Source organism: Bacillus sp. EKM501B (assembly GCF_011800505.1).
In the GTDB taxonomy this organism is placed as follows: domain Bacteria; phylum Bacillota; class Bacilli; order Bacillales; family Bacillaceae_G; genus Bacillus_A; species Bacillus_A cereus.
This window is the reverse complement of record NZ_JAALFZ010000007.1, coordinates 173,015-230,153: the sequence shown is the minus strand read 5'-3', so window position 1 is coordinate 230,153 and position 57,139 is coordinate 173,015. Positions and strand designations below refer to the sequence as shown.

The following is a 57,139-nucleotide window of genomic DNA, read 5'->3' as shown; positions in this document are numbered from 1 at the left end:
TTGCATGACAGTATGTGCTTCACCGCGAATGTATACCGTCTTCAATAAGTGTTCCGGCGTTAAAGTATTCATCGTATTAAAAACATATTTCCATCCTTCTTGCCAAGCTATAAGGGTTTCTTCTTTTGAGTGATAGCATCCTTCAAATTCACCATCTCGATTACGATCTGTTTTTTCACCATCAGACGTTAAAAAATCCGTCCATCTAGAACGCATATTACCGTGCAGATGCTTAATAATAATCGCTATACTATTTGTTTCTTCATGAGAAGACCATTGTATTTGTTCATATGATAATTGAGAAAGTGCCCGTTCCCCTTGTTTCTTTGTTGCTTTAAAGTTCGAAATCGCACATTGCAAATATTCTCGTCCGATATCCATATTAGCCCCTACCTTCACCCTAGCTAATTTTTGTTCCATTTGGCAATTCCATATTAGGCTGAAGTAACACAACATCATCAGCTTCAGGAACACCACCAAGCACAAGTACTTCTGATTTGAATCCAGCTACACGCTTTGGTGGAAAGTTTACAACAGCAACGATTTGTTGACCGATTAAATCTTCTGGACTATACCTTTTCGTAATTTGAGCACTTGACTGCTTTATCCCGATTTCTCCAAAATCTATTGCTAGTTTAATCGCTGGTACTCTCGCTTCTTTAAATTCCTCTGCATATATTACAGTTCCAATTCTCAAATCCAAATTTAAAAAATCTTCAAAATTAGCCATTTATCATTCCCCCCCACTTATTACTTAGACAAAATACAAAAATCCCCTTCAAAAAAAGAAAGGTGCCTAAGCACCTTTCTTTTGTAATTCACTTGATTCATTTGATTTATAGAAGAAGAAACCGAGAATCCCGCCAATACATGATGGAATTAACCATCCGATTCCTTCGTTATATAACGGTAACATTTGTAGTACATTAGAAATCGCGTCAATTTTAATTTTCGCACTTTCTAAACCGTTAAAGAAACTAATTAACAATGCACCTAAAATAGCTCCAATATAAATTGTATTATGCTTCCCAATCCACTTATGGAAATACGAAAGTACAATTAATACAATTGCAACTGGATAAATGATCATTAACACAGGTAATGTTACTGCGATTAATTGCGTTAAACCTAGGTTAGATACAATTAAACTAAATACACATACCATTGTTACAATCGTTTTATGCGAAAGTTTTGGGAATAAGTTTGTAAAGAAACCCGCACACGCAGATGTTAGCCCAACAGAAGTTGTTAAACAAGCAAGTATAATAACAAGCCCTAATAAAATTTTACCACTCGTCCCATATAGCTCATTTACAACATTCGTTAAAATAAGACCACCGTTTTCTGAGATACCAAGTGATGTACTTGTTGAACCAAGATAAGCAAGTGATAAATAAATTAACGTTAAACCAAGTACAGCAATAATACCTGATACTACTGTTATTTTTGCAATTTGACTACTCTCTTTTATCCCTTTAGAGCGGATAACTTGTACAACGACAATTCCGAATACGAGCGCGCTAATTGCATCCATCGTTAAATATCCTTGAATAAATCCACCAAAGAAAGCATTTTCTTTGTAAGCAGCTAACGGCGCAGCTGGCTCTCCAATTGGATCAATAATTGCCTTTCCGACAATAACAGCGACAATTAATACTAATAATGGTGTAAGAAACTTTCCGAACCAATCCACTAATTTAGATGGATTTAATGATAAATACCACGTTATTCCGAAGAAAACTATCGTGAAAAGAAATAGCATGTACCACTCTGAAACCATTGCCTCTGATAAAAACGGCTTCATACCCATTTCAAACGAAACAGCTCCAGTACGAGGAATCGCGAAAAATGGTCCAATTGCTAAATAACTAATCAATGGGAAAATAAACGCAAATATAGGGTGGACTCTAGAAGATAGCGCTTTCAAGTCCCCCTCTACAAACGCGACAGCTGTTACAGCTAGTAGGGGTAATCCGACTCCCGTTACAAGGAATCCTATTGTAGCAATCCAAACATTCTCTCCTGCTTGTTGACCTAAAACTGGCGGAAAAATTAAATTTCCTGCTCCTAAAAATAATGCAAATAGCATTAAACCAATTGCTACCGTATCACCTGGCCTTAAACGTCCCTTCATGCTCTTCATTTGCATAGCACTTTTTCATTGTTTATCTCTATATTTTACAATATGCTATGCATCCTCCTCTCTGCTCAAGATGATAAAATATGCCCCTTACAAAGCAGTGTCTTTCTCCATAATTTCTCCATTCCCCTTATTTTTACTCTAATCATTAATATAATTATTATTTTAATTTTTGATTTTTTTGAATTTTTAAATCATTAGAGTGTTATTACGTGGAGTATAGATGTCAGACCTCTTTGTTTTTATCACACATATAGTAACATATTTAGTTGCAAAATAAAAACATATTTTCAAATTGATTTTTTTGAAAATCGAAATTATCTACATTTTTTATTCTCTTACACAAATATTGTTATAATCTCACCTATTATTCGATCGTTATTTTCAAATAACTTTATACACGTAACATACAAAAGCCATCTAATATAATTTAGATGGCTTTTGTATGTTACTCTATCGTTTCAACTTCACGTGGATTTTTCATCTCTTCCACATACACAACTCTAAATCCGTGATCTTCTAAATCTTTCAATAATGTCTCTAATTCACCGTCGTTAAACTCTTCTCCTAATGTAAACATAATTCTACGAACTAATAAGGCATCATTATCAAAAGTCATCAAACTTTGAATACCAGTGTATTTCTTTAAAACTGTCGATAACTTTTGGATTGCTCCATTATAGTCTTGCGTTCCAATCATGACAGAGTATTTACTAGAGTGAACACCCCATGCATCCTCTAATAACTCAAAAACTTTTTTATGCGTTAAAATTCCAAGGAAAACCCCTTTTTCATCAACTACTGATAAATAAGGCAATTTTTTTATTGTAAAAAATACTTTAAAGAAAGATGAATCTTCTCTCACAAATCCTTCTTTATCGTTTAATAATTGTATTACACTCTCATCAAGTGATCCTTTATATTCTAAAATATCTACTTTATATATATTCCCTAAAAATTTCTCTTTTTTTTCATCTAAAACTGGTACACAACGATACCCCGTTTTATTTAAATGCTCTAACGCTTCCCCTATCGTAATCGAACTTGAGCACAGTAAAACTTCCCTTTTCGGCACGTAATTCCCTTTAATCCTCATAAAAAGCCTCCTTATGTTAAAATACTTTCTGTGCCATAACTATATTATATTTTCAGAAAAAAATAAATAATTTATTTTATTTTTCTGAAAATTATTCATTTTCTTGTCATAATTTATTCATGAATCCTTCACTTGCATATTTTTGCTATCAAATCTTCTCTCTGAATTACTGAATGAAAAATATATTGTAACTTCTTTCAAAAAAAGCTAAAATAAGAATAAGAATTTTCTGAATATTCTAAGAGTAGGTGGTTATATGTCCTTATTACGCTCACATATATGTAAATTTATAATTGGTATTATTGTTATTTTTGCCATAAGTCCTATTCCAGCTCTTTTTATTACACACAATTATTCTTATCAAAATGGATTTATTAGCATTTTTCAAAACTTCGCACAGCTTTCTTCTATATCAATTCCAAAGGTTGATTGGATGCATGAATCTATCTTTTTCTCAGCAAACCAAATGATACATACTTCTAATCATTCAACACCATTATTCCCTTACATATGGGAAATATATTTTATATCGATTGTTCGTTTTACTTTTACCCTTGCGATCGGATTTTTCATAAGTTTGGGTATCGGCCATTTATTTTTCAAATTACCTAATTCGTTTAAAAAGTTTACTACTGTATTGAAATGGATACCTTACTCTTTTTGCACTGTAGTATTACAATGTTCAGTCTTATTACTACTTCTATACATCGCACAATTTATAAACCTTCCTTACTACTCATCATTTATCATCGTATGTAGTACTTCCATGATTATCGTTATGCAAGCAGTAAAAAAATGGATTCCTTTCTTAAAAAACACAAATGAATATGAAATAAAACATGATTCTTTTCTTGTGGATACATTGTTTTTGGCGCTTACTTCGAATCATAAATCAATTTTAGGTTCCATTATTCTTTCATTCGTTTTTATGGAATGCGTTTTTCATGCAAATGGACTGTTACAATTTATCGTTCAATTTGGCGGAAATTCACCCATAATTGTTACAATCGGCTTATTACTACTCTATATCCCATATAGCATACTTTCTTTCCTTCAAACACTATGGACCACAAACTACTCCAAACAACAGTCATACACTTTGACGAGAAGTGTTCCAAAACCTTAATTTAAAATAACCCTCTATAATCTAAAAGTAGGGGGTTATTCCTTTTGTATAGCGGACAAAATAACAGCAAATTCAAAAACTATTACAGAAACATACCAATATTTACCCTTTTCCTTTGACTATTCTTTTCATTTGGATTTATTATAAAAGTATAACATAATTGCAGGAGGTGACATCTTTATTCCAAACCTTGGAATGGAGAACACGCTTGGACATATTAAATATTTTTCTCATCTTTGTACTTATTCTTATTTCTGGCTTTTTCGTTGCATCAGAATTCGCTGTTGTAAAAGTACGAAAAAGTCGAATTGACCAACTTGCAAATGAAGGTAATAAACAAGCTTTAGCTGCAAGAAGCGTCCTATCTAATTTAGATGTTTATTTATCAGCTTGTCAGCTCGGAATTACAATCACTTCTTTAGGGCTTGGTTGGCTTGGTGAACCAACTGTGGAGCATATACTACGACCGCTCTTTGAAAAAATTAATATTACTGGAACAATGGCTAACACTTTATCTTTTGTTATCGCTTTTAGTGTTATTACATTTTTCCACGTTGTATTAGGTGAATTAGTTCCAAAGTCTTTCGCAATTCAAAAAGCAGAAGCGATCACACTCAAATTTGCAAGACCGCTTATTTTATTTGATAAAATTATGTACCCATTCATTTGGCTACTCAATAGTACAGCTATATTTTTCACAAAATTACTCGGATTAGAACCTGCGAAAGAAAGTGAACTTGCTCATTCTGAAGAGGAATTGCGACTCATTTTAGGTGAAAGTTTTAAAAGCGGTGAAATAAACCAAACCGAATATAAATATGTAAATAACATTTTTGAATTTGATGATCGAGTTGCAAAAGAAATTATGGTTCCTCGTACCGAAATGATTTGCTTATCTACTGAAAATACGTTAGAAGAAAATATGGATATCGTCGCTACTGAAAAATATACACGCTATCCAATTATCGAAAAAGATAAAGATGATATCATTGGGATGATCAATACGAAAGAAGTATTCCATGATCAAACGAAAGGTATTTATAAACCACTTGAATCTTATATACATCCTGTTCTAACTGTATTTGAAACAGTTCCAATTCGTAAAACGTTAGTCCATCTTCAAAAAAATCGCGTTCAGATGGCAATCGTTATGGATGAATATGGTGGTACTGCCGGACTTTTAACGATGGAAGATATTCTTGAAGAAATCATTGGAGAAATTCAAGATGAATTCGATGCGGATGAATCACCTATGATTGAAAAGCGTACACCTAAGCTTACTGTTTTAGATGGAAAGGTGCTTATTTCTGAAGTAAATGATATGTTTGGCCTACATATTGATGATAGTGATTTAGATACAATCGGAGGATGGCTTCTTTCTCAAGCAGTTGACTTAAATATTGAAGCTGGCTATTCCATTGAATATGCTGGTTTTCAATTTAAAGTATTAGAACTTGATGGCCATCAAGTCAAAAAAGTTGCTGTACATAAACTAGATATTAAAAAGGAGCTATAAAGTGACTGTTTTATTAACAATTTGTATCATTGCCTGTTTCGTTGTTTCATTTCTCGCCTTTATTTATCCAATTATCCCTGGCATACTAGCTGTCTGGGCTGGATATTTGATTTACCATTTCGGTATAAATGGAGGCGAATTAACAACTTCTTTTTGGATTATTCAAGTCATTTTTACTCTTTTCATTTTCGTTGCTGATTTTATTGCAAATGGATATTTCTTAAAAAAATACGGTAGTTCTAAATGGGGCGAACGTGTCGGAATGATTTCTATCATTGTCGGATCGTTCTTCTTCCCACCATTCGGACTTATTATCATACCGTTCTTATCAGTATTTATAACAGAACTAGTGCATAAAAAAGCGCCAAAAGATGCCTTTCTAGTTGGAGTCGCTACTGTAGTTGGTTTTTTAAGCAGTACAGTAGCGAAAGCAATTCTCCAAATCATTATGATTATCATCTTCTTGTGTTATATCATCTTTTAACCATCCCGACTTCGGGATGGTTTTTTAATATGCAATACCTACTCGACTATTTTCATATATGTTTTTCTTACATAGATCCCATGCAAAGTGTGCTGTATCACCCACTGTAATTTTTGATCCACCCTCTGGCAATATATCTTTTTCAGTTCGATATACCTCTGTCGCCTCACCATCTATTAAATGTGTCGGACAAACAACTGTCCAACATAAATTATTACTATTACTTAGTACTTTATATGCAGCCAAATGATCTTCCGCTGCCGTTGTCGTTTTCCTTTTTGATTCCGTTGATTGAAAACGATATAAATTTAGATTTGTTCTTGCTTGTAAAATACCAGCTGTTCCTATTGTTATGATTCTACGAACTCCTTCTTCTTCCATTTGCTTAATGATTTGTGGCATACTCTTCCCTAATGTTCCATTTTGATCCGTTCCAAGTGCACTAATTACTATATCGCTTCCTTCTATCACTTTCTTTATATCATTTTCGTTCAATACATTACCTTCTATCACTCGTAGCCTTTCATGTTGTATTTCTATTCTATTTAAATCACGCGCTAATGCAGTCACTTCAGCTGAATCCTTTAATGCTAAATTAATTATGTTTGAACCTACTCGTCCTGTTGCTCCCAATATACATACTTTCATTTGTTTTCCCCCTCTTTCATTCTCTTTCTATTTTTCAATAATCTCAGTCAATTTACAACAAAAAAGCTTCCTCATATATGAGAGGAAGCTTTATTATTACTTTATTTCTTTTCTTTAGAATCAGTAGACTTCTCGGTTCCGCTTGTTTCTTTATCCTTTTTATCCTCTTGTTGTGTTGTTGTGTCGTCTTCTTTCTTCTTGTCCTCACCTTTACTACAACCTACCATTAATAAAGAACTTGCAAGTGCCATAGCAGTTAATGATTTAACCCATTTATTCATTTGCGTTTCCTCCTTGTGATAGAATATGTACAACCTCATATTACTCTCTATTTTTAAAGGAGAGATTGAAAAACAGTAAATATACGGTAAATTTTTGTAAATCTTCTGATAACAAATCCTAATTTTAATTTATATATTTCATTTCCAATCGATACACAATAAAACTAGTTTTTTCTCTCAATGGACGTAAAAAAACTAAGGCGCATACCATTTCGCCTTAGTTTCTCATGCAAACTTTTCATTTTCATATAGATGTGTAATCTTATATTCCTTCTTCATAACATATTGCCACACACTATAAGCGTAACGGTTCATTTTCAGGAAACAATTTTCCAAAAATGAGCGAAACTCTGGATTAGCAACTTCCACTGCAACTTGAGCAAACTTTAAAGCTAATCGTTTCAAGTGCGCAATATAACTGGTTGCAATATGAATATCCCCTGTATATTTACTAACTGTTTCCTTTTCCATTTCATGCAAATCAAACTCCGTTGTTTCACAGGTTATATGTTGCACATTCTCTCCTTCTTGAAAATTTACTTGTTCATTATATGCTTGTAACATATATGGTAAATGGTGCTGTAATAGATTTTTTAATTCTTCGTCTCTGACCTTTCCAGCATACTCTCCAACCTTGTATATTAGTATATAACTATATCTCATTAATTCTTTCATACAGTCCATTAAAGCGCCTCCCTTCTCTTTTGTCCATATACTATAAATATGATGCTAAAACATTCGCTATTCTTGCTAAAAACCAATCCCATCTACTAATTTTCTCAAAATCTTCTTCAGAAAATCGTTTTGATTTATGAAAGTCTACCTGTAATCGACTCCATACTTCATCAACAACGGTTTTATCATATATGATACAGTTAGACTCACAATTTAAATAAAAACTTCTATTATCAAAATTCGCTGTCCCAATATCAACAATTTCTCCATCAATAATTGTTACTTTCCCATGAAAAAATCCATTTCGATATTGATAAATCTCCGCTCCAGCATGTAACATATCTTTCAAATATGGATAGGCAGCTTGTTTTAACAATATGGCATCACTTTTAAATGGCACGAGAATTTTCACATTAACACCACGATTTAATGCAGCTTTTAACTCTTTCACCATTTCTTTACTTGGTACAAAATATGGTGTAGCGATAATTAAAGACTTTTTAGCCTGCTTTAATAGTGCTCCATATTTTTCCCATAAGCCTTTTCCATTTGAAAATAAATATTGATATTTCACATTCCCTAATGTAGGTATACTTTCATGTATAGGCATTTTTTCTCCTGTATCTTCTTTCCAATCTTCGGCGAACTTTCTTTCCATATCCACTGCACCCTCACCATGGATACGCACGTGATAATCACGCCATGGCCCAAACTTTGGATCTTGTCCAAGGTACTCCTTTCCGATATTAAAGCCACCGACGTATGATACCTTTCCATCTATCGTAACAATACGTCTATGATTTCGTTGATGCAAAGAATAGAACATATTTTTCAGTTTCGGTTTTTTACTAAATGTAAACTTCACACCGTTTTCTTTTAATCGGCTAATTACCTTTTTCTTCAGCTTATATCCGCCTACCCGATCGACTGACAATTTCACTTCTACTCCGCTAGATGCTTTTTTCTCTAATAACTGTAAAAACTCTTGGCTTATTTCGTCTTTTCCTACAATATAAAAATGGATATATATATACTTTCCTGCATCGTTTATATCGTCAAATAATTTTCTATATAACTCTTCACCGTTCGTATATAGTTGAAATTCACCTAATCGAACTTGTCCTAATTCATATTCACTAGCCATTTCCTTCCCCATTTCCACATCGATGTTCATCCAAATGAATACACCTATTAAACAAAGGATTATAGCGAAAAAGTGCTTCATGGATAAATTCCTTTCTCCACTTACTGTTATTTCTATATCTTCCCTTTTTTATTACATTATCATTCAAGAAAATATGTCATTGCATGATATATGTCCATATCAAACAATAGCTCATTTGCATATTGTATGTTGTATCTTAAAATAAAAGGAGGAAATAACAATGGGCTTCGCACATGGTAATGGATTTGCGCTATTAGTCGTATTATTTATCCTCTTAATCATCGTCGGTGCTGCTTGCTTCTGCTAAGTAGCTACTGTCATATGATATGTGGATGAAAAAACTATAAAAGCGGACACCTATTTTTAGGTGTCCGCTTTTCATTTTAAAACCATTTCCGACTGCTATAGTAACTTAAATGGCTAAATATTCATCTCAAAAGGTTAACAATGTGGCTACTTTCTTACTCTCTGCCTTACGTATATGACGCTGTTCTGCACGTAACACAGCAATACGATGTAATTCTTTCTCTTCTTCGGTTTCAGGGATAACACGCGGTACTGGAACTGGATTATTTTCCTTACTAAGTGCCACAAAAGTAACGAATGACGTTGCCGCTATACGCTTCTCACCTGAAATTAAATCTTCAGCCACTACCTTCACAAACACTTCCATCGAAGTTCTTCCCGTCCAAATTACGAAAGATTCATAACTAACACAATCTGAAGAACGAACAGGATGTAAGAAATCGACCCAGTCCATAGATGCTGTGACACATTCCTTTCTTGAATGTCTGGATGCTGAAATGGAAGCAACCATATCCATCTCCGCTAATATCTTCCCACCAAATAGCGTGTTATGATCATTTAAATCTGTTGGGAAGACTCGGCTCGTTTTGAACACCCTTGACTCATTGGCTGTTTTCCCCTTTACTTCTGTCATTGTTATCACCCCTTTAATGATCTATCCCTAATATTTCAATAATCACTATACTAAATGAACTACACGTTTAATATTAACAACATTCAGAACTTTTAGTCCACAAAAAAGAACCGATTTTATCAATCGGCTCCTCTAAATACATATTGTTCTTTCGGCTGTTCAACTTTATTCCATTTTGTTACTTCTAATACAGGAATATTCGCATGAAACGGCTGATAAAACTCAGTAGTTATCTCTCCTTCTACTTGAATCCAGTCATCATTATTCCACTCTACGCCTTCTGGTTTTTTCACTAACATACCATACACACCAGAATCTGCTACGCAATGTATAATACCGAAACGGAATAAGAAGTATTGTTCTTTTTTAGAAGAATCATCTCTAAAAACAAACCCTTTAAAAGATAATTTTTTTCCAGTAAACTCGCCAGGATAATTATAAATTGTTTCCATACCCTTTAGGAAGTCTTCATCTTTCAAATTAATATTATCTTTCGTAACAAACTCTTTCTTCCCTTTTTCCATTACACCGCGGTATCCTTCTTTCCCGTAATAAATACTCGTATCAGGTCTTAGAAATTGTCTTGTCATAAATGGATCCTTACTTTCTGCTTGTGCAACAGGAAAGTGAAACCCTTTCGCTTTAACAATATCCGAATCTAGCGTCGCAATTGGGAAAAATAACCCTGAGATAATTGGAAAACAAAACAATGAGTACGAAAATGCTTTTTTCCACCATGTATTCTCATCTTTTGAATGATCATGTCCGCAATGACCATGGTCACAACTACAATCATTTTTCTCTTTTTCCTTTTGGTGTTCTTTTTGGAAAACGACGATAATTTGTATAATCGTTAAGAAACCTAAAATAATTGCTGCTGTTGTTGATAAATAGGCATACTTCATATTGATATACTTCGTAATGTTACCGGAAATATGCAGTTGCGCAATTAATATTGTAAAACCTAATAATATATATGCTCGAAACATAACCTACCACCCCATCGCATAAATGAGTAGTGAGCTTGCATAAACAACAAGAGTAACTGTAACTATAACAACAATTACAAATTTCGTTTTAAATGTCGCAAGCATCATAAACATATTTTTAATATCCACCATCGGTCCGTAAACGAGGAACGCGACAAGTGAAGCTGTTGAAAACGTACTTTGGAACGAAGAAGCGATAAATGCATCTGCCTCTGAACAAAGTGATAATATATAAGCAAGTCCCATCATAACAGCTGATGAAGAAAACGGACCTTGTCCAATAGCAAGAAGTGTTGAAGTTTGTACAAACGTTTGTACTGCTGCTGCAATTAACGCACCTAGTACTAAATATTTTCCCATTGAGAAGAATTCCTCAACAGCGTGTGTACATACATCCCACATTTTTTTACGCAGTGGACGCTTATTATTCACTTCTGGGAAGTGATCATCTCTTAATTGATGTTCTTTAAACATAAAGGATAATATAATTCCAACGATAATGGCTACGATAATCGCTACAATAGAACGATACCATACCATGTGCATACTACTCCCAAAGGCAACATAAGTAGCAAATAATACAACTGGATTAATAATAGGTCCAGTTAACATAAATGCAATCCCTGCGTATGGTGGAACGCCTTTTCCAATTAATCGTCTTACAATCGGAACAATTCCACATTCACAACCTGGAAACAACATGCCTAAAAAAGTAGCTAATAAAACAGACAGAAATCGGTTCTTCGGCATCCATTTTGCCACCATATCTTCTGTCACAAACATTTGAATGAATCCTGAAATAAATACACCAATTAGCACAAACGGAAGTGCTTCGATCAATATGGAGATAAAAATTGTATTCATTTGCAGGAATGCTTTCGGTAATTGAAACAATTCCATGATGTATTTCCTCCAACTTTTCATTAACAATATGTAATTTTAACCCCATTTCATTAATTGAACAAGGCTTATATGGAATACATACCCTTTATATACATTACATTGTACAAGTTATATTCTATTCAAAATTTGAGATTTCATAGCAAAAAAGCTGCTCTAGCGTAGTTGTATAACTATGCTAGAGCAGCTTTCTTATCGTTAAAAGTAACGTTTCTTCCAAAAAACAAAAGCTAACGTGAAAGATAGTGTTACACATATGATGAGTACAATTACAAAACCGTGGGCTTCTCCTTCAAACGGAACCTTTACGTTCATTCCAAAGAAACTAGAAACCATCGTCGGTAAAGATAAAATGATCGTAATTGACGTTAACAGTTTCATAACACTATTTAAATTATTTGATATAACGGAGCTAAAAGTATTCATCATTCCACTTAAAATGTGACTATATATTTCCGCCATTTCAATAGCCTGTTTATTTTCAATTAATACATCTTCTAATAAATCTTGATCGTCTTCATACATTTTTAAAAATGTACTATTACGCATTAACTTTTGAATTACAATTTTATTAGCCTTTAATGACGTTGTAAAGTATACTAAACTTTTCTCAAGGCCTAACAATGTGAAAATCTCTTTATTTTTCATTGACTGATTTAATTGATGCTCTAAATCAATTGTTTTTCGATTTATTTGCTTTAAGTATCTTAAATAATAAGTAGAAATTGTATATAAGAGCTGAAGTGCAAAGCGCGTCTTCTTAAACGTATAAAATTCTTTAATACGTTGATTAATAAAACGTTCAAAAATTGGATTCTCTTCTAAGCAGATTGTAACAAAACAATCCGGCATCACAATCATACCTATTGGAATCGTGTCATAAATCGAATTTCCTTCTTCGTCATGTCTAACTGTCGGAATATCGACGATAATTAAAGTATTATTGTCTTCCTTTTCAATACGAGAGCGTTCTTCATCATCCAAAGGGTCTTTAATGAAATCTAAGTCTACATTTAAAGTTTGTACTAGATATTGAATTTCTTCTTCTGTTGGATGAAGTACATTAATCCAGCACCCCTTTTGCATTTCCTCAATCTCTTGTAGTTTTCCGTTTCGGTCTGTTAAATATATATTTAACATACTATCACCCCGATTCTTTTTACATGTAGGAATCTACCTCTCTTAAATCACAGTTTTTAAACCGCCATTCTCAGCATATGAAACATACGTTTAAATTTCAATAGAAAAATTATTTTGAAAACGTTTTTATAAGAAAAATATTATAAAGTGAAACTTTAATCAGTGGGGGCTTCATCCCCCCCACTGATTTTCAGCCCTCACCAATCGGGCTTTTACAGGCTGCCCGCCCCCAACCAAACTTCTTTTCTTTCGCTGAATTTTGAGATGAGGATCTTACTGCCCGTTAGAGCGGGATAAACATAGAAAAAGACAGAGTGCTCCCTGCCTTAAAAGCTTATGTTGCCTTTATAACATATTTAGAAAGCATCCACAAGTTAAACCCGACTGAAATCGTATAGCCCGCGTATGTTGAAATGATAAAACTTACATAATCGAAATACGGAAGCAATACAATATTTAAAACTATCTTCACAATAATTCCAATCACTAGTCCTAGCACCGTCTTCTGCTGTTGATTGATTCCTTGTAGCATAGCAGCCGTTACTGTAAAAAGAGAAAATAGTATGCAAGCAGGAGCATAATACTGTAAAATGATTCTCCCCATCTCTGGATCATTTCCAGCACCAAATAAAAGGGTATATACAGGCTTGGCTAACACCATCATTCCAATTGCCGCCGGTACCGTAATTGCTACTACTAATACATTTGTTCTCGTAAAATGTTTGTACAATAGCTTCGTATTTCCTGCTGTGTAAGCTTTCGTCATCTCTGGTACGAGAGACATACTAAAAGCTGTCGCAACGGATACCGGGATAAGCACAACCATTTGAACAAGGCCAATTATCGCATTAATTTTTTCCGCTTCGCCTTGCATATACCCTATCTGTATAAGTAGTTTATTAATTGTAAATGTATCAATCGTCTGATACAACGGAATTGCTAAGCCTACTACAACAAAAGGAATAGAATATGTAAAGAGCTCCTTATAAAGTGAGAAAAAAGATTTCGTTGTTTGTGGTATACTTGCCATTTCTTTTTTCTTTAAGTGCCTTCTCCTTCTCATATAATACGCACTTAAAACAGTTAATCCACCTACAGCTCCCATAAAGGCACCGAACGTTGAAATACCAACTGCTAGTGAAACAGAAGCTTTTAAAACATATAAAACGACAAAGCTTCCTATTAAAATGGTTAAAACACGAAAAAATTGCTCTACAACTACACTTAATGCAGAAGGCCCCATCGATTGGAATCCTTGAAAGAAGCCCCTTAATAAACTCATTACTGGCACAAGTATTAACGCAAAACTTACAATTCGAATATTAGTAGTAACCGCTCCTACACTATTCCCCGTTTGATCATTCCCATCGATGACAAGTTTAGCTAAATGCGGAGCTAGCATATATAATGTAAAACACGAAATGACTCCCATTATAAACATAAACACGATTCCACTTTTCAACACTCTCTTAACCGTATGATAATCATTCAGTTGATCATATTTTGATACCATCTTTGAAACAGCTAGCGGTAATCCCATTGTTGCTATGCTGAGCATGATGGTATAAGGACGATATGCATATGTGTATAGAACGTAACCACTCGTACCGACCATCGCTGTAAATGGTATAACATATATAAACCCTAACATTTTTGATATCATCGTTGCCATCGTTAAAAATATCGTTCCACGTATAAACGGTGACCCTTTCATCACATTCCTCCGCTACGCTTTATTATTACACATTATGGACAACTCCTTTTCTTTAGAACCGAAACAAATAAAAAAGCCAATGAAAAATCATTGACTTTAACGCGCTGCTTTTTTCTTTTTGAAATACTTTAAACCAAAGTATAGAGCAATAAAAAGAACAGCTCCTATAATTATGTAATGTGTGTAATCAGATGCATACTCTTTAATTTGTCGCCAATTCCCACCAAGTTTTTCACCTAAGTATATAAATAGAATTGACCATGGAATGATCGCTACAACCGTATAAAGTGTAAATAGTTTTAATGGCATCTTAGCTAGTCCTGCTGGAATAGAGATCGCATGACGTACTACTGGGATAAAGCGCGCAGAAAATATTACGCCTGCTCCATAACGCTTAAACCAACCTTCCGCTATGTCTAAATGATGTTTATTAATAAGTAGATATTTCCCATATTTCTCTACAACCGGACGCCCTCCGTAGTATCCAAGCCAGTATAAAAAGATTTGCGCTAAAGTACCACCAATCGTTCCGGCGATAACTGCACCCACAAAACTAATTTTACCATTCGCTACTAAAAAGCCAGCATACGAAAGTACAATTTCACTCGGGATTACTTCAATCATTAAAGCAAGAGCTACTCCAAAGTAACCTAAGCTTGCAAAAAATTGCAATAACTGATCTATTATGTTTGCTAACATGTTCTTTTTTATCTCCTTTTTTCTTCACATACCATCCCATTATTACATAAAGGCTGCAATCTGCCAATATCTTCATTTTAACAATATGTACAATTCAAGCAGGATTAATCTATTAATTTCTCTTTCTGCGGGTCTTTCATGTAGGCAAACATCTCTTTAATTTGGTCTTCTGTATTTCTAGCAATTGATAAATTAGGCAATTCATTTTCACCAAAAAACTCCACCTCTTCTGTTTCAATGCTAGTTTTCTTTTCTCCACCAATAATCTCACATCCAATGAAAATCTTATATACATGCGTCGCCGATGGAGATGGTTGATGTTTTTCTTTATCAAATATAGCTAGTAACTTAAAATGATCTACCTCATAACCAGTCTCTTCGAAAACTTCTTTTGCTGCAACTTCGGTTGGCGTATAACCGACATCAGCCCATCCACCTGGCAATGCCCATTTCCCATCGCTTTTTTCTTTCACAAATAATAACTTTTCATTTTGAAAAACAACCGCTCTTATATCAACTTTAGGTGTTTGATAGCCTGTCTCACTTGCAAATAACTTCTCTACGATTTCCCAATCTGTTTTCGTGTAATGTGACATCATTGAAATAGAAATATCTCGTAATTGCTGGAAACGTTCAATATCATACACATCCTTAGAATACGTTAAACCTGCTTGAGCTATAGATTGTATTTGTTTTACCCAATCAATCCATTTAATCGTCATATATCCGCATCCCCATTCTCTATCAAATATATTACTTCATTTTTATTGATACATCTTTATTATACAAAAAAAAAGAGATTGATAACGTTTCAATCTCTTTCAAAATTAATCCAATTCATGTAAGTGGTCTTGTATATACTTTCTTCTCTTATTTATATATTCATAAATCATATCAGCCTCTTGATCAAATGTTTCTAATTTTTCTTTCATGTATGGATCTTGTAGTAAATATGGACGAATCAATTCACACAACCCTTCTACTTTCGGCCTCATAAACGAAACTGTAAATTGATCTTCTAATATTTCTTCCAAAATACTTCGATACTGCTTTCTAAATACAGGTATGTCTAGCAATCTTGCACTTAACGTATTATAACCTTGAATGCGAATATATTCATGATTAAGTGGTCTCCCTTGTACATCTCGCCCCCAAGTCGCATCATAATCCCACGGTATAACTTCAAATAAATTTGTTTCATCGTTATGATATAGTGCATAGTTATGAACGAAACCATCAAAGTTTTGCGTAAAAATAACTCCTGCTAACCATCGTAAATATTTATCTACATGTAGAAACTTCCCAATCTCTTTTTCATAGGCTTCCCTCGTCAAAGTATTCGCTTGAAATACAAATTCACTCAGCTGTTCTTCACTATTTTTATTCGAATATTTAAATTCATAACCCGCAAAGAGCTCTGTCTTAACATCTTTATCTCGTTCACTCATTAATGAAAAATTCGCATCATCATCTATCGCATAATAAATAGAACCACTCGGTAATCCTCTATTTTTTAAAAAATTTTCATCAACCGATTCTAACTGTAAATACACACCTTGAATTTGACCATTAATTTTTATAAATACATGTTGTGATTTTGGCGAAAGTACACCAATATCATGAAAAAAATCTAAAGATAATTTATTTCGTATGAGAGACGGATCCATAAACTCCGAATTCAAATGAAACTCTTTCGCACCTTGAAATTTTTTAGGCTTATAAAACATAACATGATAAGACTTTTTCTCAAATTCGCGAATATGAGCTCCTCTGTATACGATATCAATATCATACTTCTTTTTTCCATAAGTCAATTTTGCTGGTACTGGACTATCTGACCAAATGTCCTTTTTCAATTCCACTAAGTACATTGGATGAACAAAAAAATCATATGAAGGCAGCATGTTTTCTCATCCCTTCTCAGTTCTCTTCATTCAATGTATGCGCCTTGTCTTGTCCATACATCCGCAATCATCTATTTATATAAAATTACACTCTTGTCCTGTTCAGAAAGATGCCTACATACATATCATGTTAAGGAAAAAGAATACCTTTTCACTTTAATACATGATAAGGAGGATTTCTATGAAACGTGATATTAGAAAAGCTGTCGAAGAAATCAAAAGTGCTGGGATGGAGGATTTCTTACACCAAGATCCAAGTACATTTGAGTGCGATGATGATAAATTCACTCATCATCATTGTACAACTGGATGTAAATGTACAACTGGGGGTAAATGTCCTAGAACAAGATGTACTCGCGTGAAACATTGTACGTTCGTTACAAAATGTACGCATGTAAAAAAATGGACATTTGTTACGAAATGTACACGTGTACGTGTTCAAAAATGGACGTTCGTTACGAAAGTAACGCGTAGAAAAGAATGCGTATTAGTTACAAAACGTACTCGCAGAAAACATTGTACATTCATTACAAAATGCATACGCTTTGAAAAGAAATTTTTCTGGACAAAACGAAGTTTCTGTAAAAAATGCGAATTCTTCCCTAACAGACACGGTCACTCTTGCGATGATTCATGTGATCATGGTAAAGACTGTCACGATAGCGGACACAAATGGAATGATTGCAAAGGCGGACATAAATTCCCATCTTGCAAAAATAAGAAATTCGATCACTTCTGGTATAAAAAACGTAACTGCTAGTTTTTATACCACCCAAAAAAGGCCGTTTTGCGGCCTTTTTTACATTTATTGAAAGTGACTTATATCTGCAAATTGTTTCACTTTACCAATACCCTCTTCAAATTCTATTATGCTCAAACTGGCACTATGCATAAATGGATCATCCCACACATTTTCTATTTCAATTCCCGCGAAATGCCCTACAAGTAATTTTGCTGCTGCCGCATGAGAAACAATCAATATGTTTTGTCCTTTATGCTTCTCTAAAAGAAGCTGCATCCCTTCAATTACTCTTTCATAAACGGCCTCAAAATTTTCGCCTGATGTTGACTGAAAAAGATGTGGCTCATTCCAAAACAGATGTACTTCTTCTGGAAATTGCTTTTCTATATCCGCGATTGTTTGTCCTTCCCATATACCCATGTTGATTTCATAGAAATGCTCATCCGCTATAATAGGTATATCACGTTCCCCCTTTATTAACTCTGCCGTATGAAGTGTTCTTTCGCTCGGACTACTATAAATCGCATGGATTGGTAAATCTTTCATTCGATTCCCTAATTGTTTCGCCTGAACTATACCATTTTCAGTTAAAGCAGAATTTTTCCGTCCCTGCATTCGCTTCGCTACATTCCACTCTGTTTCACCATGCCTTGTTACATATATAGTTGTTTTCATTTCTTACTCCCCCTCACCATGTTGGTCGTAATTCCCACGGTTCAACTCTCCCTACAATCCACTCCGCTCGTTTACTTTCAATCCCTTTTATAACTCCATCAGCTATCTCTTCATGAGTAAGCCATCTTCCATATGTATCTTCTAAAATAAAACCTAAAATAATTCTATGATAAATACATCGCGTACTCCCTATTTTTTGTGCAGGCATACGTGATGCTTTACTACCTAAAATATGAAATAAACTATATGTTTTAGACGACAAATCTAGTTCTTTACAAATATTTGATAGTGCATGCTTTGCACTTGTGTGTACCCATGCAACAACTAATGTGATCGGGCCATTTTTCTTAATTGTACTTTTAATAGCTAGCTTTACATCTTCATCATTATGATAATCTAACGAAAGGCATGTAATATTTTCTGGTGCAGAACTCATTCGCTTAACATTTTCTAATTTCACTTCATCTCGCCCGATAATAGAAACATAAAATCCTTTCTCACAAAGCCACATAGAAACTTTCTTTAGCATTCCTGTTCCACCAATTACAAGTGCATGCAAATGCTATCCCTCCCTAATAAAATGTCATATGAGGTTTCTCATCTCTATAATAATTTAAACGGTCTTGCAGTGTCCCTGAGTGAAACTCAAATTTATGACCGTCAGGATCAACAAAGTATATAGATTCGCAATCTCTTACATCACGTTCTCTTCCTTGTAAAATATGAACATCATTTTCTTCTAATCGCTGTATTAGACATTTAAAGTCTTCTTGTTCAACAGAAAATGCAATGTGCGTATAAGATTGATGAATCTCATTTCTCGGAATATGCGTCTCTTCATTAAGCGCTATCCATACTCCACATATGTTAAAATAAGCTAATTTTCTTCCTTTAACTAATAATTCTCCTTCTAATACTTTTTCATAAAACATAATAGAGTTTTCTAAATTAGATACCGAAAAACAAATATGATTGATTCCTCTTAACAACTATAATTCCTCCTTATACAAATAAAAGATGAGCGAAAATTCACTCATCTTTTATTATACTATTTTTTTGTAATATATGCCCATTTATAACTGAAGTCCCCGCCAAACGTATGGTTAGCAATGCCTTTTACAAATGGCTTCTCTAAATAAGCTGTACTTTGTTGGTACGTAGGAGAAATTGCTGCGTCTTGACCAATTAAGATTTTTTCAGCTTCCGCAAGTGCATTCCAGCGTGCTTTATCATCTTTTAATAGCTCTCCTTTTGATTTCGCTACTAAATCATCATACTTCGGATTAGAATAATCCATTTCATTAAATGAGCTTCCAGTAACAAACATATCAATATAAGTCATTGGATCCGGATAATCAGGGCTCCATGCAGATAATGAGAATTCATATTGGAATTTCTTTTCTAAATCTAGCTTCTGCTTGTATGGTTGCTGTTTCAAATTCACTTTAATACCAGGCAAGTTTTTCTCTAGTTCTTCCTTAATAAAGTCGCCTACTTTTTTACGGCTACCGTTATCATCGTTTAGTAATTCAACCGTAATTGTATCTTGACCAAGCTCTTTCTTCGCTTCTTCCCATAATTTTTTTGCTTTCTCTGCGTTATCTTTACTATCACGGAAGTTTTTATTTACAGAGCGGAAATCTTTTCCATCCGGACCTGTCGTGAATTTTTCAGGTACTAAGAAATATGCTGGCAATGAACCGTCATTTAAAATGACATCAGCAATTCCTTTTTTATCGTATGCCAAATCAATCGCTTCACGTACTTTTTGGTTTTTAAATGTTGCATTTTTTTGGTTAAAACGTAAGAAATATATGCGCGGGTCTAACTTCGTTTTAAATTCATCTGGTTTATTCTTTTTATATTTATCAACAAATTCAGAAGTTAAAATAACTCGATCTGCTTGATCACTATCATATAAATTTACTCCCGTGCTTGTTTCCTTCACAATACTTACATTAATTTCGTCTAACTTTACAGTATCTTTATCCCAATAATTAGGATTTTTCTTTAACTGATAATTTTGTTCATGTTTCCATTGACTCATTGTAAATGGTCCATTATATACTAATTTATCTGCTTCTAATCCGTATTTATCTCCTTGCTCTTTCACATATTTTTCATTTAATGGGAAAAATGTAGGGAACGACGTAAGCTCAAGAAAATAAGGTGCTGGTTGCTCTAATTCTACTACCAACGTTTTATCATCCTTCGCTTTAACACCCAATTGATCTGCTGGTAATTCACCTTTATTTACTTTCTGTGCATTTTTCACATCAAATAAAATGAACGCATATTCTGCCGCTGTTGCTTTATCTAATGTACGTTGCCATGCATATACAAAATCTTGTGCTCGAACTGGATCACCATTTGACCATTTCGCATCACGTAATTCAAATGTATATGTCTTTTTATCTTCACTAATCTTCACATCTTTTGCCATACCTGGTGTTGGTTTATTATCTTTATCTAGACGATATAAACCTTCCATTGCATTTACAAATACACGGAAAGATACAGAATCCGTTGATTTAGATGTATCCATTGAAGGAATTTCAGCTGTTTCTAGCAAATTTAAAACTTGTTTATCGGCCATTCCCTTATTCGATTCTTTCTTCGTTGTCGAAGCCTTCTCACCATTCCCACACCCTGCAACCAATACACTCGTCGTTAACGCAAGTGCAGCAATTGTTGTTGTCTTTCTCTTCATTCTTCCTTCCCCCAATCTATATGTATAAGTTAAATCCTATATAATATATTTTATTATACAAAAGATTCTGATTATTTTAAATATTTATTTTAACAAACATAGAAAAAAGCGATCGGAAATTTCTTTCCAGCCGCTTTCTTGAATAGCATTTACTTGTAATCCATCCTCTATATCAAATGGATTTTGAACTTTAAATATTTCTTCCATTAGCTTCAAAAACTCTTCTTCAGTTTTAGATTCACCATTAACCATAAATGAGTATGGTTCCACTTCACCTAATTTATAATCGACAACAAATTGAATCTTCACCTTTTGTCTTGGCGTTCCGGTGTTATATCCTTGGAATTCTACTAATTCTAACCCTTCCGTTCCACGATAATATATCCAACCTGAATTTTGAAAATAATTTTCGAAAGATTCACCTATTGAAAAGAAAGGATATTCATAAAGCGAGCTTGTACGAACCTTTTGAATAACGTCTCGATCAGTCGGAAAAAAGAAATGACTAAAAAATATGCTAGCAACTGCTAAAATAGTAACAATTGTCGCTCCCATTTTGCTCGTTCCGCCGCTATCATTGATTAGATAGTTTTCAACTGATTTATCTTTTATTTCTCTTGCTTTTATTCGGTATATACGTCTTTCCGCAAATTGATAGTACAATCCATTTGCAAAAATCCCCATTCCAAACAGAATAAAAATGAGTAATAAAAACGTAAGAGGCACCATATTAATGATTGGCAACGCTACATTAAATCCCATATAATACGAAAATGCATCACACGCTACTAATAACAACATAAATAAAGCAGCTGGTACATAATACTTACGATATCCTAGCCAGCCTATATTGAAAATAGCAGCCCAACCATTCCAGCTCCACCTAGCAATCCGCTTATTCTCAAGCTCCCATTTCCTTTTGTAATACGGATATTGTCTCCCTACATATACTTCTAGTTCTTTATCTATTAACGAGCTACCTTCATCTTGTTCATTATCCAAGTTTCGCTGACAACTTGCACAATTTAACTGTTCCTCCTCGCAAGGTTGCCCACAATTTATACATTTCAAAACAATCCCTCTTCCCATCCATACGTCATTTCAAAATACCTTCGTGTTTTAATAACCACTCTTTCCTCCATAAACCACCAGCATATCCAACAAGCTTTCCACTCTTCCCTATTACACGGTGACATGGAACAATTATTGAAATTGGATTCCGACTATTTGCCCCTCCTATTGCCCGTACAGCTTTTGTATTTCCAACTTTCTCTGCAATATCTAAATATGAAGCACTTACGCCGTATGGAATAGTATAAAGTGCATCCCATACATTTTTTTGAAATGCTGTTCCCTCCGCAGACAGCGGGACCGTAAACTCTTTTCTTTTCCCTTTAAAATATTCATCTAACTCATTTATACATTGTTCTATCATTTCATTTTTATTTTCTTCTTGTCGTTCATCAACAAATATAACAGACGTAATTCCTTCTTGATTCGCTGTAATTTCAAGCAAACCTACTTCGCTTTCATAATAAGCCTGGTACATATGCCATCCTCCAATTCAGTTCATATTAGTCATTGTAACACGAATATACAAAATTTTTCGTATAAGCGTTTTATTAGAGAAACAAAAAAGAGAATGATACAATGTAAGAAAATTCAATCTAGGAGGCTATTGGATGAATTCCGAACTTTTTTCACCTTATACAATTAAGGACGTTACATTAAAAAACCGGATTGTTATGTCACCTATGTGCATGTATTCATCGGAAAACGGGGATGGCCAAGTAACGAATTTCCATCTCATTCATTATGGAACAAGAGCTGCCGGTCAAGTTGGTTTAGTTATGATTGAAGCAACAGCCGTGTTACCTGAAGGCCGAATTTCAAATAAAGACTTAGGCATTTGGGATGACAACCTAATTGAAGGCTTACATAAAACGACTACTTTTATACATGATAATGGTGCAAAAGCTGCCATTCAACTCGCTCACGCCGGAAGAAAAGCAGAATTAGAAACAGATGCGTTAGCTCCTTCAGCCATTCCATTTAATGAAACAATGAAAATGCCAATAGAAATGAGCAAACACCAAATTAAAGATACTGTATTAGCTTTTCAGCAAGCTGCAGTACGATCAAAACAAGCTGGATTTGATGTTATTGAAATACACGGTGCTCACGGTTATCTTATTAATGAATTTCTTTCTCCGCTTTCCAATAAGCGGACTGATGAATATGGTGGTTCACCTGAAAACCGCTATCGTTTCTTACGCGAAATCATCGACTCTGTAAATGAAGTTTGGGACGGACCAATATTTGTCCGTATTTCAGCAAATGATTATCATCCTGACGGGCTAACGGTTCAAGATTACGTTCAGTATACAAAGTGGATGAAAGAACAGGGAATAGATTTAATCGATTGTAGTTCTGGCGCAGTTGTACCAGCACATATTGATGTGTATCCTGGTTATCAAGTACAATATGCCAAACATATTAAAGAGCATGCTAACATTGCAACTGGTGCAGTTGGATTAATTACGACCGGAGTACAAGCAGAGCAAATTTTAAATAATAACGAAGCAGATTTAATTTTTATCGGACGTGAATTACTTCGCAATCCGTATTTTCCGAGAATAGCGGCCAATGAACTTGGCTTTGAATTGCAAGAACCTCACCAATATAAGCGAGCACCAGGAAAAATTCATACGAATAAATAAAACCGAGAAGTCATTCTTCTCGGTTTTATTTATTCTATCGTTGTAATTTCATTTGAATTATAAGTATGGATACCCGATTCTTCTCGCAGCGCGGTTATATACATCCCTTTCGCCACATCTTTAGCTGAAATTGGTTTATATTTTTTGAAAGCTCCTTTAAAGATAAACGGAATAATACGAGATAACTTTTCAGCCATTCGTTCGCCGAAACGAAATTCTTGTCGATTTCCTACTAATAATGATGGTCTAAAAATGTGAATACCACCAATCACTAACTTTTGCAATTCTTCTTCCATTTTTCCTTTCACTTGTGAATAAAAGAAGAATGATTTAGGATTCGCTCCCATAGAAGACACGACAAGGAAATTTTGTACCCCTTGTTTTTCAGCTAAACAAGCAGCTCGTAACGTATATTCATAATCTACTTTTTTAAAATTTGCTTTTGTTTTTGCTTTTTTTATTGTTGTTCCTAAGCAACTAAAAACATCATCCACAGCAAAGAACTCTTTATATTCCTCTAATACCGAAAAATCAACTTGTTTCTGCTGTAACTTCTCATGTTGCAATTGCATTGGCTCTCTTACAAAAATAGTAACCGAATCGTAGTAATCTGATTCAAGTAATAGACGCGTTATCTCTTGTCCAACTAAACCACTTGCACCGAGTATTAACGCTGTTCGCTTATTCATATATGCATATACCTCTTATTTTACTTTTCTCTCCTTTAGTAAAATACAACCTTTAGGAGTTTCCTGCTCTTATTTTACCACAAGTAAAACACTATGCGTACGCATAGTGCTTTACTCACTCTTTTTTCTCATCTCTCTCTTGTAATTTCGTTATTGTTGTAGCGTCCCCTAAATTACTTATTAATCTTCTTAAAAAAATTAATACGAAAGATAATGGCAATACTACCGCTAATATTAATAAAATAGCTTCCATTAAGTAACCCAAGCGCTCATCCCCCTCTTTACCTCCTTTTCAATATATGAAAACAGCGTTGTCACATATGCATGCATTTGCAAAAATAATACCCCTATATTTGACAACTTTATAACAAAAACAAATCGGAATGATTATTATTTATTGCAACTTTATTAAAGATGTATTATACTAAGTTCGCAAACTAAAACGTAATTATTCCGTTTTGTATTAAAATGATATTTTTCTTCTATTATTGGGGAAAATATATCCGTAAAAAAGAAAAGAGGAGAACTTCATGCCTAAAAGATTGACTATATTTTCATTCTTACTTATTTTTACCTTAATTTTCGCTGGCTGCTCAAATAAAAAAGAAAGTAATGCCAAGAAAGATGGAAAGCTAACAGTTTATACAACGATTTTCCCACTTGCTGATTTCGCAAAGAAAATCGGTGGCGACTATGTAAATGTTGAAGCGATTTACCCACCTGGTGCAGATTCACATACATTTGAACCAAGTCAAAAACAAACGGTACAAGTTGCAAAAGCCGATTTATTTGTTTATAACGGCGCTGAATTAGAACCATTTGCTGAAAAAATGGAAAAAACATTACAAAAAGAAAATGTTAAAATTGTAAATGCATCTAAAGGTATTGAGCTTCGTGCTTCTACTGAAGAAGAACATCATGATCATGGAGATGGCCATAAAGAAGATGAACATCATCACGATAAAGACCCGCATGTTTGGTTAGATCCTACTCTAGCAATGAAACAGGCAGAAAAAATTAAAAATGCACTTGTAGAATTACAACCTGAACATAAACAAGAATTCGAAAAAAACTTTGCAGCACTTCAAACTAAATTTACTGATTTAGACGATGGATTTAAGGCAGCTGTAGCGAACGCAAAAACGAAAGAAATTTTAGTTTCTCATGCTGCCTATGGTTACTGGGAACAACGATACGGCCTAAAACAAATTCCTATCGCTGGAATTTCAGCTTCTGATGAACCATCTCAAAAGCAGCTTGCTGACATTACAAAAACAGTAAAAGAACATAATCTAAAATATATTTTATTCGAAACATTCTCTACTCCAAAAGTAGCATCCGTAATTCAAAAAGAAACTGGTACAAAAGTTTTACGCTTAAATCACTTAGCTACTATTTCTGAAGATGATGCAAAAAATAATAAAGATTACTTTACTTTAATGGAAGAAAACGTAAACACATTGAAAGAAGCAACAAACTAATCCATTACACTTTCTAGGCAGCTGAATTTGTTATTCAGCTGCCTTTTTATGTATTTATCCTTGACTTGACCAAAATAACAAGTAAAATTATCCATATTAGCTTTAAAGCTATATTAATTTAGAAGGTGAGTTGGAATTATGAATCTTCACATTTGTGAAGTAACAGCAAAAAATTGGCGTTCAGTAGTTGCTTTAGACGTCGCAAAAGATCAGCAACAATTTATTGAAAGTAACGCGTTTTCTTTAGCAGAATCATTATATGAAGGAAACGGAACGTCAGTAGGTTTATATGATGGAGAAACACTTGTAGGATACGCAATGTATGGATGGTATTCAGTAAAACATAAAAGTGTATGGCTCGATCGCTTTATGATTGACCAACAATATCAAGGAAAAGGATACGCAAAACGTTTCCTTCGCTTACTCATTCAATTCTTACAAGAAAAATTTGAATGCAAAATAATTTACTTAAGTTTACATCCAGACAACAAACTTGCAATGGGACTGTATGAATCATTTGGTTTCCGCTTAAATGGGGGTATTGATGATGAAGGTCCAGTTGTAGGTGTTGTAATGGAGTTACTAATAGACGAAAATACAAGCCTGTGAAAACAGGCTTTTTATTATACATTTATCAATTTTTAGTTTCTCTCCCTTATTTAATTCTGTTTTGCAATCTAATAGAATGCTCATAAAAAATAAGCCTGCAATTTACGCAGACTTATTTCACACACTCCTCGAAATGTTCTTGGAACCACTCTTTATTAATATCTCTTCCGATAAAAACTACTTCACTTACTCGCTCTTCTCCCTCTTGCCACTCTCTATCGTACGAAGCAGCAAATAACGTATGTACACCTTGGAAAACGATACGTTTATCTACTCCATCTATCGATAAAATTCCTTTGTAACGATATAAATATTCCCCTAGCTCTTGAACGACAGCTGACATCCACTCATTAAGCTTTTGTAAATCCAGCGGACGTTCTTCACGTAATACAAATGATTTCACACCTTCTAAGTGGTTATGTTCTTTATGAGGGTAAATTTGCAACGTATCTTTCGTTTTAAACGTTTGGATTTGTAATAAAGATGGTATATCTACCTCACAGTTAGTCGCCTCAATTAACTTTGCAGTCGGGTTAATTCCTTGAATTTCATGCAAGAGATGTTCTTTCTCATTCTCTTCAATTAAATCTAATTTATTTACTAAAACGACATCAGCAAACGCAATTTGCTCTTTTGCTTCTAATCCTTTTTCAAAATGTTTATGTATATGATAACTATCTACTACCGTTACAACACCGTTAATTTGGTAAGCAGATTGAATAACTGGATCTAAAAAGAATGTTTGAATAATCGGGCCTGGATTTGCAAGGCCAGTCGTTTCAATTACTAAACCATCAAAATCCATTTTCCCTTCCGCTTTTACGTCCAGTAACTGTTTTAAAGCAACGAGTAAATCTTCACGTACAGTACAGCATAAACAGCCATTTGTCATTTCCATAATTTCTTCTTCCACATTCATAATCAACTGATTATCAATGCCAATTTGCCCTATTTCATTTACAATCACCGCTAATTTCTTACCGTGATTTTCTGATAAAATACGATTTAATAATGTCGTTTTCCCAGATCCAAGAAAACCAGTTAATATTGTTACTGGAATCATTTCGTACATCTCCTTATAGCTATATGTTTCTACATTATAGCATATGAACACTCCCCCACTTAACAAAGCTTGAAGTGGGGGTTTCTAACGTTTCGACCTAACGGACGATTAACGTCAGGGGAGTTAACACATTAGCGAGCTGTTTCACGCCTAACCCCTCTATCCCATTTGTCCATGCATTTGGGATTACTTTTCGTAAAATGTTAGCCGCAGCATTTACATCTGCATTAATTAAAGTTTTATTTGCTGAACGATATATACCGCGCTTTATTCGTTTTCCTGAAAAAGTTGTATTTTGGTCATTTTCTCCATACGTTGGAATGAAGTCGTTATCCAGAAAACTTGCTTTCGATGTATATGATTCTTCAGTTACAACAACTTGAATGCCTACAGCATTTGCTTTGTATGTAATCATTTGAATCAGTAAATTATGCGGGATATGACAAAACGATTGGTTATTTCTTTTTCCCATATTCGTTTCTTGTTTCCAACTTTTGTTTTGACCAATAACGATTTTACAAACTTCTTCTTCTTGAGCTAGTTTTACGATGTGGTGACTAACTTTATGGAAGACGTCTTTTATTTTCAAGTAACGTTTTTGATGAAGTTTTTCTATCCTTTTAGAAGTAAAAGGTCCTTCATTCGTTTGTTTTCCATTTCTAAGAATGCTTGTAAAATGACTCTTCATTTTGTTGTAATATTGATTTATGCTTTTGACATGTTTGCCCTTAACAAGGACAGGTTTCATACCTGTGTTTGTTACGATGGTTGCAAGGTTATCAATCCCTAAATCAATACTCATATAACGAGCATTCTCTTCAATCATTTGTTGTTCAGAAGGAACATCAATTACCAATTCCACTACATATTCATTGTATTTTGGAATCACACGAACTTGTTTCAGTTTACCTTCAGTGAAACCTAGTTTCCCAATATTTAATTGCAATTTCGTCTTTGGAAACTTTAAAAATCTACCGTTTTTAATGATGCAATCTTGGTTTGTATACAGAATCTCTTTTTCAGAAGAACGAATATACTTTGGAATCCTAGGCATTCCATCATATTTGTTTGGATTCTTTTTATAGTCTTTTAAACTAGCAAAAAAAGATTTCCAATTTTGGAACAAACCTTTCATGATGGACTGGCTACATTGCGTAGGCAAAGCTCGATAATCATTTTGAATCATAGCCTTAAATAGTGCATCTAGAAAGTTGTAATCTACATAAGGTTTTTCAAAATTAGGTTCTGAAAACAAATTACATGTAATCTCTTTCTGTTCTTCTTTAGGCTTTACTTTCTCTTTTTCCAATTTCTTCCGATAGACAAGACGTTGTGTGTCATTCATCTTCCCAATATTTTTATGAATATTATCCAGAACTTCTTTTTGCAAAGGCTGCAACTCTTTTTCTTGTGTTAATCCAGTGTACACCTGGCGTATATAAAAGTTTGTGGTGTTGTACATATTCTTAGCGTTATGACAACATTCTTGAAAATAAGAATACATACGATGCCCTTTTTTTATCCAGATTTGAAGAGTTTTATAGTTTGATGGATTTTCTTTTGCCATTTTATTCACCTCCTTGTTAAGGATATTATAGCAAAAAAGAACATACGTTTCCGTTTTTTTCTCAAAAATAAAATATTCCTTTCGATTCACCTCACCACCTTCATTTACGTTTAGAGATGGGAGTCCTCTCGAAAGGCATGATAGAAAAAATCGTTTTTATAGCAAAACATATTTATTGTCTGTACACCTAATTAACTATATAATAATATGTAGTAAGAAAGCCTTTTCAAAACATTATTATTCATCAAGGGGGTACTTATAATGGAGCGAGTTCAAATGGCTGAAACGCTAGAATTTTCTCGTATTATTCAAGGATTTTGGCGTTTAGCAGAATGGAATATGACAAAACAAGAATTACTTTCTTTCATTGAAGATTGTATGGATATGGGAATTACTACTTTTGATCACGCTGATATTTACGGCGCATATACGTGTGAAGGGTTATTTGGCGAAGCTTTACAATTAAAGCCTTCCTTACGAGAAAACATGCAAATTATTACAAAGTGTGGAATCGCTCCCCCATCACCGAAATTTCCAGAACGATATGTTGCTCACTACAATACTAGTACAGAGCATATTATGCAAAGTGTAGAAGCATCACTTAAAAATTTACATACAGATTATATTGACGTATTACTTATTCATCGTCCCGATCCTTTTATGGATCCAAATGAAGTGGCAAAAGCCTTTTCACAATTAAAACAAGAAGGAAAAGTTCGTCACTTCGGTGTATCTAACTTCTTACCTTCACAATTTAATATGTTAAATTCGTACTTAGATTTTCCACTTATTACGAACCAAATTGAAGTTTCTGCATTGCAGCTTGAGCATTTTGAAAAAGGAACAATTGACTTATGCCAAGAAAAACGAATCAATCCAATGATTTGGTCACCTCTTGCTGGTGGGGAGATTTTTACTGGTCAATCAGAACGTGCTGTACGTGTACGTGAAACTGTGCAAAAAGTTGCTACTGAGCTAGGTGTTTCTAGTATAGATACGGTTATGTATGCTTGGTTACTTGCTCATCCAGCTAATATGATGCCAATCGTTGGCTCTGGTAAATTAGATCGCGTAAAAACTGCCGCTCTTGCTACAAAAGTTAACTTAGACCGTCAACAATGGTTTACAATTTTCGAAAGCTCTAATGGACATCCTGTACCATAATGCATAAAAAGAAGAGCTGTTTTCTTACAGCTCTTCTTTTTCATATGTATTTCTAGTCATGGCAAATACACACATATCTCTTAATCCGTTTCCATCTACCGCAACACTCGCACTTTCTAACGTACCTTCTAACTTAAAACCTAATTTCTCAGGTATCGCTCTACTCTTCTTATTGAAAGAATCACAACGAATTTCTACACGGTTTGCTTTCAATTCAGAAAAAGCGTAATCCGTTATACCTTTCGCAGCCTCTACCATATAGCCTTTTCCGCTAAACCTTGTATCAATCCAATATCCGATTTCAAATTGGGGTATATCCCAATTAATACGATGTAATCCGGCTGAAGCAATAAATTCACCTGTTTCTTTCGAAAATACTAGTAATCTTAAATCCTCACGTTGCAAAAATTGAATATGTGATTTTCTAATACTTTCTTCTACTTCTTGCTCTGTTTGCTCTTTTTGTGCAAACACCATCCAAGGTTTTAGTTCTTGTATTGAAGCCTGAATTGCATCATATACAACTTTACCATCTCCTGGTTTCGGCATTCGAATAAAAAGTCTGTCAGTATAAAATTCAGAAGGAAAATCGAATAATAATGGATTCACTGTAAACACTCCCTATATTTCTTTTATATATAATAATATCCATCTGAAGTTATATAGTAAAGAATTTTCTGAATTGAAAACCTTTTACTCATTCACTTCCACCGCTACACGAATTCCAGATTCAATCGCACCTTGAATCCATCCGTGATATAGCGTTGTATGATCTCCAGCGAAGAATATTCTCCCCTCTGGTTTGACAATCGCTGGTTGCAGCTCAGATTCTTGACCTGCTTGAAAAAGTGCAAATCCTCCAAGCGCATACGGATCCAATGTCCAGCTTTTTGAAATTCCAGATATGAACTCATCATACACTTGACCACCTAATATTGTTGCTAAGTTGTGTAATGCGTAATAAATACGATCCCCTTTTGATAAACCATCCCATAACAACGCGTCATAAGACCATGTATAGCTACCTAACATCATAGCCGGTCCTTCCTCCCCAATTCCATAACTTGGATAATAGGCATAACGAATTGGCAAATCTGTTATAATTCTGCCACCTAATTGTCCTTGTTCTTCCCAAAATCGGCTTTTAAATTGAATTCCTATTTTCGTCGCAGGCATATAATGTAATTCACGAATTGCTTTCCATTTTTCATGAGATATAGAATCAAACGGATCTACTTCTACAAAACGCATTGTCGAAAACGGAATGGTAACAATAACTAAATCTCCTGTAATACTACTATATTCAAAAGTTTCCTCGTTCCGATAGAAAGCTGTCACACCATTATCGTGTTGATGTAACTTCATTAATTTTTGATTATATATAATATTCTCTTCTAATTGCGGTAAAAATGACTTTGGCAATCTATCATTCCCGCCCACAATTTCACAAAATCCGCTCTCCTCTTGCATAATGTATAGAAAGCGTAAAGTCTCTACAAACGACCGTTCCAAAAAACCTTCTAAATCTAATAAAACACCAATCATCTCAATTGTTACTGGCGAAAAGTAAGTATTATACTGATAAGGATGATACTTTAAAAATTGTCCAGTAGAGTATCTCCCAAAATCCTTTACAACAATATCCCAATTTTTTTCTGGGTTCTTTTTTATAAAATTTATAACGGGCTGTACCGCTAACAATAATAATTCCTCTGACGTTTTTCCAACTTCATTCATTTCCACAGGATATCTTAGAATACTTGGATCTTTTTCATATTGTTTTAACGTCGTTTTCCGTCCATTTACGTATATAATATCCGTCTCATTCCTATTAATAAAAGGACTCACCTGTAGCCCAAATTTTCTTATATATGCCATCGTTAATGTATGCGAATACGGAATTCTCATTGCTCCAACATCTAAATATAATCCGGTATCTTCCATTCTCACTGTTTCTATACGGCCACCTACCCGGTTATTTGCTTCAAAAATTTTCACATCATGTCCTGCAGCCTTTAATAAAGATGCTGAAACTAACCCAGCCATACCAGCTCCCACTACAATAATCTGTTTTGGGCTTATCGTCTTCTTCAATCCTTTATCTATAACTTTTAACGCTTCATCCATTTCAGTGTTATACATTATATCTTTCTGCACAATTCCACCCCTTACTTCATCAAATGGACGTTAGTGGTTTAGTGCATTTTATTCATAAATCCCCATAAACATAACACCATTGCAATTTGAATATTCACTAAAAGTACATAAGAGACAGATCTCACTTTTCTTTATACTTCGTATAATATAGCAACTACAAAGAAGGAGTGGTTAAAAATGAAACATACTTATGACTACGATGCTACAAAAAAACATTTAGAATTAAAGAAACAAAACTTATGTAAAAAATTTAGCAATATGACACTATCTGAAAAAGAACGTGAACAACTAAAGCGTGAAATTGACAACTATGAATATATTTTAAATCTAGTCGAAATGAATCATTATGAACGCGGATTTTCTCGTTAAAAGCGGAAATAAGATTATCCGCTTTTCATTTTGAGCATTTCACTACGCATTTTTCATAAGTAAATATATAATAGGATGTACATTAAGATTGAGAGGTATATTCTATGATCAAGTTAAGTGTATTAGACCAATCACCTATTTCAGATGGTAGCACAGCAGCCCAAGCTTTTTCACATACAGTTACGCTTGCACAAGAAGTTGAAAAACTCGGATTCACACGTTTTTGGGTATCCGAACATCATAATTCCGTAAGCTTAGCTGGTTCAAGTCCAGAAATACTTATTTCTCATATTGCCGCAAAAACGGACCGTATTAGAGTCGGTTCAGGTGGTGTTATGTTACCGCATTATAGCCCATATAAAGTTGCTGAGAATTTCCGTGTTCTAGAAGCATTGTATCCGAACCGCATCGATCTCGGTGTTGGTAGAGCACCTGGTGGTATGCCAATAGCAACTCGCGCACTTCAAGAAGGGAAAATGGTCTCACTTGATCAATATCCAGAACAAATTGCAGACGTTGCAATGTACTTACATGATCAAGTACCAGAAAACCATCACTATGCAAACTTAAAAGCCACTCCAGTTATCCCAACGTCTCCTGAAATGTGGATGCTCGGTTCTAGCGGAGAGAGCGCTAAAATTGCTGCAAACAACGGAGCTTCTTTCGCATTTGCACAATTTATTAACGGCTTCGGAGGCCCTGAAGTTATGAGGGCTTACCAAGAACAATATGAGCCTTCATTTTTAGGAGATAAGCCTAATTCAATCGTTGCCATCTTTGTTATATGCGGAGAAACAAATGAAGAAGCGGAAAAAATTGCTTCTAGTTTAGATCTATCAATCTTATTATTAGAGCAAGGAAAACGAACTACTGGTACACCTTCTATTGAAACTGCTCAAAATTATTCATACAGCGCTTATGATTTATTCCGTATAAAAGAAAATCGTCAACGTATGATTGTTGGTGATCCGTCTTCTGTAAAAGAAAAAATAATAAACTTAAGCAAAGCATACAATACTGACGAATTTATGATTGTCACGATTACTCATCAATTTGAACATAAATTAAATTCTTATCGCTTACTAGCAAATGCTTTTAATTTATAATTCTAAAAAGAGATGCATCACATGTGATGCATCTCTTTTTCTTACTACTTATTGTTTTCATTTCCTATATATTCAATAGCTTCTTTTAATAGCTCTTCAAAGTTAATAGGATAATCATGATCTAAGTCAGGCACAACTTTATACTTATGTTCTATATTTTTCTCTCTTAATAGTTGTACAAATTGCTGCGTGGATTCGAAACAATCTTCATCTTGATCCCCGCATACTATATATCCTTTTATATGTTTATCCTTCAGCACTCTTAGCAACTCATCCCATTCTTCAATCTCGGGAAGCCATGGTGCCATAAAAACAAAACCATCTACATTTATATCTTGTTGTAAAATCGTATATAAAGCTACTCTCGCCCCTGCAGAAAAACCACCAATGATTACACTTTCTACTGTATGATTTTCTATAAACTTATTGTAATGCTCTTTTAATTCCTCTTTCCCTCTCTCTATATCCTCCCAAACAAATCCATCTGAAAACTCAATTTGTGAAGACTGTGGTAAAGCTAACATATAATCTTGTATCAAAACAGATTTCCAATATGGTTCTACTATTTGTATATTTTCTTGGTTACCATGCAATGTAAGTAGTAGATTTCCCTCTTTCTTACTGTATATATATTTCACATCTGGTCTTTCCTTTTTATGTGCTAATTCTTCTCTTTCTTTACATAATTGCACCATTGTATGAAATTCTTCAAATTTATGTAGTGATTTTAAATCTTCGTCGGAAATTAAATACTCATTTCCATACCAGAATCCCTTTTCTATAATGGCCTCTCTCATTAAATGTAATGCTTCTTTTTCAAGTCCCGATGCACTTGCGAGTGCATACTTAAAATTATATATTTGCGCCTCATTCCCTATTACACCTGTAGCGTTTTCCATTATATAATTGTACGCTTCAAAACTTCCTTTATTTGCATAACAACGTAACGTTTCATTTAATAATTGAATGTAAGTCATACTATTTTTCATGTACCAATTCCCCCGAAACCTTTTATAATATTTGTTTGCGAATCTTTATACCACTTTGTATAACCCACGCTAACAATACCTTATTCTCAGAATGATGCTTAATAGTTGCTCTTCCCTGTCCAATACATTTAGTATAAATAAGAATAGACTGAAAAATCAATATTTTAACAAACAAAAAAAGACAACAATATATGTATTGTTGTTTTCATTACGTCTACCCACTCTTTTGTTTTTTTCTATCTGGTTTACTTGAAACTAAATAATGTTTTTCTGAAATATATAAGTCTCTTTTTAAGCTACGATTTAAGTAAGGTCCTAATTTCATTCCACATATGAGGCGATCTTCGCTACCTTCAACAATTGGGAACATTTCTTTTTCTGTTACGTATTGATCTACTGCTTTTTGTACGACATCAATTTCTTTCACTAGGTTTAAATTTTCTGCTGTATGTTCAAATACCTCAAGCGTTTCCTTCGTTATGAGAAAAACATTTGTTGGAAATGCAGGTAAATATGGTTTTAACAAATCATAATTTACTGTATAATCATCATTTACTAATACTGTATAAACGATATTAGCATTCGTTTCTAAAAACTGAGCCATCGCTTGTTCTAATTCATCTTTCGTAATTTCCCGCTCTTCTTTTCCAGTTCTGAAAAAGCGAAACATCGCATCGCCTCCTTTTTACTATATTATAGCATAAAAGAAAACTGAAAAATCATAAAAAAACCCATTGAAATAATTTTTCAATGGGTTTCTATATATTTATCGTTATTTTAAGAATGCACTTAGCATCCATACATGCTGTTCTAATGTTGTATGAATTGCTAACAGCATGTCAGCTGATGTTTCATCGCCAGCTTCACCCGCAACTTCCATACCTTCTTTTAATTCTTGAATAAGTGCAGAATAATCATTCACTAATGTTTGCACCATTTCTTCTGCAGATTCTTTGCTTGTCCCTTCGCTGACACTAGATGTTGCGAGATATTCTTTCATTGTCGCTAATGGTTTACCTTCTAAAGCTAAAATACGTTCTGCTAACTCATCAATATACGTTCCAGCCTCATTATAAAACTCTTCAAATTTCTCATGTAATGTAAAGAAGTGTGGCCCTGTCACATACCAGTGATAATTATGTAATTTAACATATAACACATTCCAGTTTGCTACCTGCTTGTTTAATACTTCAACAACATTTGTTTTCGTACTCATACAATCACTCCTCTTATCATTTTGTAATGTTTATCTTTTAATTACTTAATTACATTTTACCATACATTCCCTTTCCTTTCGAACAATTGGCTTATATGTAACAAAGTTTTAACACCTTTAATGCTTCCCTAATATCATTTAATTCATGTATTTTTTCAACCACTTCATACGTCTAATTGTCCAAGCTCATACATATGCATAATAGTACATCAAGCTCATCATAGTAGAAAGAGGGATAACATGGACAATCAACAATGGCAAGTAGCAAAGAAAGTAGCTGCTACTTATATCGGAACTGTCGTTGGAGCTGGATTTGCTACTGGACGAGAAATTGTTGAATTTTTCACAGTGAATGGATTATACGGGACAATTGGCATATGTGTAAGTGGATTTTTTTTTATTTGGCTTGGTACAAAGATGATGTTACTTTCATCACAAATCGGGGCATTTTCAGCGCAAGAATTTAACAAATATTTATTTGGGGATGTATTTGGGAATGTTGTAAACACATTATTATTACTCGTTTTATTCGGCGTAACGAGCGTTATGTTATCAGGCGCTGGTGCAGTATTTGAAGAGCAACTTCGCTTACCAAGACAACTCGGTATTCTCATTACAGTTATCGCTTGTCTCATTATAAGTAGCCGCGGGTTACAAGGTGTTTTTGAAGTAAATACACTTGTCGTACCTATTATGATGATTTTTATTATCGGACTTGCTATTACAACCTTTTTTCACGGTACACCTCCTATTAATAACACTATTCCTGCAGAGAGCTGGAATATGAAATGGATTACTAGCCCTATTACATATGTCGCCTTAAACCTTTCTCTCGCCCAAAGTGTTCTCGTCCCATTAGCCAGTGAAGTAAAGGATCGAAAAGCCATTTTTTGGGGTGGGATTTTAGGTGGTGCTGGACTTTCTTTAATTTTATTATGCAGCCATTTAGCAATCTTATCAGTCGATCAATTTTATCAATATAACATCCCAATGGCTGAAGTCATAAGAAGATTTAATGCAACTTTTCACTTCTTCTTCGTTCTCATTATTTTCGGTGAAGTTTTCACAACTTTAGTTGGTAATGTGTTCGGAATGACAAAACAGATGCAATCTATTACTGGGTGGAAAAATCACAATATTATTTTCTTCATTTTACTAATTAGTTATTGCTTTAGTTACATCGGTTACAGTGACTTACTTCACATTCTATATCCTATCATCGGATGGGTAAGTATTGTTATACTTCCAATCATTGCGTTTAAACAACTTCAAAAAACATAAAAAAGCATCCATGTTATTGGATGCTTTTTATGTTCATTCACAATCATCACATACTTCCCAGTACGGTCCCATTTCTAATGCTAAATACGGCTTTAACTGCAACCGAATCATTCGACTAGGCATGCGTTCTAAAACAAATTGAATACCTTCTTCATCTTCGTCTAATTCAACTTTTGAAATCGTAATTTTTTGCATAGTCGTAATGGGAATTCCATCTTTATATAAAGTGATTTTCACCTCATCGTATTCATTAAAATACAATTCGACACTCATTTGATTTTTCAGTATTTCATCACCAATTTTAAATGTATCATTTTGTTCTTGGATTATATATTTCCATCCGCCTCTATCTTCTTTCGGAGCTGTTTGAAATAATGTCTCCAAATCCTCGTATAGCATAAGATAACCCCTCTCTTACTAAAAAACGATGAGTATTTTATATACCCTTTATCTCTATCACTATCCATAGCTATTGTACCATATATCACCGTTCTTACCGTATTCATTTGCTTCATACACACTTATAAAATAACTAATTCTATCTCCATTATTATGTATATTACCTCATTACTCCATACACTCTTACAAGTTCAAATAACGACAGACTTTAATCCATGCAAATATTGTCTACTCTCCGCTTTTATTAGCTCACAGCATTCACACTTTTACATATAGTAAGACTACCACAAATAAAAAAGGAGAGTGACTTATACCACTCCCCTTAAAAGAACTTCCCTATAGCTGCTAAAACTAATACGATTATTAAAATTGCAAATAATAATGAGACAATGAAACTAAAAATAGGTAACGCTTTCTTTTCATTCTTCTTAAATAGTAACTTTAAACTAAGAAAAATATTTACTGGTACAAGTATAAAATAAAAATATTTAACAATTTGCACCGAGCTATTCGAAAGTGTTTTTAATATAAACACTTCAATTAGAAAAACAATAAAAAATGAAATACTTAGCCAAAATGAGACGTAACTAAGCCAAGAATGTCTTTTTGTCCCCCAATACACTCCCATAATACTCTCCTTTTATTTGTATTCTATAGGTTAATAATTATACACAAAGCTAACAAACACCTCTATTTTTCGACAAATATTATGCAAAATACCATTTTAAACGTCATAAAGGAAGTTTACATCTCCATTTGATTTTACATAATAAAACAGACTACCCTCTAGTGTCATAATGCTACTAGGGGGAGTCTGTTCTCTATTAAACTTTAAATCTCTCAATTAATACTTGCAATTCTTCAGCCATTTGAGATAGCGTACCCGCCGCTGATCCAATTTCCTCCATCGAAGCTAGCTGTTCTTCAGCTGAAGCCGCAACATTTTGTGTGCTTGTCGCATTATTTTGTGCTGTCATTGCAATTTGTCCTACTGAAATAGATACTTCATTTGCCCCTTTTGACATTCCATTAGCCGTTTCAACCATCGTCTTAATTTGATTAGCTATTTCATTTGTAGATTGTAAAATTTCAGCAAAATTTTGCTTCGTTTCATTTGCAATAACAAGTCCAGATTGAACTTCTTCATTTACATGATTCATTGATTTGACTGTCTTACCCATATCGTCTTGTATTTCGCCTATTAATTTACTAATTTCACTGGAAGATATGCTAGACTGCTCTGCCAATTTACGTACTTCATCTGCAACAATTGCAAAACCTCTTCCATGTTCACCAGCTCTTGCCGCTTCAATTGCCGCATTTAAAGCTAGAAGATTTGTTTGATCTGCAATGTTTTGAATTACTTCCAATATATCACCAATTTGTTTTGATTTATTATTTAATAACTGTATAACAGCATCTGATTGTGAAACCGATTCTGCAATAGACTGCATCTGGTTTACTGTTCTTCCTACTAGTTTCCCACCATCTTCTGCTTTTTCACGAGTATGAGCAGAAGCGATATTAATAGATGATGAACTATTTGCTACATGCTGAATTCCTTCCGTTACATCAAACAGTAACATAGCACCATTTTCTACACTTGTTGTTTGCGTCGTTGCCCCACTTGATATTTCATCCATTGCTGTTGTAATTTGCTCAGTTGCTTCACTCGCTTGTCTTACACTTGCAGTTAGTTCTTCTGATGCTGCTGCAACATGTCCTGCCGAAGTGTTAATCCTTCCAATTAACGTCCGTAATGAATTTGTCATCTCGTTAAAACCTTTCGCAAGTTGACCAATTTCATCATTAGAATGAATTTCAATTGTTTGCGTTAAATCCCCTTCACTTATTTCTTTAGAAGTGATAACTAGTCTCTTTAAAGGCTTCGTAATTGAAAGTGTCACAAAATAAATAAGTACTCCACCTACTACTAACGAAATAAGCATAACAATTAACATATTATAAAATACAGGTTGAGCAGCTTCAATTACTTCAGTTGCGTACATCGTCCCACCAATTTTCCAACCTGTTTTTACGTTTGTAGCAAATACCATATTCTTTTCACTACCACCATAAGAATATGTAAAAGCACCATGATTATCTTCATAAATTTTCTTTGCCCAAGAATCAGCTGCTTTATCCCCTGATTTTTCTTGTGGATGAGCAATGATTTTTTGCTTTCCATCTAAAATGAAGGCATATCCTTTTTTACCAATATTGATTAACTTTGTTGTTTTTAATAAATTGTCTAAACTTAAATCTAGCGCAACAACCCCATTTTTATCTTCTGTTTGTTTTGCAATCGTTACGACAATATGTCCATTTCCTTTTGCCTTATATGGCTCGCTAACAACAATACCACCTTGTTTTGCCACTGCATCTTTATACCAAGGTCGTGTTGTTGGATCATAATCTGCTGCCATTTGTATATTTGGTTCCTGTACAAATTTCTTATCATTACCGGCAACATACACTTGTTCAACATCTATATTCAAATTGATATACTGAGATAATGTCTTTCTTAGCTCATCCTGATTATCCCCTTGATACATATTCCCTTGAATTACTCGTGCAAAGTTATTCACATCGTTAAATTTTGCTTCAATCATTTGATTGATTAAATTATCTAATATTTTTATATTATCGTTAGCACTACTCGTAATTTGTGATTCAAAATTCTTTTTAGCAGTTTGATAAGACATGCCCCCGATTATAGAAACGGCTGCAATTAAAATTACAAAGAATGAAATTAATAGCTTTTTTGCTACTTTCATATCACGAAACAAATTTAATAGTTTACCCATTATGAACCTCCTAATTTTCAAATTTAAAAGTTAAATTGAGTTAATTATAAATATTTCCCATTCCTTAATTATTATTTTCATAACCTATTATGGTGAATACTTTGTAAAGTTTAAACAATTAATTTCCCTTTGTCTATATATATGAATAATATTATTATAAAATTTACAAATAGAAAAAACCAAAGGGGCCCCTTTGGTTTTTACATTTTTTTATGTTGTTTAGAAATTTTCTTCCATTTATCACGCTCTGCTCTGGCAAGGATTGCATCTTGTTTCCTCATAAAATACGCCAGTTCTCTTTGTAATTTTTTATAGCTTTTCAAACGATCTATCGTAATAAGTCCGTTTTCAATTGCACTATACACCGCGCATCCTGGTTCATTCTCATGCTTACAATCACGGAAACGACATGTTGTCGCAAGTTCTTCAATATCAGAGAATGCTGTTTGAATCGCTTCGCTGCCTTCCCAAAGTTGCAATTCCCTCATGCCAGGCGTATCAATCACGAGAGCGCCACTAGGCAATTGGAATAATTCTCGATGCGTTGTCGTATGCCTCCCCCTACTATCCTCTTCACGTATATCTCCCGTTTTTGCTACATCAATTCCTATTAGAGCATTTAACAAAGTTGACTTTCCTACCCCTGATGATCCAACTAAAGCAATTGTTTTCCCTGAAGAAACGAATTGTTTCAACGAATCTATACCTGTATGCTCTAAACTATCAACAACGAAAATAGGAACACCAATTGCTATAGCTTCCGTTTCTACAATTTTCTCTTCCACATCATTACATATACTACTCTTTGTTAAAACAATAACTGGCATAGCGCCGCTTTCATACGCTAATAATAAATAACGTTCCATCCTTCTAACATTAAAATCATGATTAAGTGCATTCACTAAAAATAAATAATCTACATTTGCTGCTATAATCTGTTCTTCTGTTCTTGTTCCAGCCTCTTGTCTTGAGAAAGAGCTTCTTCGCTGGAAAATACGATGAATAATCGCTTTCTTTTCATCTTCTATTTTCTTTATATACACCCAATCACCAACTGCTGGATAATCGCCTTTCGTAATCGCTTCATGCCGAAACTTCCCAGACAGTTCTGCCATATATTCACCATCATTACAAATAATGCGATATATATGCTTATGCTCAAGTAAAATACGACCTACTTCATAATTTTTCTCTGTAACTTGTTCTTCAAAAAATGAATCCCAGCCAAAAGATTCTAAAATATTTTGATTCAAATAAATATCCTCCCTAGTGTGTACTAAGTGGAAGGATTGCGAATTACCTTATATAATATCGCCCTTTCCATCCACCTTTGTATTTGGTTGATTATTCATATAAGTTATTTTCGCCATAATACATCACCCCGTTCTTATTTTAATTATTCTCATTATATGGAATTCTCCTATAAAAAGCTACATTATTTTACGTAATTTTCAAATAACTTGTTTTTGAGCATTCTAATTTGTCCTCGATGACTAATTTCATCTTCTAGCACATGAAACCATAGATAGTGCTGGTTATATGCTACACCGTTAGACCACTTTCTTTCTGACATGAGCCACTCATCACCTTGTTCACTTAAATACTTCAGAGATTCTTCTCGAACACTTTGTAGAAGTTGTACATAATACTTTATTTCATGACCACGGATTGCTCTACCCGCTTCCCCTAAATACAGTGCATCTTCCCATATTTCTAATTCTTCTTTTGTAAAGTCACGATCTTGAAATGAAATAAGCTGATGAACTTTTTCAATAGCTGCTATATGCTTTAATAAGGCGCCAATTGAATTTCCGCTGCTTTGCATAATTAAATCTAATTGCTCAACTGATAAATTTTTTACTTCGCCTAATGTTACAGCTCTCGTATGCTCAAGCAGGCTTACTAATTCCCCTATTTTTTTTGTATAACCATCTACACTTCTTATTCGATAATCTATATTTATATCACGCACCCCTTTCTGCATTCATATTATTGTAAAAATGATTCATATAATAGACTGAAATATATCTAAATTTTCTGTTATAATTAATTTGAATACAAAATATACCCAAACAAACTTTCTCAATATGCTTATATGAAATATTAAAAGGAATCAATATAAAATAATCGAATCTTATTCACTAAAAGGAGTGGATTCGATGGAAATGTATCAATGGCTAACCGCTGTTCTCGTTGGTGGCATTACCGGCTTCGTTTCCCATCTAATCAATAACCAAGGTAAGTTATTGCTTCCACGCCGTTTGAAAACATTTTTTCATTTTGGATTTTTAACTGATATTTTTACTGGTAGCCTAGCCGCACTTCTTGGTCTCGTTTTATTCGATGTCACCGCAATAAAAGAAATTATAAAAGTATCCATTGTAACTGCTATTTCCGGCCAAACTTTTTTACTACATCAAGCTCTTGGTGGCGAACAGGCTAAAAATACGCAAATTGGGAAAGCTGATGAGAAGATTCAAGAAATTGACAAATTATTGCGACGTTAGTGTATACTTTCTTTTAAAATTATTGTTATAATGAGAAATAAATATTTTCTATTGCGTCGTTTGTCAGGAGAAAGGGTGTTTCGTATGACAAAAAAGAAAATAGAAGATTTCTTAACAAACTCCGAAAAAGAGGAACTGCTAGAAAACTATAAATGTTTACGAGAAGCCCGCACAAAAAGCGAAGCTAACTATTTTGGCGAAGCAGTAAACCATCTATTAAATAAAGCAAAACAACGAATTATTAAAGATGTAGGTATACATGATGAAAATGCTGCAACTGTTCAATCAAAGAGAAAAGCACTGTTTTAGCTACATTAGCTAAAACAGTGCTTTTTATTACAATACTTTTCACATTACTTTCACATCTATTTCACAATTATAAGTACTCCTATATGTTAAACTAAGTATATCCTTTTCCAAGGAACTATATGCCGATATATAAATCCCTATCTTTATAGGGATTTTTATTTTTTGATTCCTCATAACTTTGTTACAATACATTTCTTCTACTATTTCTATACTTTTAGTAACCACTTTAATTAAAAGCACATTCATGTATTCACACTCTTATTAATTCTGATTTGCGAAATATTTATACAAGCTTTATGATGCAATTCCTGTTTCACTATTTTCAGTAATTTTTTCACTTTTTCTAAACAAAAATAAAGCTCCTATATATAGTAACGCAGTAAAACTACCTATAAGTATAAAATTGTGAGATATTGCAAATAACATTCCAGCTATTGCCGCACCAATCATTTGACCAATGTACATAGAAGCATTTGCAAGCGCGGCTCCTGTTCCTCTTGCTACACTAGACATGTTTTGTAAGTGCCTCATCATTAATACAAACAAAATTCCTGTCACAAAAAATAAAGCAAAGAACAATAACTCCACCAATACAATGTTCTTTACATGAGGAAGTAATACATATAGCACTGCTGTAAATATAATTCCACCATAGAAAGAAAGGTTATAACCAATTTTATTTACGATTCTAGGACCAAAAATATTACCAATTAAATTTCCTAATCCTAATACGAGCATAGCTGTACCTACTTCATGAACTTGTAAGCCAAATTGAATGGAAAGCCATACACCAAAAAATGAAAATGCAGCAAAATTTCCGGTTTGAAAAACAAAGTATGCAAAATAAGAAAGTGAAACCTTTGAATCTGTAAGTAATTGTTTATAACGCTGTAAAATCGCTTTTTTATTTCCACCTATATGAACCGACTGTATTTCTGGTAATACAACATAAATAAGAATGACAAGTAGTGCTGATAATATACCAATGAAATAGAATGGAATTGTATAATGTATCGTTGCTAAATAAGCTCCCAGTGGCAGCCCTAAAATTTGAGAGATTGATAACCCTGCTGTTGCAACCCCAATTGCTTTCACAATTTGCTTCTTCTCTATAAGGAGCGGAATAGATGCCCACACTTGTGGAGATACAAAAGCTGCACTTACACCTGCTAAAAATCTAAATGTTAGCATCCATAAAAAACTCGGTGCAATTCCACAAAAAAACGTACTTATTGCAAAAAAACTCATACCTAGTACCATCACTTTTTTTCTGTTTAATCCATCTGATATAGGACCAGCCACAAGCGCAAATCCAGCATACCCTAAAGCATACGAACTCACCATCCATCCTGACAACTCAGTTGAAACATGATACACCTGTTGTAATGTCGGCAACAGTGGTGAAATTAAGAAAGTATCTGTACCGATCATAAACATTATCATAAAAAATACAGCTAGTACTCTGTTCATTTAGACCTTCTCCTTATATAAACAGAGGGTACTCTCCCTCTGTTTAACTAATCTTCTAAAATAGATTGGATTTCTTTCATGACTCTTTCATTCAATGCAACATCTACCGCTTTCACACTTTCTCTTACCTGCTCTGCCCGCTTTCCACCAGGTATAACAGTATCAATCCCTTCTTTATTTAATAACCATGCTAACGCTAAATGAGACACTTCAATATCATTTTCTTTAGCTAGCCCTTTTAACTTATTCACTTTCTTAAAATTACTCTTATATGTATTTTCTTCAAATAGATTTACATTTTGACGCCAATCGACTTCATTTAATTTAAAATCTTCTGTATATTTTCCGCCTAATATTCCAAAAGCAAGAGGCCCATATGGAATAAATGAAATACCCGCTTCTATACAATACGGCAACAGTTCTTCCTCAGCTGTACGTTCTAACATATTGTATGGAGATTGTACAACATCTATATGACCATGTTGATTCGCCTCTTTTAATTGTTCTATGTTTACGTTCGATATTCCAATTGAACGAATTTTCCCTTCTTCTTTTAAATGAGTAAGCTCCCCGATTGAATCTATGTAACTTGTTTCAGGATTTGTAAAGTGTAAATAATATAAATCAATATATTCAGTCTGTAATCTTCTTAAGCTATTTTCCACAGCATTCCTTAAATAACTTGGTTCATTGTTAATATAAGTTTCTCCATTTAACAACGGTTGAATTCCACCTTTTGTAGCAAGTATAAACTCATGACGTTTTCCCTTTAATACTTCTCCTACTAATTCCTCCGATCTACCGAAACCATATGAATCTGCTGTATCAAAAAATGTAATCCCTTGCTGAATAGCTTCTTCTACTAATCGCTTTCCTTCTTCTTCATTCACATCAGCATATAAATTATGTCCCCCTACTGCATTTGTACCTAAACCCAACTTTGAAATATTTAATCCTGCCTTTTGCAATTTTATATACTTCATTTTTTCTCCCCCTATATTTCTATTGTTCGAATATATTCGAACAATAGAAATATACCACTTTATATGTTATAGTGCAAATATCTTAACTTATACAAGTAGGTGAAATATGCGTACACTCTATCATCCAAATCGAGAAGAAATTCAATTTTCTTCTGTCTTATATGCACTTAGCGATCAAATTCGTTTACAAATTGTAAATATGTTACTAGAGAAAAATGAACAATCTTGTGGTGCTTTAAACATCCCTGTTGCAAAATCAACTTTATCTCACCATTTCAAAGTTTTACGTGAGTCAGGTGTTATGTACACGCGCCTTGAAGGAACACAACGTTTCATTTCAATTCGTGAAGAAGATTTAAATGCTAGATTCCCAGGTTTATTACAAGTTGTATTACATGCGACAGAGCCATATTAAAAAAACATCTCATATTCATATGAGATGTTTTTTTAATATGGCTATTCTTTTAATAAATCTATTAATCCATTCCCTTCAGATGTACGTTCGTACCCTAAAGGTACAGTTCTTTTAATGAGTTGTGCATATATTTCCGGCTCCGATAACTTTCGACCGTATTCTTTCTCACACTGTTTAATGAGCAAGGCGAGCGCTCCAGCAACATGCGGCGTCGCCATGGAAGTTCCACTTAGCACAGCATATTTTCCTTCTGGATACGTAGATAATATTTCATCACCTGGCGCTACTAGATCAATTTCTTGATTTGAATTACTAAAACATGCAATCTTCCGCTCTAAATTAACGGCACCAACTTCAATTACCTCGGAGTACGCACCCGGAAAGTCTAGTTCCTCTGTTTCATCATCGCAATCTCCATTATTTCCAGCAGCACATACAACGAGAACATCCTGCTTTACCGCATTTTGAATTGCTTCATGTAATTCTGGAACATCTTGCGGACCACCAAGTGACATTGAAATAATTCTCACTTTCTCTTGATTCGGCCCTCTCCAATTTACAGCATAATGAATTGCCTCAATAATTTGCTCATAACTTCCAGAACCATCTCCCGCTAAAACTTTTAATACTAACATTTTAGCAAGTGGTGCAACTCCTAATACACCGACACCATTTTCAGTCGCGGCAATCGTTCCCGCAACATGAGTACCATGTCCGTTATTATCAAGATACACATTTGGATCAGCTTCATAATCTTTTGTGAAATTTCTTCCGCCGATAATACGATCTTTTAAATCTATATGATTAGTATCACACCCTGTATCTAATACGGCAACGACTACATCTTGCCCCTTCATACTCTTTTCCCATACTTGCGGAGCGTGAATCAGTTGTACACCTGGTGGAATTTCATTTACTTGTTCTAACACCTTATTTACGGTAAACGGAATCAATTGTATACCTTTTTGTTTATTCACTGTACTACTCATCGTAATCCCTCCTGAAAATGTATTATTTTCATTTCAGACCACTTTTGAATACGTGTAAATGTAACATTCGTTTTATTCTTTTTGTTTTCCTTCTTTTCAAATATTTCTCAACATCATTTACTACCTCTATAATACTTCTTTATTTTCCCTATGATTTGTAGGAAGTAACAACCCGAGTCGTTCAACTAATAACCAAAATAAGAGGACCAATTAATGGTCCTCTTACAGTCTTTTAAAAGAATGATATGTATTTGAAAAATAATATAAATTAAGACTAAACCTCACTCTTGTTTAAAAACTTTTCTATTTCTTTTACTAAATATTCCGCTCCCTCTATACCAACTGTAATATTTCCATTTGCTAATGTAATATTCTGCCCTGAAACATCACCTGTGATTTGGCAAGCATTGTAAGGTTGATATTTTTGTAAAATGATTTTATCTGCTTCTACAAAAATTTCAAGCGGTGATTTGATTTGTATTCCCAATACATCGCGTAATTCTTTAGGGATAACAATTCGTCCTAATTCGTCTACTTTTCGAATAACTCCTGTTGCTTTCATATTTCTCCCCCCTTACTCTCTATTAATTTTTTCACCTCGCTTTTTCCATTTTATCACTTTTTGACAATACTTGCCTCTTTTTAGAAAATTTTGTACTCGAGTTAAAAAAACACATTTAATGCATACGTAATCTCTCTTTTAATTGTTTTACATAACGGGATCTTATAAGTAAGAAGTATACAACTTGAATAACTATGAAAATACTTAATACAACTGTATTTTCTTTAAACAATGAGTACTCAAACATTTGCCCTAACGCCGTTAAGGCTACTGCTCCATGTAATGTTGCAACACCAATTGGAACGAAGAATAAAAGCGCCAATCGAATTGTAACTACCTTCGATAATTCCCTACTTGTCAATCCAACTTTACGAATCATTTCGAACAAACGAACATCATCCTCCAAATCGGAGAATAAACGGAAGTAAAGGAAACTTCCTGCGCAAACGAAAAATACTATACCAATAAAGAAACCTACAAATAAAATCGGTCCTGCAATTTGTAAACTTTGGTTTTGCTCGTACTCTTCCGCACTAAACGTTGAATATTCTTGATACGGTTTAATTTGATGCGTAAGCTCTTTACCAATTTCAATCTCATCTTTCGTTCTTTCAGTTTTATACATATAATCTTTTGTCTCTATAAACCCATCTTGTAATGAATCATATTGACTATTAGAGATTACATAAACATTTCCTCTTAATATTTTCCCCAATGAAGATGAGGTAACTTTTTTCACTTTTAAATTTTCATTCATATTAGGTAAAGTAATTTCTTTTCTTTCTTTCATCGTTGGCCCTGGTATATTAGCTGACAAAAATACAACTTCTTTATTTGCTACAGTATTAAATGGTTCTTCTGTTAACTTTGCATATTTCTTATAGTCTGATTCTTTTATAAAAATGGCGCTTCTTAACGACTGTTCCTCCGTTTTCTTTGTCGAAATATTAGTTTTTGAAGCTGCTATACTATGTTTCTTTAATCCTTTGTCAATCATTTGTATATGCTGTGATTCGTTACTATTCCCTTGCTTAGAATGGTAATGAAACGAAATCGGTCTCTCCATTATCCCTTTCGTCATGGATGCGAAGCCAACTAATGTCCCTATTGCGGAAAATGCTACAGTAGAAATAATGGTTACAATAAAGAACATTCTTGCGTTATCTCTCATGCGATACGCTAAATCTGATAACGTAATAATATTAGTCTGTGTCCAATAGAAACGTTTACTTTTTTTACATAATCGAATAATAAAGACACTCAGCTGCTTGTACAACAAATACGTCCCAATAATAACTACCGTTGTAACAGGAATCATCATAATAAATACCATTGCTCCATGTGATAGAAGAGCTCCTACATAGCCAGCACTAAGCAATACTACTGCTAATATGGAAGAAATGATTGATGCTTTCGGTTCCGGTTTCGCCTCTGCTGATCCTCTAAACAACTTCATAATCTTATTTTTACGAATCATTCCTGCACTAAACAATGATATGATCATAAATAAAATAAAAAACATAATACTCGTTACAACAATTGCTTTCATCGGTATGTAATAGGATAAGGAGATATCTAGTTTCAATATCATCGGAGCGACAAATAGTAATCCCCCTGAAAATAACATACCTGAAAGAATACCAAAAATAATTGCCCCTATTCCAATCATAATATTTTCAAAAAAGATCAGACGCTTTAATTGATATTTCGTCATACCTAGCATCATTAAAATTCCTAGTTCACGCTTTCTCGTTTTTAAAAACATTCCCATCGAATATAAAATAAAGAAGAATGTAAATAAGTAAATAATAGACTGTGCAAAAGACATACTTACGAATACGTACTGACCTAATTCTCCTGCACTTAATGCCGGATGAAACGCAAAAAATGAATACACAAAAAAGGCCATAATTGCAAATGCACTACTCAAAAAATAGGCTGAGTATGTCCGTCTATTTCGGGTTACATTCCGATATGCTAGTTCTCTAATGTTCATATTACTTCTCCGCCCTTCTACTATCTATGTTTTTATATTAGTAAAGTGCGGAAATACCTTCCATCGATTCAAATGACAAAAACCTTACATTTTTGAAAGGTTTAAAAAATTGCTTATACGTAGTACTTTATTTATAATGACTACATTCATATTCATACACACATCCTATTGTATATTCGTTAATTTTGCGAAATAATAAAGGATAGAAGTATGTACCATTATACATATAAACTTAATTACCGCTTTAATATGAATAGGAGGAAACATAATGACATTACAAGAACAGATTATGAAAGCATTACATGTTCAGCCTGTAATTGATCCAAAAATTGAAATTCGTAAACGAGTTGATTTCTTAAAGGATTATGTAAAAAAAACAGGTGCAAAAGGATTTGTACTTGGTATTAGCGGCGGACAAGACTCTACATTAGCAGGACGCTTAGCACAACTTGCAGTTGAAGAAATTCGTAACGAAGGTGGTAATGCAACGTTTATCGCCGTGCGTCTTCCTTATAAAGTACAAAAAGATGAAGATGATGCACAATTAGCATTACAATTCATTCAAGCAGATCAATCTGTTGCATTTGATATTGCTTCAACTGTTGATGCTTTTTCAAATCAATATGAAAACTTATTGGGTGAATCATTAACAGATTTCAATAAAGGTAACGTGAAAGCACGTATCCGTATGGTTACTCAATATGCAATTGGTGGACAAAAAGGGCTACTTGTTATCGGAACAGATCACGCTGCAGAAGCTGTAACAGGGTTCTTTACAAAATTCGGAGATGGTGGTGCAGATTTATTACCATTAACGGGATTAACGAAGCGCCAAGGACGTGCATTATTACAAGAGTTAGGCGCAGACGAGCGACTGTACTTAAAAATGCCAACAGCTGATTTATTAGATGAAAAACCAGGTCAAGCTGATGAAACAGAGTTAGGTATTACTTATGATCAATTAGATGATTATTTAGAAGGTAAAGCAGTTCCAGCTGACGTTGCAGAGAAAATTGAAAAACGTTACACAGTGAGTGAGCATAAAAGACAAGTACCAGCGTCAATGTTTGATAATTGGTGGAAATAAATGAAACATAAAAAAGAAGCTAATCTTCATTTAGCTTCTTTTTTATATGTTAACGATATACCCCTACTCTTTTCTCCAATAAATCTTGCAGGCAATCTTCATGTTGTTTACAAAATAACGGTGGCATGTCGTCTAACGGGAAAAACTTCAAATCCAACGTTTCATCACCATCTACTTTTTTGTCACCTCCAACTATTGAGAATGAAAAGAACATCACAATTGACTGGGCCTTGTCTCCATTTGGATATGATTGAAAATATTTTGTATACACTCCAATAAGCTCATTTATTTCTACATCATACCCGGTTTCTTCTTTTATTTCTCGGATTGCAGTTTCCGCAGCTGATTCTCCTATCTCCATTGCACCACCTGGAAATCCCCAAGCGTTAAAGTCTCCTCTTTTTTGCAGTAATACTTCTCCTTCTTTATTAAATACACAACCACCGGCAAAGTTTAAGAAAACATAATCATGTCCTACTTTTTCACGTAATTCTTTTATATAATTGGCCATTCTCTTTCCCCTTTTCATACCTCTTCTATCGCTATTTCTTATCTTTTTCAAGCAATTCAATGATTCGATCTAGCTTCTGGTTCATATTAATCACGTGGTGTTTCTTTGCAGCACTGCTTTGTAATACTCTTCTAATAAACAAAGTAAATGATATGAAAAACAAAACGATAAGTCCGATTACTAAACAAGTATATATCAATGTAAAAATATTACTTTCGAACAAGTTCATTCAGCATTCACATCCTCTCCTTTTTATTTTATCACATAATTCCCAAAATTTTAAAGTGATCGATAAATATAAAAAGAGCATCTTTTACAGATGCTCTTTCTCATTGCTTAATACGTAAATGTAATTGTCGCTAATGAATAACCCGCCAATGCACTGTAAGGCGCTACTTGATAAGACACACGCTTTGCACCTTTTGGCCAATTTATTTCATTTAATACTTTCTTTATATCTTGCATCGTCCCATCCATGGACTGCTTATATCGTACTTCTACTTTTTCTGGTTTGGTTGCAAACTTTTGCTGCAACTTTTGCTTAAATTCATTATAATTTTCTGCTCCGTATTCTGCAGATAAGTATTGTAAATTTGTTTCTTTTAACATCTGCTCATATACGACAGTTTTTGAGCTACCAGCTTTTATTTTATTTGTTAATTCACCAAAATAACTTGTAGTTGCCGCTGGATATTTGCTACGATCCCATTCATGATCTTTACTTAACTGTTCGTCAGACATATTAAAATATGAGTAAGTTGCACGCCCTGCTTTATCTGGTACTGGATCATCAAATGTAGTATCTAGGTGATACCATTTGTTTTCAATGTTCACTAAATTCCACGCGTGAGCTTGTCCGTTTCCTGTGCCTGTTACAATATGATTTTGAATACCTGCCTCTTTTAACAACTCATACGTCAATAATGTATATCCTTGGCAAACGGCAGAACGATTCGCTAATGCTTCATATGCTGTATACGCTTGATAAGACGTATCATAAGACACATGCTTAACAACGTAATCGTGAATAGCTTTTACTTTCTCATGCTCATCCATCCCTGGTTTTACAATTGATCCAACAATTGATTTCGCCTGAGCTTTTACATATTGAGTTTGTTCTTTTGATTCACGGTATTTTACTTGCAGTGTAAACGTATAGTCCCCTGGCATTCCTTTAATGGAATATCTAGTAGACGCTACATTATATTTTACATACTCATCAGCATCTACAATTTTATTAAACTCACCATACAATTGATCCATAATATTTCTAGCATTTCTATCTTTTGTTTTATATGTGATTGTAATATTTTCTTCTCGATTATCAATCTGTTTTTTTAATTCTTTTCTGAAATCATCTAATAACTTTACATCTGATTGTGCTGTCACTGTAGTCGGATTTGTAGCTGCATAAGATACAGATGACGCTTGTAAGCCTCCCATTACTATAGTTGAACAAAGTGCGGCAGCTGTCACATACTTACTTGTCTTTCCCATCTTGTCACTCCTTATATTCTATAACTATACGAAAAAGTATCGTATAGTTTCAGAGTATACAATACTTTTTCGTATAGGTCATATGAGATTATGCATATTAACTAATTCACATAAAAAGGTTGTTCTTTTAAAAAGAACAACCTTTTTTCATTAGCATGTTTGTAATACGCAGCATGTATTTTCAAAACGTTGATTTTTCAAATCTTCATTACTAATACAGAAATATAGCATCCCTAGTTCTCCCCAAACCATATTACAATTTTTATGATCTGAATCAATTTGGAATAAAAGAGTCATTTGCTGCGGGTCTACTCCCATATATTCTCCCGTCTCATATAACACTTCTTCTTGTACAGAGAATGGCTCACCAAACATTTGATGGTTATCGTAGTTATCCGGAATTAGCTCTTCAAGTAATTGCAAGAAACGATCTGAATCAGCCTCATCTTCAATGAAAAGTTCTGGTAATTTGTATGTCAGTTCAAAAGTAATTGCACACTGGTTATATTTCGCTTGTACTTCATTTCCTCTTCGTAATTGCTCTACAGGAACATCATAATAAAGTACACGCCCACCCTCTGTTAGCTTCACATTTTCTTCAAAATAATTTTCAATGCAAAAGAAATACAGCATCCCCGTCTTAGGAAGATTGTGATCCATACCAACGTTTTGTAAATCACTTAAGTTAAATTGCGCGATAAATTGTAGTGGATTTCCTTTATGCTTTGGATATTCAAATAAAGCTGGTAAATCAGGAACTCCTCCCATTTTCGAACTACCTATCGCAACAGTTTCCTGCTGCTTTGGCACAACTTTTATACAAGGAAATACAGTATTAATAAGTTCCTCTTTCAAGTGTGTTAGTTCATATTTATCAATTAATACTTCAATTTTTTTATTCATAAATTCTCCTTACATTTACATACTTATTTATATCATAGTACAAAGATTATACTTCATTCTTTACAAAATCAACAAGCCTCCAAAAACGGGCTTATCCTTCGTACGCGAACAAGTTTAAAAAAGCATACTATACATTGTTCCTACAAACACGATAGTTCTTTAGTTCTTCCAGTACATTTTCCCCTCGTTCATTTTTATTTTTAATATAAGGAGGAATTCCACATGGGTTACGGATATAGTTGCGGCGGTTACGGTTACGGCGGTAGCTGTGGTGGTTGTGGTTACGGAGGTTTCGCTTTATTAATCGTTTTATTCATCCTTCTAATCATCATCGGAGCTAGCTGTTGGGGCGGCTTTGTAGGCTGCTAGTAAACTTAAAAACCATTGTAAAAAAGCACGTACAATACGTGCTTTTTTGCCATTTCCAAATCTTTTATTTGAAAGGAAGTATGTTTAATGAAGATTGATGGTGTTTTTGAAGGAGGCGGTGTGCGCGGTATTGCGCATGTTGGGGCAATTTGCGCGTTAGCCGAAAAAGGTTATGAATGGGAACGTGTAGCTGGAACATCAGCTGGTGCAATTATCGCGGCACTTTTAGCTGCAGGATATTCTTGTTCAGAGCTAAAAACCATTATAACTGATATCGATTATAACAAATTTACGAAGAAAACCTTTATTGACAAAATCCCCTTTATCGGAAAAGGACTAAGTGCATGGACTACTCTAGGTATATACTCTAATGTATTTATAGAAGAATGGATTGAAGAATTACTTCGAAAAAAAGGTGTTCATTTATTTACTGATTTACCGGATCTAAACAAACTCAAAATCATCGCTTCTGATATTAGTAATGGTAAAATGGTTGTCTTTCCTGACGACTTACCAAACTATGGATTTTTAAATTATCGCTTCTCTATCGCTAAAGCGGTAAGAATGAGTAGTACAATCCCCTTCTTCTTTGAACCCGTAAAATGGAGAACTCCAAAATGGAAGCAGCCTTGTTATATGGTTGACGGAGGAATTCTAAGTAATTATCCAATTTGGATCTTCGATTCACCTACCGCTCCTCGCTGGCCGACTTTCGGATTTCATTTTGTAAAAGATGAGATTCAAGCTGACCCTGCTCACTATAACGAGCCTATTTCTATGTTCAAAGGACTATTTAAAACAATGATGCAAGCTCATGATTTACGTCATTTAGATAAAGAATCAAAAGCAAGAACGATTACAATTCCAACAGGAACGATTACAAGTACTAATTTTGAACTGACGAAGGAAGAAAAAGACTGGCTTTACAATTCTGGTTATAACTCTGCTAATAAATTTTTACAAGCTTGGAACTTTAGGCAATATATTGATGAGTATAGAAAAGGAAATCAAGACCGAAAGACAAATCGATTTTTTCGTCAACTTGACTCATAATATTATTACTTTGCGTATAAATACGAGAACGTTTAACAACTTAATAGTAAATAAGCCTAGTAAATTCTTATATTACTAGACTTATTTACTTCCTATATAATCTCATACATTGTTTAAGGATACGTTAAGCCTTCGGCTTCTTCTGCAGTTATAACTATGTAACGATTTCCCGTTCTTAATCCTAACAGTTCTGCTTTTTCAATCGCCTCTTGCTTCGTCTCCGCATAAGCAGCTAAATATTTTTCTCCATTGATCATTTGGCAAATTACATATTGTTTCATTACTTTCTCCTCTTACTTTTTCATTAGTTGTGCAAGTTTTTTTATACCTATTTCAATTTCTTCTAACGTTGCGTATGAATACGATAGGCGCAAAAATTGATTTGCACTTCTATCATATAAAGTACCTGGGTTTAATAAAACCTTTTCTTGCAGAGCTTTATCAAATAAACTGCGATATGAAATGGGTACTTTTATATGTACCCATATATAAAACCTGTTGGTTCATGCCAAGTTGCTATTTCACGAAGATATTTATCTAACATTAGTAACATAAAATCTCTTCGTTTTTTCAATTCACTTCTTACAAATCGCAAATGCTCATCATATAGACCATTTGTAAACCACTCTGCTGCAATTTGCTGGGATATAGTGCTTGAACCATAATCTGTTTGCATCTTTATGTCTGACAATCTTTGAATTACTGGCTCGGGTCCAACAATCCATCCAATTCTTAAACCTGGACTAATTACTTTGGACATGCTTCCAATATGTAGTACGATTCCATTTTTATCATAGGCTTTTAAAGGTTTCGAACTAGGTGCATCAAACCATAAGTCTTGATACACTGCGTCCTCTATAATAGGTAATCCAATTTCATTACATATTTCCATCACTTCTATTCGTTTCTTCGCATTCATACTAAAGTTCGTTGGATTATGAAAAGACGGGATTGTATATAAAATAGAGGCATTAAATTGCTTCTTATATTTCTTAATATATGATGTATGTAACCCGCTTTCATCCATTGGGATTCCAATTAAACGTACTCCTGCTGATTGAAAAACATTAAGCGAATATAAATAGGATGGTTTCTCTAATAAGATTGATGCCCCTTTCGAAAGAAGCCCCATAGAAATAAGTTGCAGCGCTTGAATTGCTCCTGAAACAATTAATATAGAGTCAGGAGATACATATACGCCATGCTCCTTTAAGTATTCGGAAATCTTTTCCCTTAAATAAAGATTTCCTTTCGGCTCTTCATACCCAAGCGTCACATTTGACTTTAAAAGGTTATTCATAATTTCTTTCATCTTTTTCTCAGGTAA

65 protein-coding genes and 1 pseudogene (2 of these 66 cut by a window edge) are annotated in these 57,139 nt (G+C 34.0%); 18 read left to right on the top strand and 48 right to left on the bottom strand.

Annotation, left to right across the window (positions count from 1 at the left end):
* The 4 genes from HFD78_RS16240 to cbpA form a co-directional block, all read right to left on the bottom strand.
* Positions 1-420: the 5' portion of a DUF1572 domain-containing protein gene (locus tag HFD78_RS16240; protein WP_139847960.1), read on the bottom strand. The gene continues 147 nt to the left of window position 1, outside the view; the window shows 420 of its 567 coding nt (coding positions 1-420); its start codon is at positions 418-420; the stop codon falls past the left edge of the window.
* Positions 401-730, bottom strand: a complete 330-nt coding sequence (gene csaA, locus HFD78_RS16235; RefSeq protein ID WP_001263024.1) for a chaperone CsaA — start codon at positions 728-730, stop codon at positions 401-403. The genes HFD78_RS16240 and csaA overlap by 20 nt, the downstream gene beginning before the upstream one ends.
* 66 nt (positions 731-796) lie before the next feature.
* Positions 797-2,134, bottom strand: a complete 1,338-nt coding sequence (brnQ4, locus tag HFD78_RS16230) for a branched-chain amino acid transport system II carrier protein BrnQ4 (RefSeq protein WP_423231392.1) — start codon at positions 2,132-2,134, stop codon at positions 797-799.
* 454 nt (positions 2,135-2,588) lie between these two features.
* Positions 2,589-3,236 (bottom strand): cyclic di-AMP binding protein CbpA, encoded by a 648-nt coding sequence (gene cbpA / locus HFD78_RS16225; RefSeq protein ID WP_001220526.1) that lies wholly within the window; start codon positions 3,234-3,236, stop codon positions 2,589-2,591.
* A 256-nt stretch (positions 3,237-3,492) separates the two neighbouring features.
* Here cbpA and HFD78_RS16220 point away from each other — a divergent pair, with 256 nt between their 5' ends.
* The 3 genes from HFD78_RS16220 (at position 3,493) to HFD78_RS16210 (ending at position 6,362) form a co-directional block, all read left to right on the top strand.
* Positions 3,493-4,362, top strand: a complete 870-nt coding sequence (locus HFD78_RS16220) for a hypothetical protein (protein WP_000055258.1) — start codon at positions 3,493-3,495, stop codon at positions 4,360-4,362.
* A 208-nt stretch (positions 4,363-4,570) separates the two neighbouring features.
* Entirely contained in the window at positions 4,571-5,878 is a 1,308-nt protein-coding gene (locus HFD78_RS16215; protein WP_000353738.1) for a hemolysin family protein, read from the top strand.
* Between the two features lies 1 nt (position 5,879).
* Complete coding sequence (locus tag HFD78_RS16210; protein WP_000217338.1) at positions 5,880-6,362, top strand: DUF456 domain-containing protein; 483 nt, start codon at positions 5,880-5,882, stop codon at positions 6,360-6,362.
* Between the two features lie 24 nt (positions 6,363-6,386).
* Here HFD78_RS16210 and HFD78_RS16205 read toward each other — a convergent pair whose 3' ends face one another.
* From HFD78_RS16205 to cls, 4 genes are all read right to left on the bottom strand, one after another.
* Entirely contained in the window at positions 6,387-7,010 is a 624-nt protein-coding gene (locus tag HFD78_RS16205) for an NAD(P)-dependent oxidoreductase (RefSeq protein ID WP_000861653.1), read from the bottom strand.
* Positions 7,011-7,111: 101 nt separating this feature from the next.
* The gene (locus HFD78_RS16200; protein WP_001045960.1) at positions 7,112-7,291 is read right to left on the bottom strand and encodes a hypothetical protein; all 180 of its coding nucleotides are present in this window, start codon (positions 7,289-7,291) and stop codon (positions 7,112-7,114) included.
* Between the two features lie 225 nt (positions 7,292-7,516).
* Positions 7,517-7,975: a spore coat protein gene (locus HFD78_RS16195; RefSeq protein WP_000340535.1), complete on the bottom strand. Its 459-nt coding sequence runs from the start codon at positions 7,973-7,975 to the stop codon at positions 7,517-7,519.
* Positions 7,976-8,006: 31 nt separating this feature from the next.
* Positions 8,007-9,191, bottom strand: coding sequence for a cardiolipin synthase (gene cls / locus HFD78_RS16190; RefSeq protein ID WP_061654776.1), 1,185 nt, complete (start codon positions 9,189-9,191; stop codon positions 8,007-8,009).
* 160 nt (positions 9,192-9,351) lie between these two features.
* Here cls and HFD78_RS16185 point away from each other — a divergent pair, with 160 nt between their 5' ends.
* Positions 9,352-9,438, top strand: a complete 87-nt coding sequence (locus HFD78_RS16185) for a YjcZ family sporulation protein (RefSeq protein ID WP_000505094.1) — start codon at positions 9,352-9,354, stop codon at positions 9,436-9,438.
* A 126-nt stretch (positions 9,439-9,564) separates the two neighbouring features.
* On the opposite strand, the gene HFD78_RS16180 is transcribed toward HFD78_RS16185, so the two are convergent.
* The 8 genes from HFD78_RS16180 to cotH all read right to left on the bottom strand — a co-directional run bounded on the left by HFD78_RS16180 (position 9,565) and on the right by cotH (position 17,417).
* On the bottom strand, positions 9,565-10,071 hold the full coding sequence (locus HFD78_RS16180; protein WP_000141164.1) for an acyl-CoA thioesterase: 507 nt from the start codon (positions 10,069-10,071) through the stop codon (positions 9,565-9,567).
* A gap of 119 nt (positions 10,072-10,190) precedes the next feature.
* Positions 10,191-11,060 carry a TIGR03943 family putative permease subunit gene (locus tag HFD78_RS16175; protein ID WP_084064636.1) on the bottom strand — a complete coding sequence of 290 codons (870 nt, stop codon included), beginning with the start codon at positions 11,058-11,060 and terminating at the stop codon, positions 10,191-10,193.
* A 3-nt stretch (positions 11,061-11,063) separates the two neighbouring features.
* Positions 11,064-11,960, bottom strand: coding sequence for a permease (locus tag HFD78_RS16170; protein ID WP_000418716.1), 897 nt, complete (start codon positions 11,958-11,960; stop codon positions 11,064-11,066).
* Positions 11,961-12,158: 198 nt separating this feature from the next.
* Positions 12,159-13,100, bottom strand: a complete 942-nt coding sequence (locus HFD78_RS16165; RefSeq protein WP_000932389.1) for a magnesium transporter CorA family protein — start codon at positions 13,098-13,100, stop codon at positions 12,159-12,161.
* A gap of 334 nt (positions 13,101-13,434) precedes the next feature.
* The gene (locus HFD78_RS16160) at positions 13,435-14,814 is read right to left on the bottom strand and encodes a putative polysaccharide biosynthesis protein (RefSeq protein WP_000678847.1); all 1,380 of its coding nucleotides are present in this window, start codon (positions 14,812-14,814) and stop codon (positions 13,435-13,437) included.
* A 96-nt stretch (positions 14,815-14,910) separates the two neighbouring features.
* On the bottom strand, positions 14,911-15,513 hold the full coding sequence (uptA, locus tag HFD78_RS16155; RefSeq protein WP_000880691.1) for an undecaprenyl phosphate transporter UptA: 603 nt from the start codon (positions 15,511-15,513) through the stop codon (positions 14,911-14,913).
* Between the two features lie 104 nt (positions 15,514-15,617).
* Positions 15,618-16,235, bottom strand: coding sequence for an NUDIX hydrolase N-terminal domain-containing protein (locus HFD78_RS16150; protein ID WP_000153576.1), 618 nt, complete (start codon positions 16,233-16,235; stop codon positions 15,618-15,620).
* 105 nt (positions 16,236-16,340) lie between these two features.
* Positions 16,341-17,417: a spore coat protein CotH gene (gene cotH, locus HFD78_RS16145; protein ID WP_000937999.1), complete on the bottom strand. Its 1,077-nt coding sequence runs from the start codon at positions 17,415-17,417 to the stop codon at positions 16,341-16,343.
* Positions 17,418-17,598: 181 nt separating this feature from the next.
* Here cotH and exsB point away from each other — a divergent pair, with 181 nt between their 5' ends.
* The gene (exsB, locus tag HFD78_RS16140; protein ID WP_000817498.1) at positions 17,599-18,177 is read left to right on the top strand and encodes an exosporium protein ExsB; all 579 of its coding nucleotides are present in this window, start codon (positions 17,599-17,601) and stop codon (positions 18,175-18,177) included.
* Between the two features lie 45 nt (positions 18,178-18,222).
* Here exsB and HFD78_RS16135 read toward each other — a convergent pair whose 3' ends face one another.
* The 6 genes from HFD78_RS16135 to HFD78_RS16110 form a co-directional block, all read right to left on the bottom strand.
* Positions 18,223-18,834, bottom strand: a complete 612-nt coding sequence (locus HFD78_RS16135) for a phosphoserine phosphatase 1 (RefSeq protein WP_000858827.1) — start codon at positions 18,832-18,834, stop codon at positions 18,223-18,225.
* Positions 18,835-18,847: 13 nt separating this feature from the next.
* Positions 18,848-19,393 (bottom strand): short-chain dehydrogenase, encoded by a 546-nt coding sequence (locus tag HFD78_RS16130; protein ID WP_000543118.1) that lies wholly within the window; start codon positions 19,391-19,393, stop codon positions 18,848-18,850.
* 13 nt (positions 19,394-19,406) lie between these two features.
* A complete protein-coding gene (gene fosB, locus HFD78_RS16125; RefSeq protein WP_000943769.1) occupies positions 19,407-19,823 on the bottom strand; it encodes a FosBx1 family fosfomycin resistance bacillithiol transferase in 417 nt (138 codons plus the stop codon).
* A 59-nt stretch (positions 19,824-19,882) separates the two neighbouring features.
* The gene (locus HFD78_RS16120; protein WP_000824279.1) at positions 19,883-21,544 is read right to left on the bottom strand and encodes a peptide ABC transporter substrate-binding protein; all 1,662 of its coding nucleotides are present in this window, start codon (positions 21,542-21,544) and stop codon (positions 19,883-19,885) included.
* 84 nt (positions 21,545-21,628) lie between these two features.
* Positions 21,629-22,633, bottom strand: a complete 1,005-nt coding sequence (locus HFD78_RS16115) for a DUF2628 domain-containing protein (protein ID WP_002196418.1) — start codon at positions 22,631-22,633, stop codon at positions 21,629-21,631.
* Between the two features lie 7 nt (positions 22,634-22,640).
* Positions 22,641-23,093, bottom strand: a complete 453-nt coding sequence (locus HFD78_RS16110) for a methylated-DNA--[protein]-cysteine S-methyltransferase (RefSeq protein ID WP_000283913.1) — start codon at positions 23,091-23,093, stop codon at positions 22,641-22,643.
* A 133-nt stretch (positions 23,094-23,226) separates the two neighbouring features.
* Here HFD78_RS16110 and namA point away from each other — a divergent pair, with 133 nt between their 5' ends.
* Positions 23,227-24,264: an NADPH dehydrogenase NamA gene (gene namA, locus HFD78_RS16105; protein WP_048567425.1), complete on the top strand. Its 1,038-nt coding sequence runs from the start codon at positions 23,227-23,229 to the stop codon at positions 24,262-24,264.
* Positions 24,265-24,293: 29 nt separating this feature from the next.
* On the opposite strand, the gene HFD78_RS16100 is transcribed toward namA, so the two are convergent.
* Positions 24,294-24,953 (bottom strand): oxidoreductase, encoded by a 660-nt coding sequence (locus HFD78_RS16100; RefSeq protein ID WP_001042736.1) that lies wholly within the window; start codon positions 24,951-24,953, stop codon positions 24,294-24,296.
* Positions 24,954-25,068: 115 nt separating this feature from the next.
* On the bottom strand, positions 25,069-25,218 hold the full coding sequence (locus tag HFD78_RS16095; RefSeq protein WP_000540932.1) for a hypothetical protein: 150 nt from the start codon (positions 25,216-25,218) through the stop codon (positions 25,069-25,071).
* A 265-nt stretch (positions 25,219-25,483) separates the two neighbouring features.
* Here HFD78_RS16095 and HFD78_RS16090 point away from each other — a divergent pair, with 265 nt between their 5' ends.
* Complete coding sequence (locus HFD78_RS16090) at positions 25,484-26,434, top strand: metal ABC transporter substrate-binding protein (RefSeq protein ID WP_001126151.1); 951 nt, start codon at positions 25,484-25,486, stop codon at positions 26,432-26,434.
* A 138-nt stretch (positions 26,435-26,572) separates the two neighbouring features.
* Positions 26,573-27,043 carry a GNAT family N-acetyltransferase gene (locus HFD78_RS16085; RefSeq protein ID WP_001048680.1) on the top strand — a complete coding sequence of 157 codons (471 nt, stop codon included), beginning with the start codon at positions 26,573-26,575 and terminating at the stop codon, positions 27,041-27,043.
* Positions 27,044-27,155: 112 nt separating this feature from the next.
* Here HFD78_RS16085 and HFD78_RS16080 read toward each other — a convergent pair whose 3' ends face one another.
* On the bottom strand, positions 27,156-28,106 hold the full coding sequence (locus HFD78_RS16080) for a CobW family GTP-binding protein (protein WP_000613419.1): 951 nt from the start codon (positions 28,104-28,106) through the stop codon (positions 27,156-27,158).
* Positions 28,107-28,203: 97 nt separating this feature from the next.
* Complete coding sequence (locus HFD78_RS16075) at positions 28,204-29,673, bottom strand: RNA-guided endonuclease InsQ/TnpB family protein (RefSeq protein ID WP_001040871.1); 1,470 nt, start codon at positions 29,671-29,673, stop codon at positions 28,204-28,206.
* Positions 29,674-29,934: 261 nt separating this feature from the next.
* On the opposite strand from HFD78_RS16075, the gene HFD78_RS16070 reads away from it, so the two are divergent.
* Positions 29,935-30,837, top strand: coding sequence for an aldo/keto reductase (locus HFD78_RS16070; RefSeq protein WP_000442784.1), 903 nt, complete (start codon positions 29,935-29,937; stop codon positions 30,835-30,837).
* A 24-nt stretch (positions 30,838-30,861) separates the two neighbouring features.
* Here HFD78_RS16070 and HFD78_RS16065 read toward each other — a convergent pair whose 3' ends face one another.
* The gene (locus tag HFD78_RS16065) at positions 30,862-31,446 is read right to left on the bottom strand and encodes a GNAT family N-acetyltransferase (RefSeq protein WP_001068749.1); all 585 of its coding nucleotides are present in this window, start codon (positions 31,444-31,446) and stop codon (positions 30,862-30,864) included.
* Positions 31,447-31,530: 84 nt separating this feature from the next.
* The gene (locus HFD78_RS16060) at positions 31,531-32,994 is read right to left on the bottom strand and encodes a flavin monoamine oxidase family protein (RefSeq protein ID WP_001168117.1); all 1,464 of its coding nucleotides are present in this window, start codon (positions 32,992-32,994) and stop codon (positions 31,531-31,533) included.
* 177 nt (positions 32,995-33,171) lie between these two features.
* On the opposite strand from HFD78_RS16060, the gene HFD78_RS16055 reads away from it, so the two are divergent.
* On the top strand, positions 33,172-33,363 hold the full coding sequence (locus HFD78_RS16055; protein WP_000683354.1) for a DUF3896 family protein: 192 nt from the start codon (positions 33,172-33,174) through the stop codon (positions 33,361-33,363).
* 104 nt (positions 33,364-33,467) lie between these two features.
* Positions 33,468-34,469, top strand: coding sequence for an LLM class flavin-dependent oxidoreductase (locus tag HFD78_RS16050; protein ID WP_000594042.1), 1,002 nt, complete (start codon positions 33,468-33,470; stop codon positions 34,467-34,469).
* A 44-nt stretch (positions 34,470-34,513) separates the two neighbouring features.
* Here the strand turns inward: HFD78_RS16050 and HFD78_RS16045 are convergent, their stop codons facing one another.
* The 3 genes from HFD78_RS16045 to HFD78_RS16035 form a co-directional block, all read right to left on the bottom strand.
* On the bottom strand, positions 34,514-35,458 hold the full coding sequence (locus HFD78_RS16045) for an alpha/beta hydrolase (protein WP_000798319.1): 945 nt from the start codon (positions 35,456-35,458) through the stop codon (positions 34,514-34,516).
* Between the two features lie 214 nt (positions 35,459-35,672).
* Positions 35,673-36,128: a DUF3939 domain-containing protein gene (locus HFD78_RS16040; protein WP_000488206.1), complete on the bottom strand. Its 456-nt coding sequence runs from the start codon at positions 36,126-36,128 to the stop codon at positions 35,673-35,675.
* 102 nt (positions 36,129-36,230) lie between these two features.
* Complete coding sequence (locus tag HFD78_RS16035) at positions 36,231-36,674, bottom strand: Dps family protein (protein ID WP_000105199.1); 444 nt, start codon at positions 36,672-36,674, stop codon at positions 36,231-36,233.
* Positions 36,675-36,914: 240 nt separating this feature from the next.
* Between HFD78_RS16035 and HFD78_RS16030 the strand changes: the two genes are divergently transcribed.
* Entirely contained in the window at positions 36,915-37,955 is a 1,041-nt protein-coding gene (locus tag HFD78_RS16030; RefSeq protein WP_000370203.1) for a YkvI family membrane protein, read from the top strand.
* A gap of 33 nt (positions 37,956-37,988) precedes the next feature.
* Here HFD78_RS16030 and HFD78_RS16025 read toward each other — a convergent pair whose 3' ends face one another.
* From HFD78_RS16025 to HFD78_RS16005, 5 genes are all read right to left on the bottom strand, one after another.
* Positions 37,989-38,354, bottom strand: a complete 366-nt coding sequence (locus tag HFD78_RS16025; RefSeq protein ID WP_000965059.1) for a DUF3979 family protein — start codon at positions 38,352-38,354, stop codon at positions 37,989-37,991.
* Positions 38,355-38,676: 322 nt separating this feature from the next.
* Positions 38,677-38,982, bottom strand: coding sequence for a hypothetical protein (locus tag HFD78_RS16020; RefSeq protein WP_000539571.1), 306 nt, complete (start codon positions 38,980-38,982; stop codon positions 38,677-38,679).
* A 196-nt stretch (positions 38,983-39,178) separates the two neighbouring features.
* Complete coding sequence (locus tag HFD78_RS16015; protein WP_000517294.1) at positions 39,179-41,161, bottom strand: methyl-accepting chemotaxis protein; 1,983 nt, start codon at positions 41,159-41,161, stop codon at positions 39,179-39,181.
* Positions 41,162-41,361: 200 nt separating this feature from the next.
* Complete coding sequence (rsgA, locus tag HFD78_RS16010) at positions 41,362-42,414, bottom strand: ribosome small subunit-dependent GTPase A (RefSeq protein ID WP_001073075.1); 1,053 nt, start codon at positions 42,412-42,414, stop codon at positions 41,362-41,364.
* A 182-nt stretch (positions 42,415-42,596) separates the two neighbouring features.
* Positions 42,597-43,124 carry a DinB family protein gene (locus tag HFD78_RS16005; RefSeq protein WP_097862683.1) on the bottom strand — a complete coding sequence of 176 codons (528 nt, stop codon included), beginning with the start codon at positions 43,122-43,124 and terminating at the stop codon, positions 42,597-42,599.
* Between the two features lie 196 nt (positions 43,125-43,320).
* Here HFD78_RS16005 and HFD78_RS16000 point away from each other — a divergent pair, with 196 nt between their 5' ends.
* Together HFD78_RS16000 and HFD78_RS15995 are read left to right on the top strand one after the other, a co-directional pair.
* Positions 43,321-43,668 (top strand): DUF4257 domain-containing protein, encoded by a 348-nt coding sequence (locus HFD78_RS16000; protein WP_000426317.1) that lies wholly within the window; start codon positions 43,321-43,323, stop codon positions 43,666-43,668.
* 84 nt (positions 43,669-43,752) lie between these two features.
* Positions 43,753-43,977 carry a hypothetical protein gene (locus HFD78_RS15995; RefSeq protein WP_000162603.1) on the top strand — a complete coding sequence of 75 codons (225 nt, stop codon included), beginning with the start codon at positions 43,753-43,755 and terminating at the stop codon, positions 43,975-43,977.
* A 39-nt stretch (positions 43,978-44,016) separates the two neighbouring features.
* Here the strand turns inward: HFD78_RS15995 and HFD78_RS29960 are convergent, their stop codons facing one another.
* Genes HFD78_RS29960 through HFD78_RS15985 form a run of 3 tightly spaced genes read right to left on the bottom strand, consistent with a single transcriptional unit; the run spans position 44,017 to position 46,430 of the window.
* Positions 44,017-44,223: a hypothetical protein gene (locus tag HFD78_RS29960; RefSeq protein WP_001101742.1), complete on the bottom strand. Its 207-nt coding sequence runs from the start codon at positions 44,221-44,223 to the stop codon at positions 44,017-44,019.
* 48 nt (positions 44,224-44,271) lie between these two features.
* Positions 44,272-45,447 carry an MFS transporter gene (locus HFD78_RS15990; RefSeq protein ID WP_001082497.1) on the bottom strand — a complete coding sequence of 392 codons (1,176 nt, stop codon included), beginning with the start codon at positions 45,445-45,447 and terminating at the stop codon, positions 44,272-44,274.
* Between the two features lie 47 nt (positions 45,448-45,494).
* The gene (locus tag HFD78_RS15985; RefSeq protein WP_000874082.1) at positions 45,495-46,430 is read right to left on the bottom strand and encodes an aldo/keto reductase; all 936 of its coding nucleotides are present in this window, start codon (positions 46,428-46,430) and stop codon (positions 45,495-45,497) included.
* A gap of 106 nt (positions 46,431-46,536) precedes the next feature.
* Between HFD78_RS15985 and HFD78_RS15980 the strand changes: the two genes are divergently transcribed.
* Positions 46,537-46,845: an ArsR/SmtB family transcription factor gene (locus tag HFD78_RS15980; RefSeq protein ID WP_001259906.1), complete on the top strand. Its 309-nt coding sequence runs from the start codon at positions 46,537-46,539 to the stop codon at positions 46,843-46,845.
* A gap of 41 nt (positions 46,846-46,886) precedes the next feature.
* On the opposite strand, the gene HFD78_RS15975 is transcribed toward HFD78_RS15980, so the two are convergent.
* From HFD78_RS15975 to HFD78_RS15965, 3 genes are all read right to left on the bottom strand, one after another.
* Entirely contained in the window at positions 46,887-47,834 is a 948-nt protein-coding gene (locus tag HFD78_RS15975; RefSeq protein ID WP_000099752.1) for a serine protease, read from the bottom strand.
* A 274-nt stretch (positions 47,835-48,108) separates the two neighbouring features.
* The gene (locus HFD78_RS15970) at positions 48,109-48,396 is read right to left on the bottom strand and encodes an AbrB/MazE/SpoVT family DNA-binding domain-containing protein (protein WP_000648325.1); all 288 of its coding nucleotides are present in this window, start codon (positions 48,394-48,396) and stop codon (positions 48,109-48,111) included.
* 115 nt (positions 48,397-48,511) lie between these two features.
* Complete coding sequence (locus HFD78_RS15965; protein WP_001025977.1) at positions 48,512-50,392, bottom strand: FtsX-like permease family protein; 1,881 nt, start codon at positions 50,390-50,392, stop codon at positions 48,512-48,514.
* 268 nt (positions 50,393-50,660) lie between these two features.
* On the opposite strand from HFD78_RS15965, the gene nadE reads away from it, so the two are divergent.
* Positions 50,661-51,479 (top strand): ammonia-dependent NAD(+) synthetase, encoded by an 819-nt coding sequence (nadE, locus tag HFD78_RS15960; RefSeq protein WP_000174892.1) that lies wholly within the window; start codon positions 50,661-50,663, stop codon positions 51,477-51,479.
* Between the two features lie 49 nt (positions 51,480-51,528).
* Here nadE and HFD78_RS15955 read toward each other — a convergent pair whose 3' ends face one another.
* From HFD78_RS15955 to HFD78_RS15940, 4 genes are all read right to left on the bottom strand, one after another.
* Positions 51,529-51,990, bottom strand: coding sequence for an NUDIX hydrolase (locus HFD78_RS15955; protein WP_000024999.1), 462 nt, complete (start codon positions 51,988-51,990; stop codon positions 51,529-51,531).
* A 31-nt stretch (positions 51,991-52,021) separates the two neighbouring features.
* The gene (locus HFD78_RS15950; protein WP_001048102.1) at positions 52,022-52,219 is read right to left on the bottom strand and encodes a DUF4083 domain-containing protein; all 198 of its coding nucleotides are present in this window, start codon (positions 52,217-52,219) and stop codon (positions 52,022-52,024) included.
* A gap of 107 nt (positions 52,220-52,326) precedes the next feature.
* A complete protein-coding gene (locus tag HFD78_RS15945; RefSeq protein ID WP_000520858.1) occupies positions 52,327-53,487 on the bottom strand; it encodes a transglutaminase domain-containing protein in 1,161 nt (386 codons plus the stop codon).
* 150 nt (positions 53,488-53,637) lie between these two features.
* On the bottom strand, positions 53,638-54,390 hold the full coding sequence (locus tag HFD78_RS15940) for a YwqG family protein (protein WP_001034837.1): 753 nt from the start codon (positions 54,388-54,390) through the stop codon (positions 53,638-53,640).
* Between the two features lie 222 nt (positions 54,391-54,612).
* Here HFD78_RS15940 and HFD78_RS15935 point away from each other — a divergent pair, with 222 nt between their 5' ends.
* Both HFD78_RS15935 and HFD78_RS15930 read left to right on the top strand, forming a co-directional pair.
* Positions 54,613-54,759 (top strand): YjcZ family sporulation protein, encoded by a 147-nt coding sequence (locus HFD78_RS15935; protein WP_000540425.1) that lies wholly within the window; start codon positions 54,613-54,615, stop codon positions 54,757-54,759.
* A gap of 87 nt (positions 54,760-54,846) precedes the next feature.
* Positions 54,847-55,812 carry a patatin-like phospholipase family protein gene (locus tag HFD78_RS15930; RefSeq protein WP_000686789.1) on the top strand — a complete coding sequence of 322 codons (966 nt, stop codon included), beginning with the start codon at positions 54,847-54,849 and terminating at the stop codon, positions 55,810-55,812.
* Between the two features lie 113 nt (positions 55,813-55,925).
* On the opposite strand, the gene HFD78_RS15925 is transcribed toward HFD78_RS15930, so the two are convergent.
* On the bottom strand, positions 55,926-56,093 hold the full coding sequence (locus HFD78_RS15925; protein ID WP_000816389.1) for a DUF3933 family protein: 168 nt from the start codon (positions 56,091-56,093) through the stop codon (positions 55,926-55,928).
* A gap of 12 nt (positions 56,094-56,105) precedes the next feature.
* Positions 56,106-57,139, bottom strand: a pseudogene (locus HFD78_RS15920) (aminotransferase-like domain-containing protein); it runs 405 nt beyond the window's last position.

Excerpts from the sequence above, each read along its gene's own strand:
- csaA (WP_001263024.1), bottom strand. The coding sequence starts at position 730 with ATGGCTAATTTTGAAGATTTTTTAAATTTGGATTTGAGAATTGGAACT.
- brnQ4 (WP_423231392.1), bottom strand. The coding sequence starts at position 2,134 with ATGAAGGGACGTTTAAGGCCAGGTGATACGGTAGCAATTGGTTTAATG.
- cbpA (WP_001220526.1), bottom strand. The coding sequence starts at position 3,236 with ATGAGGATTAAAGGGAATTACGTGCCGAAAAGGGAAGTTTTACTGTGC.
- HFD78_RS16220 (WP_000055258.1), top strand. The coding sequence starts at position 3,493 with ATGTCCTTATTACGCTCACATATATGTAAATTTATAATTGGTATTATT.
- HFD78_RS16205 (WP_000861653.1), bottom strand. The coding sequence starts at position 7,010 with ATGAAAGTATGTATATTGGGAGCAACAGGACGAGTAGGTTCAAACATA.
- HFD78_RS16200 (WP_001045960.1), bottom strand. The coding sequence starts at position 7,291 with ATGAATAAATGGGTTAAATCATTAACTGCTATGGCACTTGCAAGTTCT.
- HFD78_RS16195 (WP_000340535.1), bottom strand. The coding sequence starts at position 7,975 with ATGGACTGTATGAAAGAATTAATGAGATATAGTTATATACTAATATAC.
- cls (WP_061654776.1), bottom strand. The coding sequence starts at position 9,191 with ATGAAGCACTTTTTCGCTATAATCCTTTGTTTAATAGGTGTATTCATT.
- HFD78_RS16185 (WP_000505094.1), top strand. The coding sequence starts at position 9,352 with ATGGGCTTCGCACATGGTAATGGATTTGCGCTATTAGTCGTATTATTT.
- HFD78_RS16180 (WP_000141164.1), bottom strand. The coding sequence starts at position 10,071 with ATGACAGAAGTAAAGGGGAAAACAGCCAATGAGTCAAGGGTGTTCAAA.
- HFD78_RS16175 (WP_084064636.1), bottom strand. The coding sequence starts at position 11,060 with ATGTTTCGAGCATATATATTATTAGGTTTTACAATATTAATTGCGCAA.
- HFD78_RS16170 (WP_000418716.1), bottom strand. The coding sequence starts at position 11,960 with ATGGAATTGTTTCAATTACCGAAAGCATTCCTGCAAATGAATACAATT.
- HFD78_RS16165 (WP_000932389.1), bottom strand. The coding sequence starts at position 13,100 with ATGTTAAATATATATTTAACAGACCGAAACGGAAAACTACAAGAGATT.
- HFD78_RS16160 (WP_000678847.1), bottom strand. The coding sequence starts at position 14,814 with ATGAAAGGGTCACCGTTTATACGTGGAACGATATTTTTAACGATGGCA.
- uptA (WP_000880691.1), bottom strand. The coding sequence starts at position 15,513 with ATGTTAGCAAACATAATAGATCAGTTATTGCAATTTTTTGCAAGCTTA.
- HFD78_RS16150 (WP_000153576.1), bottom strand. The coding sequence starts at position 16,235 with ATGACGATTAAATGGATTGATTGGGTAAAACAAATACAATCTATAGCT.
- cotH (WP_000937999.1), bottom strand. The coding sequence starts at position 17,417 with ATGCTGCCTTCATATGATTTTTTTGTTCATCCAATGTACTTAGTGGAA.
- exsB (WP_000817498.1), top strand. The coding sequence starts at position 17,599 with ATGAAACGTGATATTAGAAAAGCTGTCGAAGAAATCAAAAGTGCTGGG.
- HFD78_RS16135 (WP_000858827.1), bottom strand. The coding sequence starts at position 18,834 with ATGAAAACAACTATATATGTAACAAGGCATGGTGAAACAGAGTGGAAT.
- HFD78_RS16120 (WP_000824279.1), bottom strand. The coding sequence starts at position 21,544 with ATGAAGAGAAAGACAACAACAATTGCTGCACTTGCGTTAACGACGAGT.
- HFD78_RS16115 (WP_002196418.1), bottom strand. The coding sequence starts at position 22,633 with ATGGGAAGAGGGATTGTTTTGAAATGTATAAATTGTGGGCAACCTTGC.
- HFD78_RS16110 (WP_000283913.1), bottom strand. The coding sequence starts at position 23,093 with ATGTACCAGGCTTATTATGAAAGCGAAGTAGGTTTGCTTGAAATTACA.
- namA (WP_048567425.1), top strand. The coding sequence starts at position 23,227 with ATGAATTCCGAACTTTTTTCACCTTATACAATTAAGGACGTTACATTA.
- HFD78_RS16100 (WP_001042736.1), bottom strand. The coding sequence starts at position 24,953 with ATGAATAAGCGAACAGCGTTAATACTCGGTGCAAGTGGTTTAGTTGGA.
- HFD78_RS16090 (WP_001126151.1), top strand. The coding sequence starts at position 25,484 with ATGCCTAAAAGATTGACTATATTTTCATTCTTACTTATTTTTACCTTA.
- HFD78_RS16085 (WP_001048680.1), top strand. The coding sequence starts at position 26,573 with ATGAATCTTCACATTTGTGAAGTAACAGCAAAAAATTGGCGTTCAGTA.
- HFD78_RS16080 (WP_000613419.1), bottom strand. The coding sequence starts at position 28,106 with ATGATTCCAGTAACAATATTAACTGGTTTTCTTGGATCTGGGAAAACG.
- HFD78_RS16075 (WP_001040871.1), bottom strand. The coding sequence starts at position 29,673 with ATGGCAAAAGAAAATCCATCAAACTATAAAACTCTTCAAATCTGGATA.
- HFD78_RS16070 (WP_000442784.1), top strand. The coding sequence starts at position 29,935 with ATGGAGCGAGTTCAAATGGCTGAAACGCTAGAATTTTCTCGTATTATT.
- HFD78_RS16055 (WP_000683354.1), top strand. The coding sequence starts at position 33,172 with ATGAAACATACTTATGACTACGATGCTACAAAAAAACATTTAGAATTA.
- HFD78_RS16050 (WP_000594042.1), top strand. The coding sequence starts at position 33,468 with ATGATCAAGTTAAGTGTATTAGACCAATCACCTATTTCAGATGGTAGC.
- HFD78_RS16045 (WP_000798319.1), bottom strand. The coding sequence starts at position 35,458 with ATGAAAAATAGTATGACTTACATTCAATTATTAAATGAAACGTTACGT.
- HFD78_RS16040 (WP_000488206.1), bottom strand. The coding sequence starts at position 36,128 with ATGTTTCGCTTTTTCAGAACTGGAAAAGAAGAGCGGGAAATTACGAAA.
- HFD78_RS16035 (WP_000105199.1), bottom strand. The coding sequence starts at position 36,674 with ATGAGTACGAAAACAAATGTTGTTGAAGTATTAAACAAGCAGGTAGCA.
- HFD78_RS16030 (WP_000370203.1), top strand. The coding sequence starts at position 36,915 with ATGGACAATCAACAATGGCAAGTAGCAAAGAAAGTAGCTGCTACTTAT.
- HFD78_RS16025 (WP_000965059.1), bottom strand. The coding sequence starts at position 38,354 with ATGCTATACGAGGATTTGGAGACATTATTTCAAACAGCTCCGAAAGAA.
- HFD78_RS16020 (WP_000539571.1), bottom strand. The coding sequence starts at position 38,982 with ATGGGAGTGTATTGGGGGACAAAAAGACATTCTTGGCTTAGTTACGTC.
- HFD78_RS16015 (WP_000517294.1), bottom strand. The coding sequence starts at position 41,161 with ATGGGTAAACTATTAAATTTGTTTCGTGATATGAAAGTAGCAAAAAAG.
- HFD78_RS16000 (WP_000426317.1), top strand. The coding sequence starts at position 43,321 with ATGGAAATGTATCAATGGCTAACCGCTGTTCTCGTTGGTGGCATTACC.
- HFD78_RS15995 (WP_000162603.1), top strand. The coding sequence starts at position 43,753 with ATGACAAAAAAGAAAATAGAAGATTTCTTAACAAACTCCGAAAAAGAG.
- HFD78_RS29960 (WP_001101742.1), bottom strand. The coding sequence starts at position 44,223 with ATGAATGTGCTTTTAATTAAAGTGGTTACTAAAAGTATAGAAATAGTA.
- HFD78_RS15990 (WP_001082497.1), bottom strand. The coding sequence starts at position 45,447 with ATGAACAGAGTACTAGCTGTATTTTTTATGATAATGTTTATGATCGGT.
- HFD78_RS15985 (WP_000874082.1), bottom strand. The coding sequence starts at position 46,430 with ATGAAGTATATAAAATTGCAAAAGGCAGGATTAAATATTTCAAAGTTG.
- HFD78_RS15980 (WP_001259906.1), top strand. The coding sequence starts at position 46,537 with ATGCGTACACTCTATCATCCAAATCGAGAAGAAATTCAATTTTCTTCT.
- HFD78_RS15975 (WP_000099752.1), bottom strand. The coding sequence starts at position 47,834 with ATGAGTAGTACAGTGAATAAACAAAAAGGTATACAATTGATTCCGTTT.
- HFD78_RS15970 (WP_000648325.1), bottom strand. The coding sequence starts at position 48,396 with ATGAAAGCAACAGGAGTTATTCGAAAAGTAGACGAATTAGGACGAATT.
- HFD78_RS15965 (WP_001025977.1), bottom strand. The coding sequence starts at position 50,392 with ATGAACATTAGAGAACTAGCATATCGGAATGTAACCCGAAATAGACGG.
- nadE (WP_000174892.1), top strand. The coding sequence starts at position 50,661 with ATGACATTACAAGAACAGATTATGAAAGCATTACATGTTCAGCCTGTA.
- HFD78_RS15955 (WP_000024999.1), bottom strand. The coding sequence starts at position 51,990 with ATGGCCAATTATATAAAAGAATTACGTGAAAAAGTAGGACATGATTAT.
- HFD78_RS15950 (WP_001048102.1), bottom strand. The coding sequence starts at position 52,219 with ATGAACTTGTTCGAAAGTAATATTTTTACATTGATATATACTTGTTTA.
- HFD78_RS15945 (WP_000520858.1), bottom strand. The coding sequence starts at position 53,487 with ATGGGAAAGACAAGTAAGTATGTGACAGCTGCCGCACTTTGTTCAACT.
- HFD78_RS15940 (WP_001034837.1), bottom strand. The coding sequence starts at position 54,390 with ATGAATAAAAAAATTGAAGTATTAATTGATAAATATGAACTAACACAC.
- HFD78_RS15935 (WP_000540425.1), top strand. The coding sequence starts at position 54,613 with ATGGGTTACGGATATAGTTGCGGCGGTTACGGTTACGGCGGTAGCTGT.
- HFD78_RS15930 (WP_000686789.1), top strand. The coding sequence starts at position 54,847 with ATGAAGATTGATGGTGTTTTTGAAGGAGGCGGTGTGCGCGGTATTGCG.
- HFD78_RS15925 (WP_000816389.1), bottom strand. The coding sequence starts at position 56,093 with ATGAAACAATATGTAATTTGCCAAATGATCAATGGAGAAAAATATTTA.